The sequence below is a fragment of the Bradyrhizobium sp. USDA 4503 genome, from assembly GCF_054055815.1.
The window spans coordinates 1-57,671 of record NZ_JBSRXS010000001.1 but is presented as its reverse complement, the minus strand read 5'-3'; the positions used below and the strand labels follow the sequence as shown (position 1 = coordinate 57,671).

The window sequence follows — 57,671 nt, the reverse complement described above, 5'->3', positions numbered from 1 at the left end:
GATCGACCGTACCGCCCCCGCCGCCACCGCCGGTCGAAGGGCCGACGACCAACAAGCTGTCGCCGACGAAGATCTGAACACCGTTCTTGTCGGTCAGCCGAAGCTTGATCGTGCCATCGGCGACGAACCATTGCGGGAGCCGACCGGTCGCGTCACAGGTCAGCGGATTGGGCTGAAGGATCGTGAGCCCAGTGTCCTGATAGGCGTTCTGGGGGGTCGAGACCGTCCCAGCCTGGATCACATAAAGCTTGCAACCAGGGGCAACTTTGCCTGTGTTGTCGAACTGGGGGGTAAGCGAAAAGCCGGGGACAGTCCCCGCGGCATTTGCTACACTCAGGAACGAAAAAAGCGCCGCAAAAGCGACCCCGAGCTTTTCGCGAACCCACTCGATCGTGGCCCGGCGCGTCATCTCGGTCTTGACGACTGCCTCAATACCGCGGCGCCCCACGCTGGGACGAGTTCGAGAACTTCCTGGCCGATATGGGCGAACACCCCGGTAAGGGCTTCAGCATCGAGCGCATCGACAACGACGGCAATTATGAGCCGAGCAACTGCAAATGGGCGACTAGGCTCGAGCAGACCAAAAACCGAAGCATTTCCTGGACGGCTGACGAGGATCGTAAGATCCGCGAAGGCGCTGAAAGCGGTCTGACCTTCAAGCAGATTGCCACCTCGATCGGCCGATCTGAGGGCGCAGTATCGAGCCGCGCCTTTCGGCTCCGCGTTCACCTTGGGCGCGATCATCTCCCTGGCTTCTATGCGTCGAAGGGCGGCTTCGTCAAATACGTGAAGTCGATCCGCGGCAGCTTCAAGGGGCGATCATGACCACCGCATTTGCTCCGCAGGAGGGGTCATGAGCCAGTCCGTTGACAGATACCTCAAGGACAAGGCGATGGACAGGATCGACCACGCACTAGGTCGTCCGCTCGATCCGACCGTCGAGAGCTATCGCAATTGTTATGCGACTGATGGCGCCCTGGCTGATGAGATGGCCGCCTCACCTTTCTGGGCGGAAGGCAGGCGCGGCCAGTCGATGCGATACTTTTTCGTCACTGACGAGGGGCGCGCGGCGCTTGCACAGCACCTCAAGGACATCGGCGACCAGCACCGCGCCTTTGTGGTGACCTACGCAGGGCACCCCCGGACCATGATCGCGACGACGCGAGATAAGGCCCGCTATAGCCGCTTCATTGAAATATCGGACGTGATGCCAGACCTCACATTTATTGAGTTCTGCAAGCGCGCCTCCGTTTCAGTACTTCACGAGGACGCACCATGACCGAAAGGGAATTGACGCCGACCGAGCGATGCCGATGGGGCGAGTGCCCCGTTTGTCACGCTAAGCACGGTGAAGATTGTCAGCCCCTCCTGGCCAATTGGGGCGTTCACTTCGGACGAATCCGGCAGGCGCCAAAGTTTGTCTCCACTTCACCTGTTTCCGAGGAATGCAAATGAGGCTCGGTTACGCCGACCCGCCCTATCTTGGTTGCGGCAAGCTCTATGCTGAGCACCATCCCGATGCGCTCGACTGGGATAATCCGGTCACGCATGACAATCTTGTTGATCGGCTGGAGTCCGAGTTTGACGGCTGGGTGCTTCACCTAAGCGCCACGCCCGACAGCATCGCCCTTTATTCGGCTCTGGTCCAAAAGACCGGCGCGCGGTGGTGTTCGTGGGTAAAGGGCTTCGCCGCGTTCAAGCGAAATGTCTCAGTCGCTTATGCCTGGGAGCCCGTCATTATCAAGCCTGCCCGCAAGCCGGTCGTCAGCAAGCGGTTGGTGATGCGGGACTGGATTCAGGAGAGCATCACCCTTCGCAAAGGCCTGACCGGAGCAAAGCCGGAAGCGGTCTGCCATTGGGCATTTGAATTGCTCGGCGCGCGGCCCGACGATGAATTGGCCGATCTCTTCCCCGGAACCGGCGCGGTCACCAAATCCTGGCAGACCTGGCGCGGCAAGTTCGCATTGCCGGAGGCCGCCGAATGATCTGCGCATTATCTTCACAGAGGGCCGAATAAGTGAAGCGCCCACCCCTCACCCTCGATACTTTGCCGCTCTACGCGACCGACGACGAGCTCGGCGAGGTCGTGCTCGGCATCGAAAGAAAGGGTGAATTCCGGGGCCTGGCCGTCTTGCTCGAGCGTCAGGGAATGCCGAAGATCAGCCCCCTGCTTGGGGGCCGATACGTTCCCGCGGTCAAGCAGTTCTTCGACACTTACAACGGCCTGTCACAGTCGGCCCCGGCACGCCCTGACGGCACGGAGGGAGAATGGATACCAGGCAGGACCGCCCGAAAAGCCCGGGCTTGAAATGGCGAAAGCGAAGGGAGGGTGACGTGCCCTACTGGTTCGCCGACGCCGCGGCTGTGCGCGCTGGCTACCCGATCAAGAGCCGGAATCTGTCGCACCTTGTTTCGGCGCCGGCACAGATCGTCGAGCAAGCCCAGATCCTCCAGCTCGACATGCTGGCGTGGATGTCGGGCGACCGCGCGCCGGCGGTCCGGTTCGATCGCACGTTCAAGACGCTGCTCGAAATCTACCAGACCGATCCGGAGAGTTCCTACAACACCTCGATCAAGCGGCACACCGCGCAGAGTTACGCGGTCTATCTTCGGAAGATGCTGGTCCACATCGGCGACCGCCGGATCGAGGAATGCGACGGGCGCGATGTCCGCCGCTGGTTCCGGCAATGGCAGGCATCCGGCTTGGGCGCGGCCCGCATGTCGCTGGCGGTGCTGAAGGCGGCGGTGTCGTTCGGTATCATCTGCCGATTTCCCGGCTGCGCCGAGTTCAAGACGATCCTGAGCGAGCTCGAATTCGACCAGTTGCCCAGTCGGCAGTATGCGCCGACCGCCGACCAGATCACGGCCGCTAGGAAGGCCGCGCATGCCGCCGGGGCTCCGGAGCGGGCTCTGGCCTACGCCATCCAGTTCGAGACCACCCTGCGGCAGTGGGATGTGATCGGACAGTGGGTCGGCCTCGACGATCCGCGGCCATCCGCCGTCCTGGGCTACGGCATGAAGTGGGTCGGACCGACTTGGGCCGCGATCGACGCCAACCTGATCCTGGCGAAGGTGAAGCCGACAAAGACCGAGGACACCAGCGAGGTCACCGTCTCATTCGACCTGTCGGCCTGCCCGATGGTCTGCGAGGAACTCGAGCACGTCCCGCAGGCGAAGCGCAAGGGTCCGCTGATCCTGAACAAGGACACCAGCCTGCCCTACAGCCGGCACACCTTCCAGAATAGCTGGAAGGCGGACTTCAAGGCGGCCGGACTTCCGAAGGGCATGTGGAACCGCGACCTCCGCGCCGGCGGCATCACCGAGGGCGGCAAGGCCGGGGCGTCCAAGGACGACCGCCGCAAGCTGGCCGGCCACACCAAGGAAGAGACGACCGAGATCTACGACCGCGATCAGGTGGAGGCCCACCGCCGCGTCATGCAGGCCCGGAAGCAGTTCCGGGAGAAGAAGAACGGACAGTAATCAGACGGTCCTAAGCACCGGGACCGGATCGGACCGGATGCATTTTAGATCAATTGGTTAGGGCGGGTTAATATTAACTGCCTCTTAAAACAGCCTGCGTAGGCTCGCTGCCACAAGGCTTTCAAACCGAAGTTCACTGGCAAGTCGCGTACGCCCGAGATGAGCGCAGCTCCGCTATTTCCTGGTTTCGATGGGCTGATGACGCTCTCCCGTCGCGAGGGCGTCGACATCCGCCCGACGCTGCTGCGCGTCCTGACCGACCTCTATGTGCAGGCGAGCGCCCACTCCGCCGATGAAGAGCGCCAGTTCGTCGAGTTGACGACGCGCCTGATCGACGAGGTCGACGACGCGACGCGTGCCGCGGTCCGCGCGCGGCTTGCGATCTATCCGGCGACGCCCGCGCGGATCGTGGACAAGCTCGGGCTGCGCCGCGTCGGTCCCGACCAGCCGATGCCGGCGGCCACGCCAATTCCCGCGCCCGCCCCGTCGGCGCTGCCGGCCAAGGTCCCGACGGAAGCCGAGCTGCGGATGGCCGCGAGCCTTGCCATGCGGCCAAACGATGCCGCCGAAATCTCCGACATGTTCTTTGCCGCCAGCACGAGGGAGCGCGCGCAGATCCTGCACAATCTGCAGGAGACGCCGCTGAAGGCTGCGGCGCGGATCCCGGCCGCGCGCGCCGCGCGCGCAATCCATATCCTGGAGATGGCGGCGTTTGCCGAGGACCTCGATAACTTCACGCTCGAACTCGGCGAGGCGCTGATCCTGCCGTCGCGGATCGCCGCGGACGTCGTCAACGATCCCGGCGGCGAGCCGCTCGCCTGCGCGATGCGGGCGCTCGACGTGTCGAGCGCCGCGTTCCAGCGGATCCTGATGTTCCTCAATCCGGAAGCCGGCTCCTCGGTCAATTACGTCTATCGGCTGTCGCGGCTCTACGATCGCCTGAGCGAGCGCTCGGCACTGGTAATGCTGGCGGCGTGGCGCGGCTCGACCATGGCGGTGGCCCGCGCCAGGTATCGCTCGTCGCTCTATGACGATGAGCGCCATCGCGTGCGCGCGACATCCTCGCAGACGCGCCCCGCGTTGCAACCCGGCAGCGCGCCCGCTGTCCGAAATCAGAAGTCTGGAAGTTAGCCCTTCGCCAGATCGAGGAAGTGCCGCCCGGCACGGTCCTCGGTCTCGACGATCCAGGCATCGGGATCGAAGCGGAGCTCCTTGGTCAAGCGCTCCTCGACAGACGGCTCGGATACCGGCTGTGGTGCCGTCGGCACGAACAGCCGCTCGACCGGACGGCTGTCGTCATAGACCGTCTGCGGCGCCGGCGCATACAGCATCGCGTTGCCGTCCATCAGCGCCACCTTGACGAACACGGCCCCGGCTTCCTCAGCGCCCTTCTTGCGGACTGCGCCGAACACGCCTTCGGTCTGGCAGCGGCGCAGATACGCCGCGACCCATATGCTGGTTTTCAATCGCATGCGCCGAGCTATAGGCCAGCGGCGCGGTCACGTCCAATTGTCACAGATGTCGTCACGCCGCGGCGGGTTGACCGAACCAATCGTCACCCATATCCTTGCATCTGCGGTGCAAGCCGCGCCCGGGTCCACGGGAAGGGTTGAACCCACTTGCAGCAATTGAGCGGCCAACCAAGCCTTTGTGCAGCCGGTTTTGTGGACCATCGGCGATGATGCACGGAGGTTTCCATGGACCGATCGCCCGGGCGATTGAATCTCGATCATCTGAAGAAGCAGGCCAAGGAGCTCATTCGCCTTTATCGGCGGCAGGCGCCAGAGGCCTACGCGCGTTTCCGGCATGCGCTTCCGGCTGCGGCCGGGCGCAGCGACGCTCAAATCGCCGCGCTCAATCTGCGGCTGCACGATGCGCAGTCCTGCGTGGCGCGCGATCTCGGCTTCGCCTCCTGGCCGGACCTGCGGCGCTATGTCGACGCACAATTGCCGTCCGGTAAAAGCAAGGCCGATCGCGTGCGGCGATGGCTGCAGCTGGTCTATGCCGCGGACGTCGCCGGCACCACCGACCGCGCCAATCCGCGCGTTGCGGCGCGGATGCTCACCGAGGATTCCAGTCTTGTCGCCGACGATCCCTATCTCGCCTGCGCCATCGGTGACGAGGAGACAGTGCAACGCACCGCCAACGACGATCCCACATGGGTCAACCGTGCCGGCGGTCCGTTCAAACTGCCGCCGCTGGTCGCCGTGACGCATTCCAGCCTGCTGCAGATTCCGGAATTTGAAGCGCGGCTGCATCGCTGCGCACGCCTGCTGCTGCAGGCCGGCGCCGATCCCGACCAGCACATCAGCAGCCGCTGGCCGCCCGGAACGCTCGACGCACCCGATGACAGCAATCCGCTGTCAGCGCTGTACGGCGCCGCCGGCCGCAACCACGATCTCGAACTGACCAAACTGTTGCTCGAAGCGGGCGCCAATCCGAACGACAATGAATCGCTCTACCACTCGCTCGAAGGCTCGGTGACGACTGGCCTGCTGCTCGAGCATGGCGCACGGATCGCCGGCACCAACGCGATGTACAAGGTGCTCGATGACGAGAACGTGGCGGCGCTCGACCTGCTGCTGCGGCACGGCGGCAATCCAAACGAACCCGCCGGCAACGCGCCGCTGACCGAATGCGGCTCGCCGTTGCTGTGGGCGATCCGCCGGCGGCGGTCGCGAACCTGCATCGCGATACTGCTCGACGCCGGCGCGGATCCGCGCATCACGACACCAGGCGGGCTCAGCGCCTACAGGTACGCGCTGCAATTCGGACTGACCGAGGTCGCCGAGTTGCTCCGCGAGCGTACCGGCGACGAGACGCTTGCCGATGATGAGCGGTTCGTCGCGGCGTGCAGCAGCGGTGACGAGAACGAGGCGCGGCGAATCCAGGCCGGTCGGCCCGATCTTCCAGGTTCACTTTCACCGCGGCAATTGCGGTTGCTCCCGGAGCTCGCCGCGGCAGGCGGCGACGATGCGGTGCGGCTGATGGTCGAGCTCGGCTGGCCGATCACGGTGCGCGGCGGCGATTGGGATGCGTCGGCACTCAATCACGCGGTGTTCCGCGGCAATGCCGGCCTGACGCGATTCCTTCTCGAGCACGGCGCGGAGTGGACCGAGCAGCACGGCTTCGGCGACAACGTGTCCGGCTCCTTGTCATGGGCCTCCTGCAACGAGCCGGTCAGGGGCGGCGACTGGGTGGCCTGCGCGCAGGCCCTGCTCGATCACGGCATGCCGCGCGCTATTCCGGATCGCGACGATCCGGAATGGGTGCTGGTGGCCGGCCGCAGGAAGCTGTTCTCCGACGAGGTCAGGGACGTTCTGCTGGGCGATGCGCCTTAACTCGTCATGGCCGGGCTTGTCCCGGCCATCCACGTCTTGGCTGCAACAAGTCTCAAAGACGTCAATGCCCGGGACAAGCCCGGGCATGACGAATACATATTCAATGCCTTCGCAGAGAGACTACTCGATCGAATGGCCGATCATCGCGCCGAGCTCGCGCACCAAGCGATCGGACATCTGTCCGGTCACCGGCAGCTTGCGGGCGCGCTCGAACTTCGCGATCGCGTGCTGGGTGTCGGCGCCGATCGTGCCGGTCGGCTTGAGCTGGCCGTAGCCATACTCGGTCAGTGTACGCTGGATCGCGGCGATGCGTTTTCCGGCCGGGCTCAGATGCTGTGTCGGAATCGACGCCGGCGGACGAATGACGCTGGACGGCGCGGCGGCCGGGGACGGTGCTGCGGCCGGCGGCGCAGTGGTCGATTTCAGCACCAGATTGGCCATCGGATCGACCGGCTTGGCCTCGACCTTGGGTTCTGCCGGCTTGGCTTCGACGGACCTGGTCTCGGCCGGCTTGGTCTCCACCGGCTTCACGTCGACGGGCTCGGCCGATCGGGCAGCCGCCTCGGCCGGACGCGGGCGCGGTATCGGGCTGGTGGCCGCGGCAACCGGGGCCGGCGGCGGCAGCGTCACAACCGAACCGCCGAACATCGGCGACGGATGACGGCCCGCCTGCAGGAACAGCGCATTGATCAGGATCGCAACGATGGCAGACGTCGCCAGCACGCCGGCGACCAGATCCTTCGGACTGTGCAGCAGCAGGCGCAGGACGAGGCCACGTTCCTCCTCGGCCGCGATGGCCACTGCCTTGGCGCCGCGGCGACGGCGCGGCGTTTCATCGTCATCCAAAGTCTGTCTAGGCACTCTTCTTCACCTGATGGGTTTGCTCTTGTAGTCCGGAACGCAGCGCGGGCTTCAGGGTCGAGACATTGCTGGACGGCTCGACGGCGGCGGGCGGGGTGAACGCCAGCGGCAGCGCGACCGATACAATGGTGCCCTCGCCCACCTTGCTCTCCACATTGATTTCGCCGTGGTGCAGGCCGACCAGCCCCTTCACGATGGAAAGACCAAGACCGGTGCCCTCGTGGCGGCGCTGATAAGTCTTGCCGGCCTGGAAGAACGGATCGCCGATCCGCTTGAGATCATCGGCGGCGATGCCGACGCCAGTGTCCGAGACACGCAGCACCAGCCGCGATCCCTCGACACCGGCCGACACGGTGACCTTGCCGCCGCGCTCGGTGAACTTGATGGCGTTCGAGACCAGATTGAGCACGATCTGCTTGAACGCGCGCGGATCGCCGTTCACGATCGGCAGATCGTCGGGCACGCGGGTGACGAGATCGACGCCGCTCTCGCGCGCCTTCAACGCCACAAGATTGCAGCAATTGAGCAGCGCCGGCCGCGGCGCAAACGGCTCCGGCGAAATCTCGAAATTGCCGGACTCCATCTTCGACATGTCGAGGATGCCGTTGACGACCGACAGCAGATGCTGGCCGGAATCGTTGATCAGCTGCGCGTATTCCTTGCGTCGGGCCACGTCGAGGCCGAGCACGTCTTCCTGCGCGATCATCTCGGAGAAGCCGATGATGGCGTTGAGCGGGGTGCGCAGTTCGTGGCTCATGGTGGCCAGGAAGCGCGTCTTCGACGCATCGGCCTGCTCGGCCACATTGCGCGCCTGTTCGAGCGCCTGCTCCTGCACCTTGCGATCGGTCACGTCGCGGATCACGGCGACGACCTCGGCATCGGCGGCGGCCTGATCGAGCGGGCGGCAGCGCATCTCGGCCCAGATGAATTCGGCGACGGCTTCGCCCCGCGCACCGTCACGGCGCACGCGGAACTCGACGCTGCGGGAGTCACCGCGCGCGGCGTCCGACAGCGCCGTGAGATAGGCCGGGCGATCGGCGACATGAACGCGGTCGAACAGGCCGTGGCCCAACAGCCGCGATGCCGGCACGCCGAGCATGTTCTCGGCCGCGGGCGAAATGAAGCGCACCGCGCCGTTGCGGCTGTGCCGCGACAGCACGTCGCTCATGTTATGCGCGAGCAGGCGGTAGCGCTCTTCCTCGACATAGAGCAGCGCCACGCTGGTGCGCGCCAGCGACTCCGCACCGAAGGCGAGCCCGGCGGCGTAGAAGATCGCCGACACGACGCCGAAGCCGACCAGCGTGCTGTTCGAAGCAACCGCGGGATCGACGACCGGCAGTACATGATAATGGCCGAGCACGCTCAGCAGCGCCGCGCAGATCATCGCCAGCGCGAACGCAAACGCCACCACGCGCCGGGAGGCCGACAGCGCCGCCTCGATCGGAATGACGACGAGCCACACGGCGGCGAACGAGGCGAGGCCGCCGGTCGTCGCCGCGATCATCATCACGAGACCGGCGAGCGCCAGCGACGACAGCACATGCGCGCCTTCATAGCGGCCGGTGCGCGACAGGAACCACGACAGCAGGATCGGCGCGATCAGCCAGGCGAATGCCGCGACCTCGATCGCCGTCGGCGCACCGCGCATCGCAAGAAAGGCAGGGAACGAGGCAAGCGCCGCCAGGCTGCCGAGCAGCCGCGGCGCCATGAAGGCACGATGGCGCGCACGCGTCAGCGCATCATATTGCGCCGACGGATGCAGCAGCGCATCCAGGCAATCGCGGATCAGACTCAAACTACTCACAGCACTCGCGCTTCGGCTCAATCGTCAACACAGACGCGCCGGAACGCCTCCTTCGTGATTGCAGGTCAACGTGTCAGAGCGAACTTAAGCGAACGCTAAGGCTGGGCGGCGTGCCGCCAAACACCGTGCATTGGAGCGGGTTTGACCCGCTATTCACCGGCCATTTGTCGGGGATGGTGAACGGCTGGTTTCCGGATGCGACATTCTATGGTTTCGAAATGGTGGACGCGGCGAATCCTGCGTATCCGGCGCGCGTCGGCCGCCATCAATCGAAAATTTACGGCGAATCAATTCAGGCGAATTTTCCGCGATTTTTCGGCGGATTTACTTCAATGCAGATACTTCCGATTTATCGACCGATGCTAACCCTCAAGGCCAATAGCGGCATCGACCGCTCAAGAAGCAAGACAAGATAGACGACCGGGATCGCGCCATGTTCTTCCTGCTGCGTTTGGCATTCTGGCTCGGGCTTGTGCTCGTGCTGCTGCCGAGAGACAAAACACCTGAAGCGGACAAGGCGCCGCAGATCAGCGCGTCGGACGCGGTGTCGGCCGCGACCGCGACGATCAACGACATGGGTCAGTTCTGCAAGCGCCAGCCGTCCGCCTGCGAGGTCGGCGGCCAGGCCGCGACCGCAATCGGCCAGCGCGCGACCGACGGGGCGCGCAAGCTCTACCAGATCATCACCGACAAGAAGCCACCCGATCACACCGGCTCGATCGGCCAGGACAATACCGATTCAGCCACCGCGTTCCGCGACACGCTGACCGCAGAGGATCAGTCGATCGAATTCCGCCTGCCGCCGACGCCGTGAGCGGAAACCAAGGCGCTGTCGAGCGAGGCAGGCACCGGTTCGCGTGAAGAAAACGCGTCAAAACAGCCGGGAACCGGTTCCATTTTCATCGCTTTCGCGGCCCGCCTTCCTATATAAGCCGTCAAGGACAGGACGCGAGCCACGATGACGACGATCGACGAAATCAGGGACAATTTTGCGCTGCTGGACGAGTGGGACGACCGTTACCGCTATGTCATCGAGCTCGGCCGCACGCTCGAACCGTTGTCGGAGGCGGAGCACTCGGCCGAGAACAAGGTGCAGGGCTGCGTCAGCCAGGTCTGGCTGTCGAAGCGGATCGAGCGCGATGCCAACGGCGAACCGCGCCTGATCTATATCGGCGACAGCGACGCCCACATCGTGCGCGGCCTGGTCGCGATCGTGCTAACGCTGTTTTCCGGGCAAACGCCCAAGGAAATCCTCGGCACCGACGCGCTCGCGCTGTTCGACGAATTCGGCTTCCGCGACCATCTGACGCCGCAGCGCTCCAACGGCCTGCGCTCGATGGTCGACCGCATCCGCAACGATGCGCGCGAGGCGCTGGCGTCCGCCGCGTAGATCTTTACTTCCGCTTCCGCGCCTGCTGGCCGAGGCCCATCTTCTTGGCGAGCTGCGAGCGCGCCACCGCATAGTTCGGCGCCACCATCGGATAGTCGGCCGGCAGGCCCCATTTGTCGCGATACTGTTCCGGGGTCATGTTGTACTGGGTGCGCAGATGGCGCTTCAGCGACTTGAAGCGCTTGCCGTCCTCGAGGCACACCAGATATTCGGGCGTGATCGACTTCTTCATCGACACCGCAGGCTTGGCCGGCTCGCTCGGCGTGTCGTTGCGTCCGCTCGACACCCGCAGCAAGGCGGAGTGGACCTGGCTGATCAGGTTCGGAATGTCCGAGGCCGGCGTCGGATTGTTGCTGAGATAGGCCGAAACGATGTTGGCGGTCAGCTCGACCGGCGTTTTGCCTGACGTATCGGACATGGCTCAATCTTCCCCGTGCTATCGACAGCCCGGCGCCCACCGGACAGTATCCATGCGCAGCAATACATTAATGGAATCGCGTACTACTTTGCGAATATGCACGAATTGCAGCAAATCTGACAACAACGGCTGCGTTTCCGGCTTCGCGCCGGCCGCGCGCAAGTATTGGCCCGGATCTTAAGGCCGCTGCTCCAGATGCGACCTGAGCTCGTCGATCGAGGCAAATCGCATCATGCCCTCCGGCATCTGCGCCTCGATTGATCCGTCCGAATAGAGCGAATAGGCCATGCCGTCGACGACGCCGGATTTGAGCACGGTCACCGGCGGCTGCTCCTGGGGCGGCGGCGGATGGCCCGACGACGGCGAGGCGGCGGCGGCCGACTGGGCCTCGCCGAAGGTCGATGGCGTCCGGGGGCCGCGCCGCGGGGCGACGTCGACCGGCCGCGGCCGGTCGGCCTTCGGCCAGGCATCGTCGAAGGTTGCCGACGCCGGTTCGGCCGAACCACCCGGATTCGGACGCAGTTCCGGCGACAACAGATCCGGCGTGAGCGGCTCGGCGGCACGCCCCTGGCTCCGCTCGCGCTCCTTGCGCGAGGAGGAAAACAGCAGATTGCGCCGCTTGGGCGGCGCAGCGCCATCCGCGGGCGCGGCCGCCGGTGCAGGCGGCACCTCGCCTGATGCGCCGCGCGAGGCGATCTCGTCGTGCCAGGGCGGCGGCGCCGCGGGAGCGGATGGCGGGAACGCTGGAGCCAGCGGCGGAGGCGCCGAGACCTTCGGCTCAGGCGGCGGGAACACCGGATCGTCGGGAGTGCCGCGCGGGGAAGTTGCAGACGGCGACCCGGACCGCAGACCCACGGCGACGACGGCATCAAGCCGGTCGCCCATGGCCTGGAGTTCGCGAAGGATGGCGGCAAGGGCCACAACAATCACGCCGGTACATGCGCCGGTCACGCCTGTTGTGATCAACGTGCCGCCGACGCTGAATTCCTTGTTTGGAATTCCGAGGCCGATCGCCGCCAGGCCCGCCACGACCAGGCCCGCGCCGACGACCAACAGACCAACCTTCATCGAACTAACCCCCGGGAGACCCGACCGAAAATCGGCGCGGGCCACCAACGCCACGATACCGTCATATTGCCCACACCGCCAACCGCCAATTGTAGACAGAGTTCCCTAAAATCCCGCTTAACCAAGCCGCGATGCGTTGCTTCACCGCAGCCGCAGTGGCTATCGGGCAGCCAGCTCCCGTAGATTTACTGGCTACGAATTGCTGCCAATTTATTGCAACGCATCTGGGAAATTACGCCACAATTACCAATTACTCGGAAACGGAACTGCGCTATGGATGCCGGGGAATGAGGCCCTAAAGCGCCAATCAGGGCCACAGGCACGCCGGTATCACTAGCTATGTCATCGATTACGACGTCTGCCCTCGAGGCGCCTGCGCGGCGCTCGGTGGAGAAGACCTGCGACGATCTCGCTGTCCTCGTCCTCGGCGTGGTCGCCGTGGTCGCCGGCTTGACGTTCCGCGATTACGGTCTGGGCTGGGACGATTACACCCACGCTGAATATGCCGACCTCCTGCTGCGCATGTACGAGTCCGGGTTCAAGGACACCGGCGCGCTGTCGTTCGCCAATCTGTATATGTACGGCGGCGGCTTCGACATGGCCGCGGCCTTGCTGCACAAGCTCATTCCGCTCGAACTGTTCGAGACGCGCCGCCTGCTCGGCGCGATCGTCGGCGTTATCGGCCTTGCCGTAACCTGGCGCCTGGCACGCCGTGTCGGCGGCCCGCTGGCGGGACTGGCGGCGCTGCTGCTGCTGGCGCTGTGCCCGACCTTCTACGGCCACATGTTCATGAATCCGAAGGATGCGCCGTTCGCCGTGGCGATGGTGGTCCTGATCATGGGCCTGGTCCGCCTGATCGAGGAATATCCGGCGCCCTCGCCGCGCACCATCCTGATCGTCGGCCTGGGGGCCGGCCTGTCGATCGGCTGCCGCGTGCTTGGCGGGCTCGCATTGATCTACGCCGTGGTCGGCTTCGTCCCGCTCCTGATCGAGGAATTCCGCAAGCAGGGCCCGCGCGAGGCGACCCACCGCTTTGCCCATGTCGTCTATGTGCTGCTGCCGGGACTTGTGCTGGGCTATCTCGTGATGGGCCTGATCTGGCCGTGGTCGATCATGGAGCCCGGACATCCGCTCGAAGCGGTGACCTATTTCTCGCACTTCTTCGAGAAACCGTGGAAGGAGATGTTCGACGGCGCGCTGGTGTCGGTGCCGGACATGCCGTGGTCCTATCTGCCCACCTTGTTCGCGCTGCAGCTTCCCGAAGTGCTGCTGGTGCTGCTGGCAGCCGCCGTCGTCATCACCCTGATGTCGCTGTCGCGCTACGACGTCACCGCAAAGCGCAAGTCGATCATGCTGATGCTGACGCTGGCGGCGACGCTGCCGCTGGTGATCGCGATGGTGAAGCGGCCGGCGCTCTATAACGGCATCCGTCACTTCATCTTCGTGATTCCGCCGATGACGGTGCTGGCCGGCGTCGCATTCGCGCGCGGCATGGACTGGCTCGGCGAGAACCGCCGCGCCTGGCAGCCCGCGGCGCTCGCCATGTTCGCGTTCGGCCTCTTGCTGCCGCTCAGCGAAATGATCCGCCTGCATCCGTATCAGTACACGCACTTCAACCACATCGCCGGCACGGTGCGGACCGCGGACAACTTCTTCATGCTGGACTATTGGGGCCTGGCGCTGAAGCAGGCATCCGACGGGCTGCGCGAGCAGCTGGCGGAGCGGCAGGAAGTGCCGCCGCAGAACCGCAAGTGGAAGGTCGCGGTGTGCGGACCGCAGCGCCCCGCGCAGGTGGCGCTCGGCCCTGATTTCACGATCGGATGGGACAGCAATGCCGCCGACTTCGCGATGACGCTCGGCGAATTCTACTGCAAGGGCCTGGCCGCGCCTGTCATGGTCGAGATCAAGCGCGACGACGTCGTGTTCGCCCGCGTCTACGACATCCGCGGCCGCAGCATCTCGAGCCTGCTGGCGATCCCGGCGCCGTAGCGCATCACGCTGCCCACTGACGATTGCCGTTCGGATCGTGGGCCGCATGCCGACATGACTGTCACGCCGTTACCCTGCCTTGCTGCGGTCCGGCGGCGGCGCTACGCTTGGATCAAGCAATAACGCCATCAATGGAGCAATCGGCCATGTCGCCAGCGGAAGCGCGCCTGAAGGAAGTGCCGTCGGATATGAGTGCGGCGGAATGGGAGCAGCGGATCAATCTCGCTGCCTGCTACCGGCTGGTCGCGCTCTATGGCTGGGACGATCTGGTCGATACCCACATCTCCGCCCGCGTGCCGGGGCCCGAGCATCACTTCCTGATCAACCCCTACGGGCTGATGTTCGACGAGATCACCGCGTCGAGCCTCGTCAAGGTTGACCTCGACGGCAACCAGCTTTCGAAGAGCGACTACAGCATCAACCCGGCCGGCTTCACCATCCATTCGGCGATCCACGAGGTGCGCGAGGACGCCGGCTGCGTGCTCCATCTGCACACCGTCGACGGCACCGCGGTGTCGAGCGGCCCCGACGGGCTGCTGCCGCTGAACCAGACCGCGCAGCTCGTCACCCACGACCTCGCCTATCACGACTATGAAGGCATCGCGCTCGATCATGACGAGCGCCCGCGCCTGCAGCGCGATCTAGGCAGCAAGAACCACATGCTGCTGCGCAATCACGGCACCCTGACGGTCGGCCGCTCGGTCGCATCCGCGTTCGAGCGGATGTACCATCTGGAGCGCGCCTGCTCGATGCAGGTGGCGACCCGCGCGCTCGGACCGATCGCCTATCCGGTCGACCAGCATGCGATCGACAAGAACACCGAGCTGCTCTCCAACCCGGACCGCGCCGAGCTGCGCTCGACCCAGCTGGTCTGGCCGCCGCTGCTGCGCAAGCTCGACCGGGTCAATCCCGGCTACCGTGATTGAAATTTCACAATCTTCGGGTAGGCTATCGGCCAACATCCTCTGCACTACCGAATCAAAACGCCGCCCAATTCCGGGCGGCGTTTTTACGTGAATTGCCGTTGCGCTATTTGGCGTCGGCGAACGCCGCCAGGATCCGCGCCCAGGAGCGGATGCCCTTGTGGTAGCTCTTGAGGTCGTACTTCTCGTTCGGCGAATGGATGTTGTCGTCGTCGAGCCCGAAGCCGATCAGCACGCTGTCGAGGCCGAGCGTGTGCTTGAAATCGGCGACGATCGGGATCGAGGCGCCGGAGCCGATCAGCAGCGCCTCCTTGCCCCATTCGTCGGTCAGCGCACGGCGCGCGGCTGCCAGCGGCTTCATGTTCCAGTCGAGCGCGATCGCTGGCGCGCTGGAATGGTCGATGAACTCGGCCTTGCAGTCGGCCGGCAGGCGCGCCTTCACATAGTCGCGGAACGCCCTTCGGATCTTCTCGGGATCCTGTCCCTCGACCAGGCGGAACGAGACCTTCGCTGACGCCTCGGCCGCGATCACCGTCTTGGAGCCCTCGCCGGTATAGCCGCCGACGATGCCGTTGATGTCGCAGGTCGGGCGCGAGGAGACCTGCTCGATCAGGAGCCGGTCCTTTTCGCCGGCGGGCACCGAGAGGCCGATCGGCTTGAGAAAGCTCTCCGGCGTCAGATTGAGCTGCTTCCACTGGGCCAGAATATCCGGCGGCAAATCCTTCACGCCGTCATAGAAACCGGGGATGGTGATGTGGCCATTCTCGTCATGCAGGCCGCCGAGGATCCGCGTCAGCACGCGGATCGGGTTCTGCGCGCCGCCGCCGAACACGCCGGAATGCAGGTCGCGATTGGCGGCCTTGATCTTGACCTCGTCATAGACCAGGCCGCGCAATGAGGTGGTGATCGCCGGCGTATTCGGGTCCCACATGCCGGTGTCGCAGACCAGCGCGAAGTCGGCCTTGAGGTCGTCCTTGTTCGCCTCGAGGAACGGCACGAAATTCTTCGAACCGATCTCCTCTTCACCCTCGATGACGATCGTGATGTCGACCGGCAGCGATCCCGTCACCGTCTTCCAGGCACGGCACGCCTCGACGAAGGTCATCAACTGTCCCTTGTCGTCCTCGGCGCCGCGCGCGACGATAATCTTGCGCCCGTCGGCATGGTCGGTCACGACAGGCTCGAACGGCGGACGGTGCCAGAGATTCAACGGATCGACCGGCTGCACGTCGTAGTGGCCGTAGAACAGCACATGCGGGCGTCCGTCGCTCGAGCCGTTCAGCTTGCCGACCACGGCCGGATGGCCGGCGGTTGGCCGCACTTCGGTCTTGAAGCCGAGGGTTGCGATATCCTTGGCGAGATGATCGGCAGCCGCCTTGCAGTCATCAGCGAAGGCCGGATCGGCCGAGATCGATTTGATCCGCAGCAGCGTGAACAGCCGCTCGAGACTGTTGTCGAAATCGGCGTCGATGCGGTCGAGGACGGGCTGCAGCTTGGCGTTGGACATCGCGGATATCCTTTTTGTTGGACGTTGCGCCAGGTTGTAGCGCGCCGGCCGCGGGAGGCAAAGCCGGTCTCCCGCTTCGGCCGACCGGCGCGGTGCTATCTGCGCAGCAATCCGCCGAGCGCGCCGCGCACCAGCGCCCGGCCGATCGAGCCGCCAACCGAACCGCCGAGCGATTTGCCGAGATCGGCGGCCACGCCGCCGATCACCTTGTCGGTCACCGAGCGCGTGACGCTGCGCGCGATCACCTGTCCGGTCGACATGCGGCCGCGCTTGACGTTGGTGCCGAAGATCGTGGACGCGATCGAACCGAGCTGGCCGAGGATGCCGCCACCCTCGCCGCCAGCGCTGCCGTCCGCCGGCGCCGCCGTCCCGGCGAGCCGCTTCTGGATGATCTCGTAGGCGGATTCGGCATCGACCGCGGTGTCGTATTTGCCCTTGACCGGGCTCGCATCCATGATCGCCTTGCGCTCCTCCGGCGTGATCGGCCCGATCCGCGCCGACGGCGGGCGCACCATGACGCGCTCGACCATCGACGGCGTGCCGCCGCCCTCGAGGAACGACACCAGCGCCTCGCCCTTGCCGAGCTCCATGATCACCCGCGCGGTGTCGAGCTTCGGATTGGGCCGGAAGGTCTGTGCGGCCGCGGCAACCGCCTTCTGGTCGCGCGGCGTGAAGGCGCGCAGCGCGTGCTGCACGCGGTTGCCGAGCTGCGCCAGCACCTTGTCCGGCACGTCGATCGGATTCTGCGTAACGAAATAGACGCCGACGCCCTTGGAGCGGATCAGCCGCACCACCTGCTCGATCTTGTCCATCAGCGCCTTCGGCGCGTCGGTGAACAAGAGATGCGCTTCGTCGAAGAAGAACACCAGCTTCGGCTTCGGCAGGTCGCCGGCCTCCGGCAATTCCTCGAACAATTCCGAAAGCATCCAGAGCAGGAAGGTGGCGTAAAGCCGCGGGCTCTGCATCAGCTTGTCGGCGACCAGGATATTGACGATGCCGCGGCCGTCGCGGTCGGTCCGCATGAAATCCTTCAGCGTCAGCGCCGGCTCGCCAAAGAACTTGGCACCGCCCTGGTTCTCGAGCACCAGGAGCTGACGCTGGATCGTTCCGACGGTCGCCTTGGACACATTGCCGTAGCCTTGCGCGGCCTTACGGATCGGCGCCAGCGGATCCTCCTCGTCGTCGGCAGCCTTCTTGCTGCCGTCCGGGGCGATCGCATCCAGCAGCGCCCGCAGGTCCTTCATGTCGATCAGCGTGAGACCGTTCTCGTCGGCGACACGGAAGGCAACATTGAGCACGCCCTCCTGCACGTCGTTCAGATCGAGCATCCGCGAGAGCAACAACGGTCCCATCTCGGTGACGGTGGCGCGCACCGGATGGCCCTGCTCGCCGAACACGTCCCAGAATACGGTCGAGAACTGATCCGGCTGGAAGGTCAGGTCCATCTCCTTGGCGCGCTTCAGGATAAAGTCCTTGGCCTCGCCGACTTCGGAGATACCGGAAAGATCGCCCTTGATGTCGGCTGCGAAAACCGGAACGCCGGCGCGCGCAAATCCTTCAGCCATGACCTGTAGCGTGACGGTCTTGCCGGTTCCGGTCGCACCGGTCACAAGGCCGTGGCGGTTGGCCAGCGCAAGCGTCAGCCAGGCTGTTTCCTCGCCCTTGCCGATAAAGATCTTCTCATCGGTATCGGCCAACTTGGTGTCGGACGTCGCCATCGCTTCGCCTCTTAACGCGATTTTAAATCGGCTCGATCCATTCGAACCGATGACATCATATTGCATCTTGCAGGTCGATTGAAACCATCGGCGCGCACTGATGTATATTGTCGCTGCACCAGTTCCTCATACTTTATTCCCGGCCAAGATTCCGGGCCAAGTGACGAAAGGCATTGCGCATTGCGACAAGATGGTGTGAATCCGCCGCTCAATCTTGCAGAGGTGCAACACTCCCGACGCGATCGAAAAAGAAAACGAACTGAAATGCGCGGATCGCTTGTATTTCGTGACACAGGCGCTCAAGATAAATCTTCAAGAATGATCCGGCAAAAACCGGTTGAGGCGGGGCAATATGGACGAATTGGTTGGGCAGCTGGCCGCGAAGGCCGGCATCGACGGTGCTGTCGCTGAAAAAACCATCGGCATCGTTCTGGGTTTCCTCCGTAACGAGGGACCTTCCGACAAAGTTCAGGCTCTGATCGACCAAATCCCCGGCGCCGAAGCGGCAATCGCCGCCTCCAACAACAGCGGTGGTCTATCGCGGTTGATGGGTGGCGGTCTGATGGCTGTCGGCACCCGGCTGATGGCGCTTGGATTGAGCATGAGTGAGATTCAGAACGTCGCGCGTGAACTTTTCAGGTTCGGCCGCGACAAAATCGGAGCGGATCAAATGGGCGAGATCATCTCGGGGACGCCGGGCCTCAGCCAGTTTGCCTGAAGCATTCTCCCAAAACGCCATTGCACGTGCGCTCCCTTCTACCTGCATACGAGTATCATGACATACCCCCTCTCCGAGATCGAAGGCCTGTCCGCCTATTGCGCCACCAAACTGAAATCGCAGGGTATCCGCACGACCGACGCACTGCTTGAAGCCGCCCGCACCGTCAAGGGACGCAAGGCGCTCGCCGCCAAGACCGGGATCAGCGAACAACAATTGCTCGAATGGGCCAACATCTCCGACTACATGCGGATTCCCGGCATGGGCAAGGCGAAGGTCGGCCTGGTCCGCGCCGCCGGCGTCACCACCGTGCGCGAGCTCGCGCACCGCAACCCGTCGCGGCTCGCGCAGAGCATGAAGGACGCCAATGTGCGGCGTAAGCTCGTCCGCGTGATGCCGTCGGAGAAGTCGGTCGAGCTGCTGATCGAAGAGGCACGCAAGCTGCCTCCCAAGATCACCTATTAGCCTGTCTTAACGGCATTCGGCCGCCGGCCGCGTCACCCGCCATCGCCACACCTTGACTTGCCGCTGCGGTCAGCGCAAAGCCACCGCATGATGGCGAGCAAGCCCATGGCATCGACGGTGACCGGCCCGGCCGTATCGGCGCTGCTGCCGGCGCTGTTGTCGCGGCCCTATCCGGCCGTGATGGGCATCCTGAACGTGACGCCGGACTCGTTCTCCGACGGCGGCCAGTTCGCCGCACCCGAAGAGGCGCTGGCGCAGGCCCGCAAGCTGGTCGCCGAGGGCGCCGATATCATCGACATTGGCGCGGAATCCACCCGTCCCTACGGCTCGCAGCCGGTCACCGCCGAGGCCGAGATGGCGCGGCTGAAGCCCGTGCTTGCCGACGTGATCGCCCTTGGCGTGCCGGTCTCGATCGACAGCATGAAATCGGAGGTCGTGGCCTGGGCGCTCGACCAGGGCGCTGTCATCGCCAACGACGTCTGGGGCCTGCAGCGCGATGCCGGCATGGCGCCGCTGGTCGCCGCACGCGGCGTGCCCGTGATTATCATGCACAATCGCGAGCAGGCCGATCCGGCGATCGACATCATGCAGGACATCGCCGCCTTCTTCGAGCGCTCGCTCGCGATCGCCGCAAGCGCCGGCATTTCGCCCGACCGGATCGTGCTCGATCCCGGCATCGGCTTCGGCAAGACCCCGGAGCAGAGCATGATCGCGCTGGCGCGGCTTGCCGAGCTCGACGCGTTCCACCTGCCGCTGCTGGTCGGCGCCTCGCGCAAGCGCTTCATCAGCACGGTCGCGCCGTCGGAGCCGCAACAGCGGATCGGCGGCTCGATCGCGGCGCATCTGATCGCCGCGCAGAATGGCGCCCGCATCATCCGCGCGCATGACGTCGCCGAAACCGTTCAGGCGCTGCGCGTGGCCGCAGCAATCGAGGGACAGCAATGACCGATACGATCTTCATCACCGGGATCGTCATCCATGCCCGTCATGGCGTGATGGAACATGAAACGGAGGTCGGGCAGCGCTTCGTCATCGATCTCGAGCTCTATACCGACCTCTCGGAATCCTCGCGCACCGACCGCCTTTCAGATACGGTCTCCTATTCCAACGTGGTGGCGACCGCGACATCGGCATTCAAGAACACCAACTACAAGCTGCTGGAGCGCGCCGCCGGCGCGGTGGCCGAGGACATCCTGGCGAGCTTCCCGCGCATCCGGGCGGTCAAGGTCACGGTGCACAAGCCGCACGCGCCGATCGCCGCGATCTTCGACGATGTCGGCGTCGTGCTGACCCGCTCGCGCCATCAACCGCCCCAGGGTTGAACGCAGATGGCTGACGTCCTGATCGCCCTCGGCGGCAATGTCGGCGACGTCCGCACCACGTTTCGCAAGGCGATCGCCAATATCTGCGGCATGACCCAGGCCGCGCTTATCGCACGCTCGTCGGATTATTCGACGCCGCCCTGGGGCGAGCAGCAGCAGGACAGCTTCATCAACGCCTGCATCGAGATCGAGACCAGTCTCGATCCGCATGCGCTGCTGTTCACGCTGCACAAGATCGAAGCCAAATTCGGCCGCGACCGTGCCAATGAGCAGCGCTGGGGGCCGCGCACCCTCGACCTCGACCTGATCGCCTATGACGACGTCACACTGAACAAGCCGGAACTGACGCTGCCGCACCCGCGTTTGTTCGAACGCGCCTTCGTCTTGGTGCCGCTCGCCGAGATCGTTCCTGACCGCGTCATCGCCGGGCGCCGCGTCGCCGATGCGCTGGCGAAGGTCTCTACAGACGGTATTTTCCGTCTAGCGGACCTCGATTAAAGCGAAACCACCGCAAACAACCGTTTGGCTTGGCCGCCCGCCCGTGGCAATTTCCGGCCAAATCAAGGGGCCCCGCGCGGGGCCGGTGAAGGACGATTTGGGCGGATGACGACCTCGACTGACGATTTGGCTCTGGCTTCGGATTTTCGACCTGCGACCTATGACGACTGGCGCAAGCTGGTCGACGGCGTGCTGAAGGGCGCCCCGTTCGAGAAGCTGGTCGGCAAGACCTATGACGGCCTGAAGATCGATCCGATCTACCGCCGCGCCGCCAATTCAAGCCCGCTTGCCGGCCGCGCCGCCGCTGCACCCTGGCAGATCCTGCAGCGGGTCGATCATCCCGATGCCGCACAGGCCAATGCGCAAGCGCTGCAGGATCTTGAGAACGGGGCGACCGGCCTCGAATTCGAGTTCGCCGGGGGTCCCGGTGCGCGCGGCTTCGGTCTTGCCGACGCCAGCAAGAAGACGCTGGCGCGCGCCTGCGGCGGCGTCCATCTCGATGCCGGCATCATGATCGCGCTCAATCCGGTGATCGGCCGCGAGAACGCCGGCGAGACCTTTGCCGACATGGTCGAGGCCCGCAAGCTCGACCCGGCCAAGCTCGATCTGCATTTCAATTACCAGGCGCTCAGCACCATGGCCGTGCGCGGTGCTGCGGCCATCGCCTGGCCCGACTACGAAAAGTCGTTCGGCCAGGTCGTCAATGGCCTCATCAAGCGCGGCTTCAAGGGGCCGTTCGTGCTGGCCGACGGCCGGCCGGTCCATGATGCCGGCGGCTCCGAGGTGCAGGAACTCGCGTTCACGCTCGCGCTTGGCCTCGCCTATCTGCGCATGCTGGAGGGCGCCGGCATCGAGCTCGACGCGGCGCGCGCGGCGATCTCGTTCCGCCTCAGCGCCGACGCCGACCAGTTCCTGACGATGGCGAAATTTCGCGCGCTGCGGCTGCTGTGGGCACGTGTCGAGCAAGCCTGCGGACTTGCGCCGAAGCCGATCTTCGTCAACGCGCAAACCGCCTGGCGGATGCTGACCCAGCGCGATCCCAATGTGAACATGCTGCGCGCGACGATCGCGACCTTTGCGGCCGGGCTCGGCGGCGCCAATGCGATCACAGTGCTGCCGCACACGCTGGCGCTCGGCCTGCCTGATGACTTCGCCCGGCGCGTGGCGCGCAACACGCAACTCGTGCTGCTCGATGAGTCCAACCTCGCCAAGGTCTCCGATCCCGCGGCCGGCGCCGGCGGCATCGAGACGCTGACCTCGCAGCTCTGCGAGGCGGCGTGGACGCTGTTCCAGGAGATCGAGAAGGCCGGCGGCATCTTCGCCGCACTCGAGCAGGGACTGCTGCAAAACAAGGTCACCGCGACGCGATTGCTGCGCGAGACCAATGTGGCGAAGCGCCGCGACGTGCTGACCGGCGCCAGCGAATTTCCGGATCTGCGCGAGGCCGCCCCCGCGGTGCTGGATGTGAAACCATCAGCGCCGGCGTCCCTCGCCGGCGCCAAGGTGAAGTTCGACGCCCTCGCGCCGATGCGGCTTGCCGAACCGTTCGAGGCGCTGCGCGACAAGTCGGATGCCGCGCTGAAGGCGCATGGCGCACGGCCGAAGATATTCCTGGCCAATCTCGGCACCGCCGCGGACTTCACGGCCCGCGCGACCTTCGCCAAGAGTTTCTTCGAAACCGGCGGGATCGAGGCTATCGACAGCGAGGGTTTTGCCGACGCGGCGGCGCTGGCCGCGGCCTACAAGGCCTCGGGCGCTACGCTGGCGTGCATTTGTTCCTCAGATAAGGTCTATGCCGCCAGCGCCAGTGAGGCCGCCAGGGCCCTTCAAGGCGCCGGTGCAAGGCATATCTATCTGGCAGGGCGGCCCGGCGACCAGGAAGCGGCGCTGCGGGCGGCCGGCATCGGCGAGTTCGTCTTCGCCGGCGGTGATGCGCTGGCGACATTGCGCGACGCCTATCGGCGGATGGAGCAGACATGAGCGCAGAGGCACCATCGACACCCGTTCTGACCGGCGGCTGCCAGTGCGGCGCCGTCCGATTTGCCGTCTCGGCGGCACCGACCCGGATCAGCATCTGCCACTGCCGGATGTGCCAGAAAGCGTCCGGGGCGCCATTTGCCTCTTTCGCCGACATCGATCGCAACGACTTCAGATGGACCCGCGGCAAGCCCGCCGCGTTCAGGTCCTCCTCGATCGCCGAGCGCGACTTCTGCGCCGCCTGCGGAACGCCCCTGAGCTTCCGCCGCATCGACGGGCCCCGCATCGAGATCATGACCGGCGCCTTCGACCGGCCCGACCGGGTGATACCGACGCAACAATTCGGAACCGAGTCCCGCCACGGCTGGGTGGTCGGCATCGCCAACCTGCCGAGCCAGACCACGATGCAGAATTACGGACCGGACAAGATGGCGACCATCGTCAGCCATCAGCATCCGGACCACGATTGAGTTAGAAGCTACAGCGATTGATCGAACGCAATCGCCAGTTTGAGGAAGCCCAGGGATGACCCGCATTCCCAATTTCGCCGATGTCGCCTTCCAGCCCGTGGCCAGTACGGCCCCGGCTGCGAGCGCCGAGCCGTGGCTGACGCCCGAGGGCATCCCGGTGAAATCCGTCTACGGCGAGGCCGATCTCGAAGGCATCGACTTCCTCGAGACCTGGCCGGGCATCGCGCCCTATCTGCGCGGCCCCTACCCGACCATGTATGTCAACCAGCCCTGGACCATCCGGCAATATGCCGGCTTCTCCACGGCAGAGGACTCCAACGCGTTCTATCGCCGTAACCTCGCGGCCGGACAGAAGGGCCTGTCGGTCGCCTTCGACCTCGCCACCCATCGCGGCTATGACTCGGATCATCCGCGCGTCTCCGGCGACGTCGGCATGGCCGGCGTTGCGATCGATTCCATCTACGACATGCGCACGCTGTTCGCCGGCATCCCGCTCGACCAGATGAGCGTGTCGATGACCATGAATGGCGCGGTGCTGCCGATCCTCGCGCTGTTCGTCGCGGCTGCCGAGGAACAGGGCGTGCCGCCGGAGAAACTGTCGGGCACCATTCAGAACGACATTCTGAAAGAGTTCATGGTGCGCAACACCTACATCTATCCACCTAGCCCCTCGATGCGGATCATCTCCGACATCTTCGCCTACACCTCGCAGCGGATGCCGAAATACAATTCCATTTCCATTTCCGGCTACCACATGCAGGAGGCCGGCGCGACGCAGGACCTCGAGCTCGCCTATACGCTGGCCGACGGCGTCGAATATCTGCGCGCCGGGCTTGCCGCGGGCCTCGACGTCGATCGTTTTGCCCCTCGCCTCTCTTTCTTCTGGGCGATCGGCATGAACTTCTTTATGGAAGTCGCCAAGATGCGCGCCGCGCGGCTGTTGTGGGCCAAGCTGCTCAAGCAGTTCAATCCGAAGGATCCGCGCTCGCTGTCGCTGCGCACCCATTGCCAGACCTCGGGCTGGTCGCTGACCGCCCAAGACGTGTTCAACAACGTGATGCGCACCACGATCGAGGCGATGGCGGCAACCCAAGGCCACACCCAGTCGCTGCACACCAACGCGCTCGACGAGGCCCTGGCGCTGCCGACCGACTTCTCGGCGCGCATCGCCCGCAACACCCAATTGTTCCTGCAGCAGGAGAGCGGCACCAACCGCATCATCGATCCCTGGGGCGGCTCCTATTATGTCGAGCGGCTGACCCGCGATCTCGCGCAGAAGGCCTGGGGGCACATCCAGGAGGTCGAGGCGCTCGGCGGCATGGCCAAGGCGATCGAGGCCGGCGTGCCGAAGCTCAGGATCGAGGAAGCTTCCGCCAAGACGCAGGCGCGGATCGATGCCGGCCGGCAGGCGGTGATCGGCGTCAACAAGTTCAAGCCCGAGAACGAGAAGCCGATCGACGTTTTGAAGGTGGAGAACTCCACCGTGCGGCGGCTGCAGATCGACAAGCTGGCGCGGCTCAAGAAGGAGCGCAACCAGAAGGACGTCGATGCGGCGCTCGCCGCGCTTACCCGCTCGGCGGGCGAAGGCAACGGCAATCTGCTGGCGCTCGCCATCGACGCCGCGCGCGCCAAGGCCACCGTCGGCGAGATTTCAGGCGCGATGGAAAAGGTGTTCGGTCGCCACCGTGCCGAGATCAAGTCCATCACCGGCGTCTACAAGCGAGAGGCAGCGGCGATGTCCAACAAGGTCGAAAAGGTGCAGGCGCTGATCGATGCGTTCGAGGAGGCCGAGGGTCGTCGTCCCCGCATCCTGGTGGCAAAAATCGGCCAGGACGGCCATGACCGCGGCCAGAAGGTGATAGCGTCGGCGTTCGCCGATGTCGGCTTCGACGTCGATATCGGACCGCTGTTCGCAACCGCCGACGAAGCTGCGCGGCAAGCGGTCGAGAACGACGTCCACATTCTCGGCGTCTCCTCGCTCGCCGCGGCACATCTCACCGCGGTGCCCGAACTGAAGGCCGCGCTGAAGAAACACGGCCGCGACGACATCATGATCATCATCGGCGGCGTGGTGCCGCCGCAGGATTACGACGCGCTGTATGCCGCCGGCGCCGAGGCGATCTTCCCGCCGGGCACGGTGATCTCGGATGCCGCCGAGGAGCTGATCCACAAGCTCAACGCCCGGCTCGGCCATAGCGCTGCAGCGGAGTAACGCTGCCGCGCTTGCCCCCTGCCACCTGGAGTTTTTCATGCGCGCCGATCGCTTGATGACGCCTGCCCGCATCATGGCTTTTACCGGCCTGCTGGCCTGCCTCTGCCTGCCCGCCATCGCCGCCGATCCGAAGCCCGACGCGTCGATCAAGAATGCGAGCATCGAGGCGAGCGTCTATCTCGACGACAGGATCAAGGCAGATAGCGCGCTGGCGGCCGATTGCCTCGCCGAAGGCAAGACGTGGATCGACAAGAATGCCGCCGAGGCTGCGGCCGACCGCAAGCAGGAGCCTGACCTCTTCAAGGATCGTGGTGGCTACTCGTTCGAACGCAAATACTCGGAGCGCTCCGTCGTCGACGGCCGCTATGTGAGCGTGCTGCGCGATGACTACATGGACACCCACGGCGCGCATCCGAACTCCGACGTCAACACCATCCTGTGGGACACCACCGCGAAGAAGCGCATCAGCATCCGCCCGTTCTTCACCGAGACCGCAGACAACGGCCCAACCCTGACGGCGATGCGCAAGGCGGTCATCGCCGCGCTCAACGCCGAGAAGAAGCGGCGCGATGCCGGCGAGACCGCAACCGCCGAGTGGTACAAGGAGATGAAGCCGACCCTGCTCAAGATCGGCGCCGTGACGCTGGCGCCGTCGACCGAAGCGGGCAAGAGCTCCGGCCTCACCTTCCACTACCCGCCCTATGCCGTCGGCCCCTACGCCGAGGGCCAATACGTGATCTTCGTGCCGTGGGAGACGCTGAAACCCTATCTGACACCGGAAGGCGCAAAGATCTTCGCCGGCGCACGGCCGAAGGGCGATGCGGACGAGCAGCAATAGTTCGTAGCCCGCATGAGCGAAGCGATATGCGGGGCCGGTTTCCCCTGACATCGCGGAGCCTGTCATCGGGCGCGCGTTCGCGCGACCCGTTGGCTCACCCGGGCTACGGGTGTCTGCACGATTTCTGGATAATGGAAGAATGCCGCTGAGTTGCCCGACGTGTCAAGTAGCCTTGTCGCACGTGCCTTGTCGCACGCCGGCTGCCAGCCGCCGGCTCCTTTGCATGGGGTTGTTTTCGACATTTTGGCAGTGCGCCCCTGCGACGTGCCGATCCGCGTTCCCCTCGCCTGCCATGGCCAGCCGTTGTAAACCAACACCATGACCTCACCGAAGCCTGCCGCTCCCGACATCCGCGCCCTCGCCAAGGACCTCCGTGCCGGCCACCGTGCCGCGCTGGCGCGGGCGATCACACTGGTCGAGAGCCGGCGCAGCGACCACCAGGCGGCGGCGCGCGAGCTGGTGCAGGCGCTATTGCCCGACACCGGCAAGGCGGTGCGGGTCGGCATCACCGGCTCGCCCGGCGTCGGCAAATCGACCACCATCGATGCGCTCGGCATGTTCCTGATCGAGCGCGGCCACAAGGTCGCGGTGCTGGCGGTCGATCCCTCCTCGGCGCGCACCGGCGGCTCGATCCTCGGCGATAAGACCCGGATGGCGCGGCTCGCCGTCTCCGACCAGGCCTTTATCCGTCCCTCGCCCTCCTCGGGTACGCTCGGCGGTGTCGCGGCGAAGACCCGCGAGGCGATGCTGCTGTGCGAGGCGGCCGGCTTCGACGTCGTGCTGGTCGAGACCGTCGGCATCGGCCAGTCCGAGACCGCGGTCTGCGATATGACCGATTTCTTCTTGGCCTTGATGCTGCCCGGTGCCGGCGACGAGCTGCAGGGCATAAAAAAGGGCCTTGTCGAGCTCGCCGACATGATCGCGATCAACAAGGCCGACGGCGACAACCTCAAGCGCGCCAACCTCGCCGCCGCCGACTATCGCAGCGCGCTGCACATCCTGGCGCCGCGCTCCGAGCATTGGCATCCGCCGGTGGAGACCTATTCCGCGCTGACCGGCGCCGGGCTCGACCGGCTCTGGCAGAAGATCCTCGACCACCGTACCGCGATGAACGCCTCGGGCGAGTTCGCCGGCCGCCGCCGGGAGCAGCAGGTGAAGTGGATGTGGTCGATGCTGGAGAGCCGGATGATGGCGCGGCTGCGCTCGGATGCCGCGATCCGCGCCAAAGTGAAGAAGATGGAGGCCGAGGTCGCCGGTGGCCGCATCTCGCCCGCGGTCGCCGCCGAACAGATCGCGGAGATCCTGCATTGAGCGGCAGGCTGCGCATCCTCGTCACCGGCTTCGGGCCGTTTCCGGGTGCGCCGTTCAACCCGACCATGCCGTTGGTGAAGCGGCTGACCGCCCTGCGCCGCCCGGCCTTCGACGACGTCGCGCTGTCGAGCCACATCTTCGACGTCACCTACGCGGCCGTCGATCGCGAATTGCCGGAGCTGATCGCAGAACACCGCCCGCAGGCGCTCTTGATGTTCGGCCTCGCCGGCCGCACCGACTATCTGCGGATCGAAAGCCGTGCCCGCAACGCGGTGACCACGCGCTTCCCCGACGCCGGCCGCCAGCATGCACGCAAGGGATCGATTGAGGGCGGCGCCGATGCGCGCATGTTCGGGCCTCATACTGAAAAATTACTGCGCGCCGCGCTGGCGACCGGGATCGACGCGCGAGCCTCGCGCGACGCCGGCAGCTATCTCTGCAACTATCTGAGCCGGCGCGCGATCGAGGCCGTCAACGGCGACAATGACTTGCGCCTCGCGCAATTCGTCCACGTCCCGCCGCTCGCCCATGACGGCACGGCTGCACCCGGCAAATCATCGATCACGCTGGAAGCGCTCGTCGATGCCGGCGAGGCCATGCTGATGGAACTGGTGAAACTGACCCGGCAGGCCTCGCGCGCGTGAGCGCGCGGATCGGGCGGTGTAAGTACACGTCCCTAGTTGGCATCCTCCAACTCACGCGTACGCAAGCTGCGCATCATTTCAATGAACTCAGGCTCCGCAGGATCGATCTTGCGGAATCTGTAAGGCTCGAACCCAATCATCGGAGGAGGTAGCGCGACGCCCGCTAGCCCGACGGTCAGACTCCCCGTCCAGGTCGTCCCGATGAAATTGACACGGTAGATGCGCCCCTTGTGCAGCAGATGATGGATGGGCACTACCGGCCCAATGGCTCCTTTCTTCGGGCCATTGTCGATGCAGACAACCAGGTCTCCTACGTCAAACACCGGTCTCTCCTCTCAAGCCAGCGGGCGAGCAATACTCCAGACGTCAACCGTAGACCCCGGCAAATACTAAAATTGGATCGAATGACGAGGTCTGCAACGGGTTGAATTCAGTGTCGTCCCGGCGAAGGCCGGGACCCATAACCACGAAAGATCATCGTCGCTGCGATGATGAGTCGCGTTCACAACACAAGCCGCGGCGTATGGGTCCCGGTCTTCGCCGGGGCGGCCTGGGAAGGAGTCGTGGGCCCGCATTCTCCCCGGTGTCAGGCCCGCGAAGGCCGGGCATCCAGTACGCCGCGGCCTCTCGATTCAAGCACCGGCGGCTCTGGAATTCTGGATCACCCGCATGCGCGGGTGACGACACCAAGGAACGACTGTTTGACAACGTGAATCGGTTGCACCCGCGATTAACCCTACCGCCAACAATCGCCGCGCTGCGTCGGCGTGTTCACCATGCCGCGCCGCCTTTCGCGCTACCACTCGACCCGCGAACGTCACCGCTCGCGAATGTTGCGAGGGCCTTGCCCATGGACGTCAACCGCCGCCATCTGATCGGAGTAACCGCCGCCGGCGCAGCCGGCGCGCTTGCGATGTCGCCGGACGCCGCGCGTGCCGCCGCGCCATCGACCGGCTCGCTCGGCCGCGACGTCACGCAATATGGCGTGCACCCCGGCAGCCCGGACGACCAGACCCGCAATCTGCAGCGCGCGATCGACGACGCCGCGCGGGCGCAGGTGCCGCTGGCGTTCCCGCCCGGCGTCTACCGCACCGGCCTGTTGCGGCTTGCGCCCGGCAGCCAGCTAATCGGCGTGCGCGGCGCCAGCCGGCTGGTGTTCAACGGCGGCGCCTCGCTGCTGGAGGGCGAAGGCGCCGGCGGCGTCGTCCTGATGGGCCCTCAGCTTCGACGGCGGCAACGTCCCGCTGCCGAACCGGCGCGGCCTCGTGCACTGCCTGTCCGGCCGCGACATCCGCATCACCGATTGCCGGTTCACCGGCAGCGGCGGCAACGGCATCTGGTTCGAGCAGATGTCGGGCGACGTCAGCAACAACGTCTTCACCGAGATCGCGACCACGGCGCTGGTGTCGTTCGACGCGCTGGGCCTGATGGTGTCGCGCAACACCATTAAGGGCACCAACGACAACGGCATCGAGATCCTGCGCACCGCGATCGGCGACGACGGCTCGATCGTCGCCGACAACCGCATCGAGGACATCAAGGCCGGCCCCGGCGGCTCCGGGCAGTACGGCAACGCCATCAACGCCTTCCGCGCCGGCAACGTGATCGTGCGCGGCAACCGCATCAAGAACTGCGACTTCTCGGCGGTGCGCGGCAATTCGGCCTCCAACATCCACATCACCGACAACAGCGTCAGCAATGTCCGCGAGGTCGCGCTCTATTCGGAGTTCTCGTTCGAGGCCGCGGTGATCGCCAACAACACCGTCGACGGCGCGGCGATCGGCGTCTCCGTGTGCAATTTCAACGAGGGCGGCCGCATTGCGGTGGTCCAGGGCAACATCATCCGCAACCTGCTGCCGAAGCGTCCTGCAGGTACCGACCCGAACGACTGCGCCGGCATTGGCATCTATGTCGAGGCCGACAGCACCGTGACCGGCAATGTGATCGAGAACGCGCCGACCTTCGGCATCGTCGCCGGCTGGGGCAAGTACCTGCGCGACGTCGCGATATCAGGCAACGTGGTCCGCAACGCCTTCGTCGGCATCGGCGTCTCGGTAGTGCCGGGCGCCGGCACCGCGTTGATCAACAACAACATGATCTCGGAAACCCCGCGCGGCGCGGTGGTCGGGCTCGACCATGCCCGCCCGATCACGCCGGATCTGTCGGCAGGCGGCGCCCAGCAATATGCGCAGCTCGTGGTCGGCGCGAACGCGGTGCGGCGCTAGATCCGGAAAAGGGCGAAGCGGTTTTTCCTCGCGACAAGCACGGAGATCACGCTCAAAAAATAAGCGAGAGCGGTCGCCTACAGCGTGTTGCGCAGCAGTGGATAGCGCCGCTGGATGGTGTCGAGATCGAGCACCGGCGGCGGCGGCATGACCGGCGGCATCTCCAGCGGCGGCGCGTCGGCGACCGTGGGCGGCTGCTCCAGCACCTCGGCCGCCGTTTCCAGCGCGGCCGCGACCGCTTTCATCGCCGCCTCGGCCAGGACCGCAGCCTCCGGCCGGCGCGCGGGCGGCGGCGAGATGTGGGGCGGCGGCAGTTTCGACCTGCCGCGGCCGAGCCAGGACAGATCGATCGGCGAATTGTCGAGCGAGGCTTCGCGGGTCAGCAATTCGCGCCAGATGTCGACCGCGGCGCGGGCTTCCCTGATGTTCTCGAGAAAGGCCTGCTCGCTGTGATAGCGCCGCCAGCGCCCGGTATCGAACAGTTCGGTAAGGTGCTCCAGCCTTTGCTCGGCGAGGTTGCACCAGCGTGCAACGATCTCCTGGCCTCTGGCCACGTCGGTCCGATGTGTCATTCAAATTGCCCGCAGGAAAAGAAACGGACGCAGACGCAACCGAACGAACCGAACCGAATCAACTGGACGCGACGCCGATATTCTGTGGAAAAGGTAAATAAAGTCTAACTAAATTCTTAATCGCGAACGGGCGATCGAAGAAGTCCGCTCTACTACGGAGTTTCTCGCTCGAACTGCCTCAAGTCATCGACTTGCCGTGGTGGCGATGCGCACCGCTCCTGGGGCGGAATGATCCACAGCAAACCGTCGCAGCCGTCGCGCGTTTGCCCATCCCGTTGCGATCGGTCGGCGCCATCGCGCCGCGCACCGTCGAGTCCGTCACACAAGGGACCCCCAAAATGAAAGACCCGTCCGGGGGGACAACCGGACGGGTCAAAGCCATATGGGCGCTTGGGGTGGATGGGCGCTCGCGCCTGATATAGCCGGGGAGGGATAAACCGCTCCCACACACATAAGTCGTGAGAGGAAGGCGGACGTTCAAATCGCCGGCGATTTTTTTAACCTTCTCGCGCCGCGGTTCCATCGCACCGTTGCCGGCGTTCGGCGTCGAAAATCACTGCGCAGCACGGCGATTTGCAGCGGAATCCTCCGATGCGATCGACGGGGCGGGTTCATTCGACGTGCGGCTCACGGAAGTGTTATTGCTGTCGGCCTGCGGTGCAGGCTGCGACGGTTTGTCCGCGGCAGAGGCACCGGGCGCACTGGTCGCCGCCATCACCGCGGCAAGCGCGTCCGCCTCCCCTGCACCGAACAGATCGTCACGTCCAGGTGTCCCGAGATCGCGCGCCGTGCTGGTCAGGACCCGTCGCACCTCGGCGGGCTTCAATGCCGGATTGCGTTCCAGCACCAAGGCCGCGATGCCGCTGACGAACGCGGCCGAAAACGATGTGCCCGACATCAGCTGGTACTTGCCGTCGGGCACCGGCACGAGGAGATCGGCGCCCGGGGCCGCCAGCGCGATATGGCTGCCGCGGTTCGAGGCCGCCATCAGCCGGTCGCCGGCATCGGTGCCACTCACCGCGATCACATCGGGATGGGCGGCCGGATACAGCGGCGGCGATGTCGCGCCGGCATTGCCGGCCGCGGCGACCAGCACGACGTCCCGCATCACGGCAGCGGCCACCGCGCGCTCGACCAGGGCGTCCTTCGGTCCGGCGAAGCTCATGTTCACGATCTGCGCGCCATGCGCCACCGCGTAGTCGAGGCTCCTGAGGATCACATAGGAGGTGCTCCCGGCGCCGCCCGCGACCGCACCGAAGGCGCAGATCGCCAGGATCCGCACTTCCGGCGCGCTCCCCGTGAGCCTGACACGCGCCGCAATCGCGCCGGCAATGGCGGTGCCGTGGGCGTTTGGAGCATCCTTGCTGCCGAGCGCATCGAACGTATCGGCGACCGTGTTCGCCAATTCCGGATGGGCGGCGTCGACGCCGGAGTCGATCACGGCAATGGTGACATTCATCCCGCGCGCCAGCTTGTGAGCCGCGGGCAGATGCAGCTGTGTCTGGGCATATTGCGCCGGATCGCTGCCGCCCGACGCCTTATGGTCCTGCAGCGCGTAACGGTAGTTGGGCTGTACGGAGCGGACGCCGGCATCGCTTGCGAGCTCGCGGCTCGCCGTTTCGGCCGAACGATTGCCCAGGATGCGGAACAGGCCGATCGTCGCACCCAGCAGCGCGACATTCTGCGAGGCGATCCGCCTCAACCCATGACGGCGTGCGAGTGCATCTGCTTCCGCCTCCGTCAATGCACCGTCGATTTCGGCCACGAGCTCATTTGGCACGGTTCGCACGCTCGACGCATCCTGTGCATGCAAACTGCCGCCACCGCCGGCCCTGCCCTTCCGCGTTGCGCCCTTGCCGCCGTTGCCGGCGACCGGCCGGTCGGAACATTGGCCTCGATCGCCGTCATCGCAATTAGCGGAGAGACGGGGCGCGGGGCGCACAGGGGGCGGCACGCGCGGTCGCGGCCCATCGTCGGTCCACGACGTGGCCGGGCCACGGTCCACCGATAGCGGCGGCATGCGGCCAACTGGGCCGCCGAACCCGCCGGCGGGATTGCCACCAAGCTTTCCGATGCCGGGATTGGCCCGCAACCCGGGCGAGACCTGTGGCGCGCCGCCACCGGTCGGCGATCGCATGAAATTCTGGGCGGAGGCGGAGCCGGCAACACAGACCAGCAACAATGCTGTGGCTGCGGCGATCGCGTGGTTCGTCGATCTGGTCCGGCCGTTGGCGGCCATGGTGACCTCAACTCGGCGCAGAACCGTCAGCCGCCGATTACGGCGTTTCGACCGCGAGGCTGACGATCTTCTCCTTCTGCAAACGCGCAATCAGCGCAGCGACGCTGCTCTTGTCCATTGCGCGGAACTGCAGCCGGAACATCCCGCCCTTCCCGTCGAGGATCGAGGCCTGGTAATTGTCGAGCAGCGACGTGATGTCGGCGACCCTGGCATCGGGTGTGAAGCGCACCAGCAGCCGGGTCGGCGTCGCCGCCACGCTGGCGCCGAGGTCGCGCGTGATCGGCGCACTGGGCGCGACCGGCGCACTGCGCTCGGCGACATCGAGCGACGCCGTCTGGAACAAGGCCGGCTGGCTGCGCATCAGCACCGCGCCGATCACACCCGCCTGCAACAACACCACGACCGCACCGAGGCCGGACGACCACGCCAGCGTCCGCGGCGACAATTTCGAAAAGAACTCCGAGACAGAGGCCGACATGCGCGCGCCCATCGACGGCTTGTGCTCCGGCTCGGCATCGATCGCGGCGAACAGCTTCTGCATCGCGCGCGCCGAGGGCGCACCGAGGCTCTCGTTGAGGCCGATGGTCTCGGCATATTCCTCGCGAATGACGGCATACTGCCGAGCGAGCTCCGGATCGCTCGCAAGCGCCTCCTCGACGCGGCGCGTGTCACGCGCGTTCAGCGTGCCGGCCGCGTGCCAGGGCAGCAGCATCTCGATATCGTCAGGCTCTTGCACCTTTGTTCTCGCAGCCATCATGGCCAACCTCGCTCGACACCGGCTGCCTTCAGCAACTCGGCAAGTTTCTTGCGCGCATAGAACAGGCGCGTCTTCACGGTATTCTCCGGAATCCCCACGATCTCAGCGACATCTTCCACGGATTTCTCGTGATAGTAGACAAGATCGACAATTTCCCGATGTTCCGCCGATAGTCCCGTCAGGCACCTACGCAGCGTGTCACCGGTGTCCTTCTTCTGCACCACCGTTTCCGGATCGTCGGACGTGTCCTCGATCGCGTTCGCGGCCTCATCGTCCAGCTCGGCGTCCTTCCTTCGCCGCAGCGAAGACAACGCCTTGAACCGGGTAATCGCCAGAAGCCAGGTCGAAACGGCGGATCGTCCCTCAAACTTGCCCGCCTGACGCCACACGTCCAGGAAGACCTCGCTGATGAGATCTTCCGCCACCTGTTCGTCCCGCACGAGCCGAAGCCCGAAGCGGTACACCCTGACATGGTGCCGCCCGTACAGCACCTGCATGGCAAGCCGGTCGCCTTGAGCGATCCGAGCGATCAGAACGTCGTCTGAAGCCGCCTGTGTCGCGCTCAATGCCCGTCTCGCAAAGTTGGTCTGAAGGGGGCGGTGCGTGGTTCGACGCGAGAGCCAAGATTCTTCACATTACGGCAATGTCCGCACTGCATGTGTGATCTATGCCACAGTCGGCGCTTCCAATGAGAAAAAATCAGCCGAGACTCGATGAACGGTATCATAATAGTGGAAACTCTCGCGGACAGGCACCATCCGGCGCGACCATACCAAGGCTTTATCGGCACGCCAGCACCGTCACGAAGTCCGCCACAGCGCAGGCTTGCCGCACATCGCTCCCGTCTCGCCTCTGCGAACGGATTCCCCTTACGAAACAAGGGCGATGACCGGGCTACACCGGGGTAGATTCGGTTCCAAAAGATACCAAACCTAAAGGCTTTCCCACGTAGATTTTCGCCGGACTTCACCAATGGCGAGACCATGGGCAGCGCTGCGTCGTCACTTCCCAGTCCGATCGCGGGCGCATCGGAAAGCGGCCGTCCCAGGCTGACGGCCGAGCGCCTGGCGCGCCGGGCCAAGCAGCGCCGCCAGATCCAGTCGATGATCGCGGCCTGCTTCGTGCTCGACGCCGTCGTGCTGCTGATCTACGCGCATGGCGGCACCACGTCGGCTTGGGTGGCGGCCGCCTACGCGCTGACCGGTCTGTCTTTGGTCGCCGTCTATGTGGTGCTCTCCGAGCGCGGCTTTCACGAGCGCTTCCGCGACCACTATCTGGTCGCGCCGCAATCGGCGATCAACATGGTGAACCTGCTGGTGTTCACCTACATCGCGCCGGAAGTCGGCGTGCTGTTTCTCTGCAACCTGTTCGTGGTGTTCGGCTTCGGCGCGCTGCGCACCTCGGCGCGGCAGACTGCGATCGTCTGGACCGTCATGGTGCTGGGCCTCGCCGCGCTGTTCCTCGGCACCGACAAGGCGATCGGGATGCCGACCGCGACCCGGATCGATCGCCTCGCCACCATGCTGGTGTTCGCGCTGACGATCGGGCGCTGCATGTGCCTCGGCATCTTCTCCAGTTCGATGCAGCAATCGCTGTACCAGAGCGGGCTGAAGCTGAAGGAAGCCTACCGGCGCATCGAGGAGCTCGCGGAGCTCGATGAACTGACCGGCGCCTCCAATCGCCGCAGCATCATGCGCACGCTCGAAGAGGAGATCGCGCGCTGCGCGCGCAACGGCAGCTCCTGCGCGGTCGCGCTGATCGACCTCGACCATTTCAAGCGCATCAACGACGTCTACGGCCATCCGATCGGCGACGAGGCGCTGCGCACCTTCGCCATCGGCATGTTCGCCAACCTCCGCAGCGTCGATCGCTTCGGCCGTTACGGCGGCGAGGAATTTTTGCTGGTGCTGCCCGACCTGTCGCAGGATCAGGCGATGCGCGCGCTCGAGCGGCTGCGCGCGATCATCGCCGATCTCGACTGGAGCGCATTCTCGCCCGGCATGCGGGTGACGATCTCCGCGGGCGTCACGACGCTCAAGCCGCGCGAAAACTCCGATACGTTGCTCGCCCGCGCCGATGGCGCGCTTTACGCAGCCAAGGCCAGGGGACGCAACCGCATCGCCAGCGCCTGAAATCCTTTTCCTCTTCGGCGCCGGAGAAGCCGTCGCCACCGCTCCAGGACAGAGTCATGAGTTTGAAGCCCGAGACCGCCCCCGAAAGTCTGCTCGATGAGCTGCAGACGACGCTCGCACACGGCACCGTCGCACGCCGCGTCGAGACGCTGCGCCGCGTGACCGACCTCTTCATCAACGGCTCGGTGAACTATTCCAACGAGCAGATCGTGCTGTTCGACGATGTTTTCCAATGCCTGCTCGAGCACATCGAAAACTCGGCCAAGGCGCTGCTCGCCGACCGCCTCGCCCCGATCGATACCGCACCGCCGCAGACCATCCGCACCCTTGCCTTCGACGACCTGATCGAGGTCGCGGGCCCCGTGCTGACGCTGTCGCCGCGGCTCGACGACGACACCCTGATCGAAACGGCGCGCAGCAAGAGCCAGGCGCATCTGCTCGCGATCTCGAACCGCAAGATGCTGAGCGGCGCCGTCACCGACGTGCTGGTGCTGCGCGGCAATGACGAGGTGATCCAGAGCGCGGTCAACAATCCCGGCGCGGAATTCACCGAGCGCGGCTTCACCCGCCTGGTCAGCCGCGCCGAGGGCGACGACAACCTGTCGACCTGCGTCGGCCTGCGCCCGAACATCCCGCGGCATCTCTATCTCAAGCTGGTCGCCAAGGCCTCGGACGCGGTCAGGCAGCGGCTTGAGGCTGCCAATCCGCAGCAGGCCAAGGAGATTCCGATCGCGGTGAAGGAAGCGACGCGGCGCGCGCGCTCGGCGCCGGCCGCCGTGACGCCGAACACCACGATCGCGCATGCCTTGGTCAAGTCGCTCTACCAGGATGGCCGGCTCGACGAATTCCAGCTCGCAGCCTTCGCCGAGGCCGGCAAGTTCGACGAGACCAACGCCTCGCTCGCCGCACTCGCCAACGTCTCGGTCAGCGTCGCCGAGAACATGATGATCGAAACCCGCGCCGAGGGCGTCATGATCCTGGCCAAGGTCTCGGGCCTGTCATGGTCGACGGTGCGGGCGATCATCAACCTGCGCGACGACATCTCGGGCGGCGAGCCGACCGATCTGCAGGCTTGCAAGGACACCTATGAGCGGCTGCGGCCGTCGACCGCGCAGCAGGTGCTGCGCTTCCATCGCATGCAGCAGTCCGCGCCAGCGGCCTAGTAGCGTAGCGCCCGGTTTCCCATCAGTGCGCCGACGCTCGCGACGACCGCGGTCGCCAGCGTGTACCAGGTGGCGACGAACAGCGGCGAGTCATCCGTGCAGTGCGACGCGTAGACGGTTGCCGCCAGCCCTGCCGAGAGCAGGCCGGCTATCGCACCGGCGACCGCCGGCCGCGCCGGCGCGCCCTGCCGCAGCCCGTACAACGCGCCGACCAGCAGCGGCAGCGACATCGTGGGGATCGCGGTCATGCAGGCCATCGAATTCTTGCCGATCAGCCGCGTCATCATCGGCGTCCGCTGTGGCATCATCATCTCGCCGCTGATGGCGGCGACGAGGATGGCGGCGGGAATCAGCAGCCACCAGCCGAAGCCGCGCAGCGAAGCCTCCGGGCGCGACAGATGCAGGCTGACCGCGATCGCCGAGGCGGCAAGCGCCAGCGTCACGGCGAATTTCAGGTCGAAGAACGGATTGTGCATCGCGATCATCACGTCGGGCCGCACGCCGAGTTCGGCGAAGAAGATCAGAAGCGAGACCGGCGCCGCCGCCAGTAGTGCCAGCATCAGCGCAACACCGATCGGACGCGAGCGATAGGCATTGTCGGCGGCAAGGGTTCGAATGAGTTGATCGGTGTCCATGCTCATCGATCCCGTAATTTCGCAGTGAGGCTCGCAAGCCCACGATGCAGCGCGACCCGCACCGCGCCCTCGGTCATTGAGAATTTCGCCGCGGTGTCCTTGATCGAGGTGCTGTCGACCGCGATCGATTGCAGCACCTCGCGCTGCCGCGCAGGCAAAGCCTGCAACTGGGCGCTCACCTCGCCCGGCGAGGCCGTCGGTTCCGGCGTTTCCCCGGGCAGCGTCTCGGCGAAATCATCGATGTTGACGAAGATCCGCTTGCCGCGGCGGCGCAGCGCGTCGATCAGCTTGTTGCGCGCGATCGCGAACAGCCACGGCGCGAACGCCGCGCTGGTGTCCCAGGTCTGTCGCTTCAAATGTACCGCCAACAAGATGTCCTGCACGATGTCCTCGGACTGATCGACCGGTTGTCCCGCGCGCGCCAGGCCGCGGCGCGCGGCAGCACGGAGTACCGGCGTGATGGCCTTGAGCAGGCGATGGTACGCCGCATCATCGCCTGAAATGGCCGACCGCATCAGGCCGGTCCATTCATCCTCACGTTCGCGCACGCAGGCTCCTGAATTGCAATTCGGCCGATCTTTCAGTTCGTTACGCGGCATGCCAGACGATCACGAATTCGTGATCTCTATCCTCCGGCAAGACCGCGCCGAGGATCGGCCTCAAAGAATCGCTCCGGCGGGTTTCCAGACGTCACGGCTCATAACACCGATCGGTCCGACAAGCATCGGTGCTGCTGCCTCCGATGGGCCGCTGGGAAGAAATTGCCCAGCTTTTGCCCCCGGATGCCCGAAGATTCCCTTTTTCTGCCCCGGTGTGGACACGCAGCGGGGTCTCTTTTCGCCCTTGGGCGGGCGACATGGGGAGATCATCAAATGAAGATCAAAGCCAGCGGGCGCTTGGCATTGATGGTTGCGACAGGACTGACAGGGCTTCTCGTGTGTCTTGCGGCTCCGTTGCCGGCGCATGCGGCCGGTTCGGACGCATCGGCGTCGAAATCCGACAGCGCAACGACCGACAAGTCCGCCGGGCAGAGTTCGCGGCATGGCCGGCGCTCGGCGCGCCACCGGTCCTCCAAGACCGTTGAAAAGACCGCCGACAAATCCGACAGCAAGAAGGCCACCAACAACGACGCCGGCAGGGTCACCTCGGCAGGCATTCCCGCCACCGTCGCCAACGCCAATGCGGAGCTGACCTCCGGCGACGACAATGCAGCGGCGACGCCGGTGAAAGCCAATGTGTTGATTGCCGCGGCCGACAAGCCCGCAGACCAGTCCGACGGTAATGTGGTCGCATCCGACCAGCTCAACGAGGTCGACCGCGCCCTGCAGCAGGAGCAGCCGGCGGAACAGCCGCAGCCGGCCCAGCCGCAGACCGCTCAACAGGAGGCATCGCCGGCGCCGCCGCCGACGGTTGCCGTGGCTGCACCCAAGCCGGCCCCGGTTCTGGCGAGCAGCGACAGCGCGAGCTGGGACCAGACCTCGCTGATCGGGAAGATCTTCATCGGGTTCGGCGCTTTGCTCACGGTGGCCTCCGCCGCGCGCATGTTCATGGCCTAGCGGAGGCACCTGCGGTGCGGCGCGGGGGGCGCCGCACCGCAGCCCAAAGCCTCGTTTCAGCCACTTGAAGCGCATCCCGTCAGCGGGCACATTGCCCGGCAAATCAGGCACGGGGTTTGCGTCCATGGCTACGTTCGAATTCATCATTGTCGAAAGCAAGGGACCGGTCGGCGTCATCACGCTGAACCGGCCGAAAATGCTGAATGCACTCTCGTTCGGCGTGTTCCGCGAGATCGCCGCGGCGGTCGATGATCTCGAGGCCGACGACAAGATCGGCTGTATCCTGATCACCGGCAGCGAGAAGGCCTTCGCGGCCGGCGCCGACATCAAGGAGATGCAGCCGAAAGGCTTCATCGACATGTTCAACAGCGATTTCACCGCCATCGGCGGCGACCGCGTCGCCCGTTGCCGCAAGCCGACCATTGCCGCGGTCGCGGGCTATGCGCTCGGCGGCGGCTGCGAGCTCGCGATGATGTGCGACATCATCATCGCCGCCGACACCGCCAAGTTCGGCCAGCCGGAAATCACCCTCGGCACCATTCCCGGCATCGGCGGCACGCAGCGCCTGACCCGTGCGATCGGCAAGTCGAAGGCGATGGACCTCTGCCTGACCGGGCGGATGATGGATGCGGCGGAAGCCGAGCGCTCGGGCCTCGTGTCGCGGATCGTGCCGGCCGACAAGCTGCTCGAGGAGGCGCTCGCGGCAGCCGAGAAGATCGCCTCGATGTCGCGCCCGGCGGTCGCGATGGCCAAGGAAGCCGTCAACCGCGCGTTCGAGACGCCGCTCGCAGAGGGCATGAATGTCGAGCGCAATCTGTTCCACTCGACCTTCGCGCTCGAGGATCGCTCCGAGGGCATGGCGGCGTTCATCGAGAAGCGCAAGCCGGTCAACAAGAACCGCTAAAGCATGATCCGGAAAAGTGCGAAGCGGTTTTCCGGACAAGATCATGCTCAGACAACAGGCTAAAGCGCGATGATCTCATCGCGCTTTAGCCATTCGGCTCCGTTGCAATGCCGCGGTGACGAGCGCGCGATAGGCGCGCTCGGCGAAATGCGTCGGCTTGTCGAGACCGAGCCGCGCCAGGCATTCGCGGTCGGCGGCATCGGGCGGATGCCGCATGCCCTGCCACAGCAGGCCGGCGAGTTGCAGCGGCGTGTGCTGCGCCTGCTGCAAGATCTGCAAGGCCGGAATCAACCGCTGCTCGACATCGGTGAAGTCGCTGCCGAACGGGAATGACGGCAGCAGCCCGGCATGCGCGCGCGGGCCTCAGCGCATCGCCGATGCGCTCGGGATAATTTTCGCGATGCGCAGCAGGAATCTCGTAGCTGCGTTGCAGCTTGCCGGCATCCTTTGCCCGCCGCATCAATTCGCCCTGGAAGCGGGAGTCCGAGACCTGCAGCATCGCGGCGATCACGTCGGCATCGGATTTCCCCCTGACGTCGGCAACGCCATATTCCGTGACAAAGACATCGCGCAGATGCCGCGGGATGGTCTCATGTCCATAGGACCAGCGGATGTTCGACTGCGCCTGCTTGCCGGACTGACGGGTCGCCTCCAGCGCCAGCACAGAACGTGCGCCCTCGAGCGCGAATGCCTGCGCCACAAAATTATACTGGCCGCCGACCCCGCTCACGACCTGGCCGTTCTCGAGACCGTCCGAGATCGCAGCGCCGAGCAGCGTCGCCATCATCGCATTGTTGACGAAGCGCGCATCGACCCGGGCGCGACGCTTGCCGTCCTCGTCGCCGAAGATCTCGTTGGTGAAGGAAACCGGCATCATCTGGATTCGCGCCAGCTGCTCCGGTGCCATCTCGCGCAGCGCCCGGTAGAATGATGGCGGGCCCAGGAAGAATGCGCCGTGCAGGATCACGCCGCCGACCTCGCGCTTGAGGATGCCGGCGTCGATCAACCCGAGGAACGCCTCGAACAGCATCTCGCTGACGCCGTAGAGACCCTTTTCGAACGACCCGGTCTCGGCCGCGGCGAGTTGCCTGGTACCGGGCGCAAGGCGCTGCATGATGCCGTGGAATTGGGCGTTGTCGCGATGGCGGACCACGAGCCCCTGCGCCAGCGCGTCGCCGACCTGCCCGATGCCGATCTGCAACGTGCCGCCGTCGCGGACCAGACCGGCGGCGTGCAAGCCGATCGCATATTTGGTGTCGCTGATCGGCTCGGACGGAGGCGCGAACAGCGGGAAATCGGTCTCGGGACTGTCGAGCACCGCGGCGAATTCATCCGCCGGCAGGTCGCCGGCGCCGGGCATGAAGGGCAGCTCGGAATTGACCTGGCCGATCAGCTTGAACGACGCCCGCCCCTGCGCACGGGCGCGCAGCACGTCGAGCGTGGTGTCGGTGTTGCAGCTCAGGCTGTAGCGCGGCACGCCGTCGACCATGCGCTTGGCAACGAGCTGAGGCACGACATTCAGTCCGCGCGACAACAAATATGACGCCGCATGGGTGTAGTTGGCGGAAATGTAGTGCTGTTGCGCGAATGGCTGGTGCAGCCACTGCCCCGCGAGGAAGAAGAACTCGATCACCTTGATGTTGGGCGGAAGTGCGCCGTGATGCAGCGCATCCGCGTAGGCGAGATCTGGATAGCCGCCGAACAGGCGATCGATCACCGGTCCGATGAAGCGCCGTTCGAGCAGGCTCTTCGGCTTCGGCTTTTCCAGCGTCAGCGCGGAGAACAGCGTCAGGTTGATGGAGCGGTCGGCCACTGCTCGCGCATACAGCGCGTTGACGATGTGGTTGGCCTTGCCGAGGCCGAGCGGCAGCCCGACCACCAGTTCGGTTCCGACGTCACGAATGATGTGCTCCGCGATCGCCTCGGGGTCGGAGAAGAATATCGGCATCAGCAATGGACCCGGACGAGACGGTGGATAACCGGCATCGTTGAATCGACGGCCGGCGGTTCAAACTTATACTTCATATGACCGATACGTGCGCCTGTGACGAACCGGCAACAGACAAGAACTGAAATGATGTGCAGATGTCGCGCGGCGGTTTGTCTGTGGCGGCACCGCCCCGTAAACAGGTAGATGTGTCGGCGGCGTCGGCGGGGGCGCACTGCCGGAGTATTGGTTTGCGGGATCACATGGTTGAGCGTGCCGCGAGGGTCGGCGACGTAGCGAGGCGCGTGCTTTTGTCGGGCATCGGCCTTGGCGCGCTGGCATGTGCGCTGCTGACGGAGACCGCGGCACGCGCCGAGAGCCTGCCGGACGCCCTGGTCAAGGCGTATCAGACCAATCCGCAACTCAACGCCGAGCGGGCGCGCCAGCGTGCGACCGACGAGAACGTGCCGCAGGCGCTGGCCGGCTACCGTCCCCAGATCATCGCCGGCCTGTCGGTTGGTCTGCAAGCGGTGCGCGACCAGCTGCCCGGCAATGTGATCCAGACCGCAACGCTGAAGCCGTGGCAGATCGGCGTCACGGTGACGCAGACCCTGTTCAACGGCTTCAAGACCGCCAACAGCGTCCGCGTCGCCGAGTTGCAGGTGCAGTCCGGCCGCGAGGCGTTGCGCAATGTCGGCCAGGGTGTGCTGCTCGACGCGGTCACCGCCTACACCAACGTCCTGGCCAACCAGACCCTGGTCGAGGCGCAGCGCGCCAACGTCGCCTTCCTGAAGGAGACCCGGGCAATCACCGAACGGCGCCTTAATGCCGGCGACGTGACGCCGACCGATACCGCCCAGGCCGAGGCGCGGCTCAACCGCGGCCTTGCCGATCTCAACGCCGCCGAGGTCAATTACGCGATCAGCCAGGCCACCTATGCGCAGGTGGTCGGCAACGCACCATCCCAGTTGCGCCCGGCCGAGACCATCGACCGGCTGTTGCCGCGCAGCCGCGAGGATGCGATCGCGCTCTCGCTCCGCGAGCATCCCGCCGTCACCGCGGCAGGCTTTGACGTCGACGTTGCCTCGACCTCGATCCGCGTCGCCGAGAGCAGCCTGATGCCGAATGTCTCCGTGCAGGGCAGCGTCAGCCGCAGCCGCGACACCGACACCACGCTCGGCAGCTTCGGCACCGATCAAGCCTCGGTGATCGGTCAGGTGACGCAGCCGATCTATGACGGCGGCACCGCCGCATCGCAGACCCGGCAGACCAAGGAAGTCGCGGCGCAGAGCCGGCTGGTGCTGGATCAGGTCCGCAATCAGGCCAAGACCGCCGTGGTCAGCGCGTGGGTCGCCAATGAGGGCGCCAAGATCGCGGTGTCGGCTTCCGAGTCCGAGATGAAGGCCGCGGAGGTTGCGCTGGCTGGCGTGCAGAAAGAAGCCGCGGGCGGCCAGCGCACCACGGTCGACGTGCTCAACGCGCAGCAGGATCTGATCACCGCGCGAGCACGGCTGATCGGTGCGCAGCGCGACCGCGTGATCGCCTCCTACACGCTGCTCAGCGCGACCGGGCGCCTCGACGTCAAGACGCTGAACCTGAAGACGCCGGACTATCTGCCCGAGGTGCACTACCATCAGGTGCGCGACGCCTGGCACGGCCTGCGCACGCCGTCGGGACAATAGGCATCGTGGAACCGTTCGCACCGCGAACGGGCCCTTCCCGCCCGCTCTCTCCGCCGATAACCTCCGCCCCCGCCGGCAACCCATAATGCCGGCGCGCGTATGACGCGCATAACAGCCGAGCACGCAGGGAGACGTCCAATGCTGACGCGACGCGATATGATGCTGGCTTCCATCGCAGCCGGAGTGACCATGACCAGCAGCAACGCATTTTCCAAGGCAGCGCAGCCATCGACCGCGGTGAATTTCGACATGCCCGCCGGGGCGTGCGACTGCCACACCCATATCCATGGCGACCCCGAGAAATTCCCGTTCTTCGCCGGCCGCGTCTACACCCCGGAACCGGCCTCGCCGGAGGAGATGAGCGCGCTGCACAAGGCGCTCCATGTCGAGCGCGTGGTGATCGTGACGCCGAGCGTCTATGGCCCCGACAATTCGTCGACCCTGTTCGGCATCACGGCCCGCGGGCCGACCGCGCGCGGCGTCGCCGTGATCGACGACAAGACCAGCGAGAGCGATCTCGATGCCATGAACAAGGCCGGCTTCCGCGGCATCCGCCTCAACCTCGCGACCGGCGGCGTCAACGATCCCAATGTCGGCCGGCAGCGCTTCTCGGCCGCGATCGAGCGGATGAAGGCGCGCGGCTGGCATGTGCAGCTGTTCACCAGCCTCGCCATGATCTCCGCAATCAAGGACCTTGTCGCTACAGCGCCGGTGCCGGTCGTGTTCGACCATTTCGGCGGCGCCGAGGCCGCCCTCGGCACGGACCAGCCGGGATTTGCCGACCTGCTCGCGCTGGTCAAATCCGGCAAGGCCTATGTCAAGATTTCCGGCGCCTACCGCGCCTCCAAGCTCGCGCCCGATTATGCCGACGCCACGCCGCTGGCGCAGGCGCTGATCGCGGCCAATGCCGAGCGTATCGTCTGGGGCACCGACTGGCCGCACCCGGATTCGGTGACGCCGCAAGGCAGGAAGGTCACCGACGTGACGCCGCTGTTTCAGATCGACGACGGCCGCCTCCTCAACCAGCTTCCGGTCTGGGCGCCGGATGTCGCGATCCGCAAGGCGATCCTGGTCGACAACCCGGCACGGCTCTACGGCTTCACCTGATTCCTTCTGAGCTAGCGCTCGCGCGGCCGGCGCGAGAAATAGAAGATCAAGACCGGCAGCGTGATCAGGATCACCAGCGGCGCCAGCATCATGCCGGTGACAACGACGATGGCGAGCGGCTTCTGCACCTGCGAGCCGATGCCCTCCGACACCGCCGCCGGCAACAGGCCGACGCCCGCCACCACGCAGGTCATCAGCACCGGACGCAGCTGCAGCTCGCCGGTGCGGATCACCGCGCGCATCCGGTCGTAGCCCTCGTCGATCAGCTGGTTGAACTGCGACAGGATGATGATGCCGTCCATCACCGCGATGCCGAACAGCGCGATGAAGCCGATCGCCGCCGAGACGCTGAACGGAATCCCCGAGATCAGAAGCCCGAGCACACCGCCGAAGATCGCCATCGGGATCACGCTCATCGCGAGCATGGTGTCGACCATCGAGCCGAAATTGAAGAACAGCAGCACCGCGATCAGCGCGAGGCTGATCGGCACCACGATCGACAGCCGCCTGATCGCATCCTGCAGATTGCCGAACTCGCCGACCCACTCGACGCGCGATCCCGGCGGCAGCTGCACCTGCTCGTCGATCTTCTGCTGCGCCTCCCGGATCGCGCTGCCGAGGTCACGCTCGCGGACCGAGAACTTGATCGGCAAATAGCGCTCCTGCTGCTCGCGGTAGATATAGGCAGCGCCGGAGATCAGGTTGATCGAGGCCACTTCGGAGAGCGGTATCTGCGTGATGCCGCCGTTGGCGTTCGCCACCCCGATCCGCAAGTTCTGGATCGCCTCCGCGCTCTTGCGATATTCCGGCGCAAGGCGGACGATAATCGGAAAGTGCCGGTCGCTGCCGGGCTCATAGAGGTCGCCGGCGCTGTCGCCGCCGACCGCAACCCGGATCGTGGCGTTGATGTCGCCCGGCGACAGGCCATAGCGCGCGGCGCGCGCGCGATCGACGTCGATCTGGATGGTCGGCTGGCCGAGCGAGGTGAACACCGCAAGATCGGTGACGCCCTGCACCGTCGACAGCACCGACTTGATCTTGTTGGCGGTGTCGGTCAGCGCCTGCAGATCATTGCCGTAGAGCTTGATCGAGTTCTCGCCCTTCACGCCGGACACCGCTTCCGACACGTTGTCCTGCAGATACTGCGAGAAATTGAATTCGACGCCCGGGAATTTCTCCTGCAACTGCGCCAGCAATTGCGCGGTCAGCACGTCCTTGTCGTGAGTATTTGGCCATTCGCTGGCCGGCTTCAGCGGCGCGAAGAATTCGGCGTTGAACAGGCCGGCCGCATCGGTGCCGTCGTCGGGACGGCCGTGCTGCGACACCACCGATACCACCTCGGGACGGCTGCGGATCAGCTTCCGCATCTCGTTGACATAGGCATTGCCCTCCTGCAGCGAGATCGTCGGCGGCAGCGTGGCGCGGATCCACAGATTGCCCTCTTCCAGCTTGGGCAGGAATTCGAGGCCGAGGAAGCGCGCGAAGATGATGGTCATGACCACGAGGCCGGCCGCGCCGGCCATCACTAGCTTGCGGTTGGCGATCGCCCAGTTCAGCACCGGCAGGTAGATCGCGTCGAGCTTCTTGACGATCCAGGTCTCGGTCTCGTGGATATGCGCCGGCAGGATGATCGCGCTGAACGCCGGAGTGACCGTGAACGTCGCCAGCAGCCCGCCGGCCAGCGCGTAAGCATAGGTGCGCGCCATCGGGCCGAAGATGTTGCCTTCGACGCCGGACAGCGTGAACAGCGGCAGGAACGCCGCGATGATGATCGCCGCGGCAAAGAAGATCGAGCGCGACACATCGGCGGCCGCCGACAGGATCGCGTGGCTCTTCATCCCCATCACCGTGTCCTCGGAGATGTGGCTTCGCTCGTGTTCCGACAGCGCGGTGGTCTGCGACAGCCGGCGGAAGATCGCCTCCACCATGATCACGGTGGCATCGACGATCAGGCCGAAATCGATCGCGCCGACCGACAGCAGATTGGCGGATTCGCCGCGCAGCACCAGGATGATCACGGCGAAGAACAGCGCGAACGGGATCGTCGCACCGACGATCAGCGCGCTGCGGAGGTCGCCGAGGAATATCCACTGCAACAGCACGATCAGGAGGATGCCGACCACCATGTTGTGCAGCACGGTGTGGGTGGTGAGCTCGATCAGGTCCTTGCGGTCGTAGATCCGCTCGATCTTCACGCCGGGCGGCAGGATCGAGGAATGGTTGATGTCGTGGACCAGCTGCTCGACGCGGGTAATCGTCGGCGAGCTCTGCTCGCCGCGGCGCATCAGGACGATGCCCTGCACGATGTCGTCGTCATTGTCGAGGCCGGCGATGCCGAGCCGCGGCTTCTCGCCGATCGTGACATGGGCGATGTCGCGCACCAGCACCGGATTGCCGCCGGACTGCGAGACCATGGTGTTGGCGAGGTCGTCGATCGAGCGGATCAGGCCGACGCCGCGCACCACGGCCGATTGCGAACCGATGTTCACGGTGTTGCCACCGACATTGATGTTTGCGTTGGACACCGCCTGCAGCACCTGCGGCAGCGTCAGTCCGTTGGCGACCAGCTTGTTGAAGTCGACCTGGATCTCGTAGGTCTTGGTCTTGCCGCCCCAGCCGGTGACGTCGATCACGCCGGGCACCGCGCGGAAGCGGCGCTGCAGCACCCAGTCCTGCAGCGTCTTGAGGTCGAGCACGCTGTAGTTAGGCGGTCCCTTCAGGCGGTAGCGGAAGATTTCGCCGATCGGGCTGAGCGGCGAGATGCCGGGCAGCACGTTGCCCGGCAGCGGCGCGAGCTGCGACAGGCGGTTGAGCACCTGTTGCAGCGCCTCGTCATAGGTGTAGTCGAAGGAGAACTGCAGCTTGACGTCGGAAAGGCCGTACAGCGAGATGGTACGGATGGTCTTGAGGTTCTTGATGCCGGCGACCTGGGTCTCGATCGGGATCGTGATGTAGCGTTCGATCTCCTCGGCCGAGAGGCCCGGGCTCTGCGTCACGATATCGACCATCGGCGGGGTCGGATCGGGATAGGCCTCGATGTTGAGCTGCTTGAACGCGAGCAGGCCGCCGATCAAGACGGCCACGAACATGGCCACCATCAAGTAGCGGCGATTGACGGCAAGGGCGACGAGGCGATCCATTCAGATCGACGCTTTCAACTGGATGGGAATTTTCTTATTGAGCGTGATCTCCGCGCAAACGCGTTGCGCGTTTGTCGCGAGGGAAAACCGCTTCCCACTTTTCCGGATCATGCGCTTAGGTGCCTGATGCGGCGCGGTCGATGAAGAGGCTTCCCTTCGTCACGATCTGCTCGCCCGGCTTGAGGTTGCCGGCCACCTCGACGAGGTCGCCATTGATGAGGCCGGGCTTGATCTGACGCAGCTCGATGGTCTTGTCGTCGGCCCTCGCGACCCAGAGCCGAACCTGGTCGCCCTCGTAGATCAGCGCCTGCTTCGGCACGCCGACTGCCGGGTGATCGCCCTTCGAATACAGCGTCACATTGGCGAACATCTCGGGCTTCAGCCGCTTGTCGGCGTTGTCGATGGTGGCGCGAACCAGGAGCCGGCGCGAGGTCGCGTCGATCGCCGCGGCGACATAGTTGACCCGGGCGTTCAGCGTCTTGCCCGGCAGCGCCATCACGCTGAAGGTAAGGTCCTGGCCGACCGCGACATTGTCTGCGTCGGATTCGCGGACAAAGGCGATCAGCCAGACCGTCGACAGATCGCCGATCACGTAGACCGGGTCGCTGGCACCGGTCGAGACATACTGGCCGGGACCGGCCTTGCGCTGGACCACGGTGCCGCCGATCGGCGCGAACACCGTCGTCTCCGGATTGAGGCGGCCCTTCTGCCGCAGCGTCGTGATGTCGTCGTCGCCGAAGCCGAGAATGTGCAGCTTGTTCTGCGCCGCTTCCAAAAGCGTCTGCGCCGAGCGCGCATCGTTCTGCGCTTGCACCAGCGCGGTCTGGGCCTGCTGATAATCCTTCAGCGGGATCGCCTTGCCCTCGGACAGATCCTTGGCGCGCTTCTCCTGGATCTGCGCCAGGTCGAGCGCCGACTGCGCCTTGTTGAGGCCGGTCATCGCCGCGATGTAATCGTTCTGCGCCTGCACGGTGTCGGCCGCCTCGATCACGAACAGCGGCTGGCCCTTCACAACGGCATCGCCCGGCCGCACCATGAGGCGGGTGACACGCCCGGTATAGGGCGAATAGACCGGGGTGGAGCGGTCCTCATCGATGCCGATCTTGCCCTCGGTCACCAGCTCGGAGCGGAAAGTGTGCTCGCTCACGGTCTGGAAGGTCAGGCTGGCCCACTCGGCCGCCGACGGCGCATAGCGCGCGCCGCCCTTGCGGGACTGGCTAGAGACTTCCGAAGATGTCTGCTTTTCCGAGCCGAAACGCGTGTAGCCATAGGCACCCGCGCAGGCAACCGCCAGCAGCGCCGCGGCCACGACCAGGCGCGGACGGCTAAAGCTCTGCATTCTCTTAGTAAACTCTTTCACCATGCGGTCCGCGGGGTCGATCGTTGCAGCATCCGGCGGGACGGCCCCAGCGGTGCGCTAATAGTGCTGAATTGGCGTATCAAACAACCTAAAAATCGCCATTCGGCGACGCCTGTCGTTAAAGTTTGCATAGCCTGAACGGCAGCTGAATGTCTCATCCGGGAAACTCCGGGGCAGGAAACTCCGGAGGGTGACTGCCGAGCGGCATGGCCGGACGGGACCAATGGGCCGGTGTGCTGGACAGCACTGCGGCATGCCGGACCGAGCTCAGCGTACCAAAGCCGGACGGCAGCCGTTCGATGAAGCGCTGCACCGCATCCGCCTTCAGGTCCACGGTCGCAAGGCCTCCTTCGAGGCGGCCAAGATTCCACAGCCAGCGCCCGGTCTGCGCCAGCGATACCCGGACGTGCCAGCTGCCGCCTTCGCGGGCCTGGCGGGCCTTCGCCATCATGGCACCGAACGCCATGAAATATCCGGTGGCGTGGTCGAGCATCTGGGCCGGCAATTCCTTCGGCCCGTCCGTGCCGGCCGCCTGCCCTTCGGCATGATTGAAGCCGGTCGTGGTCTGCACCAGCGAGTCGAAGCCGCGGCGCCCGGCCCATGGTCCGGCATGGCCATAGGCCGACAGCGTCACATAGACGATCCCGGGATTGATCCGCGCCGCTTCCTCCGGCGAGAAGCCGAGCCGCGCGATCGCCTGCGGCCGATAGCCCTGCGAGAGAATATCGGCCTGCGCCACCAGACCCTGCATCACGCCCCGCCCCTCTTCGCTCCGCAGCTCGAGGAAGCTCGTGAGCTTGCCGCGGCCGGTGTCGATGGTGAGCCAGGGGATCGCCGGCAGATCGGGACCGGAAATCAGCAGCACCTCGGCACCATGCGCCGCGAGCGTGCGGCCAGCGACGGGACCGGCGATCACGCGCGACAGATCGAGCACACGGATGCCGGCCAGCGGCCGGCTGCCGGCGGGCCACGGCTTCGGCGCGGCTTCGCCGATCTTCTCGATCGAGATCAACGGCAGTTTGGCCAGTTCTTTGGCATGCGGCGTCGCCGACCATTCGTCGTGCGAGCGCATCAAGGCGACGACGCCGCCGGCGGCGTAGGCCGCTGTCTCGAACGCCTCGCCGTCCCATTGCAGCAGCGCGGCCTGGACCTCGTCGCGCTCAGCGTTGCAGCCGAGCACCCTGCAGACGGCGTCGCGATGATGCGGGAAATTGGTGTGCAGGCGGACGAAGCGGTTGTCTTTGACACGATAGACGCCGGCGATCTTGTCCCAGGCCGGCGGCGGCGGCTTGTCGTCGACGCGCAAATAGCGCTCGCTGCGGCATTCGACGACGGCATGGCGGATGTCGACCGCGACCTCTTGCTGCTCGCCGCTGCGGGCCTTCCAGATCTCGGCCGCGGCAAGGCCGGCTGCTGCGATCGGCGCCTGCGCTGCCGCCGCGACCCGAAACGACGACGGCAGCTGCGGCTCGCTGCCGGTCAATGTGACCGCATCGAGCGCGGCCGGCGCGCCGCCGGCGCCGGTCCAGACATCGGAAAGGATTTCACGAATGTCCTGCATGCGCATACCCGTTTGCGATTATTCTATGCCCGAGCATGATGACAAAAAGGCGGTGCCCGATCCCAACAATCATTTCCGGCCCTGCCCTATATCCAGCTCTGCCTGACCACACAGGAGTTGCAATGGCTGCCATCGATCCTCTCACCGCCGGCGCTGTCTTCCTCGCGACCGCAGCGACCGACGCGGTCTATGTCATGTTCACCTCGGCGGTCGTGGCGCGCAAGCGCGTGCCGGCGGCGACCTGGAGCAGCGTCTGGTATGTGCTGTCCTCCTATGCGGTGATCAGCTACACCGAAAACTGGCTCTACGTCGCCTTCGCCGCCCTCGGCTCGTGGGTCGGCGCCTACGCATCGATCACCTTCCTGCACCGCCCGCCGGGCGGACCGCCGGTCGGCGCCGCGGTGGAGTAGCATGCAGCGGCTGAGGAAGTCATCCGCCATCGATGCGACGGTGAGACCCGCCCGACAGGGACCAGCTGTAAGCTACGTGTCAGCATTGGCGTGTAGGCTACACGTTCGCATTCGCGCGACATCAGTCGATGAACCGACTGGATGGACACTGGCGTTCACGCCGTGGTCTCAGACAACCCATACGCCGCAGCGCACGTTGTAGCGGGGCTCGCCGTTGCAAGAGTGCATAGCAATTTGCTTCGGTGGTTAAGTCCCAGGCGTCGTCCCGGCGAAGGCAGGGACCCATACGCCGCAGCGGATGTTGTGGATGGCACTCGTCGTTCCAGCATCGCGTAACCATTTGCAACGGTGGTTATAGGTCCCGGCCTTCGCCGGGACGACGATGAGTGTGTGGCGTGGCTTCTGAGTCAAACTTCCGCATTCTCGCGACATGATTTGTCCGAGCTTTGCATCTCGTTCTGCCCTCTCATCATAGAGGGCGCAGGGAAAGCCGGGTGCCGATCGCACCCATGGGCCCCGAGCAATGGGTAGAAAGCTCGGGGCTAGGACCACAGGTGTAACCGGAGCAATCCGGCTTTCCCTGCGCGATGGGTTACGGCTTATACGTGCTCTCCCCGGCGAGACTGGGCTTTGTTGTCACCGTCTTCGCAACGACGCATTCACGTCCTGCGAAGAGACACCTGCCGCTAGGGCGTCAGGCCTGCACGATTTCGCCGTCCGCCTCATGCGCACTCGTCAGTTGCGCAATCGGCGTCCACCGCATCTCGACCCACGTTCGTGACGACCGCGAAGCGCCCTCGATCGGGTGAGACACACATATTGAACATCTGAGTTGGGTCTGCCGTCAAGTCAAATTCCGAAAAGCCGAAGAAAATATTCGGGGATCGACGGCAGAGGATGGGATTGTTTCGTTTCGCTCGCGATAACGTGGATAGATGATACGGTCATCCTGAGGTGCGCGCGCTTGCGCGCCTCGAAGGATGCACGGCCCCGCTGGCAGTCGCGCGGAAAAAGCCGGGCCGTCGCTCTTCGAGCGGCCGCTCCGCGGACTCCTCAGGGTGACGGTGAGAGAGCCGTCGCACGCGGTTCAATGAAAATCGCGGGACGGCGGCAGGATGCGGACGTTGCGTGGGTGGCGGATCTTTTGCGGCGAGTTGTCGCCGTGATCGCGGCGGTCGTCGTTGAGCGGCTCGATCAGCGCCGGGCCCGCCGGCACCGGATGCTTGCGGCTCAAGGATTCGTTGGCGAGGCCGATCAGATCGTGGGAGCGATCGGTCATGCGCTGCGCCACCAGATGCGTCACGCCCTCCGGGCTGCTCTGGATATAGCCCTCGACCAGGATCAGGCGCGCGCCCATCACCTCCTTGCGGTACTGCTCCATCACCTTCGGCCACACCACGATGTTGGCGATGCCGGTCTCGTCCTCCAGTGTCATGAACACGACGCCCTTGGCGCTGCCCGGCCGCTGCCGCACCAGCACGACGCCGGCACAGCGGACGCGGCGGCGGTCGTTGCTCCGGTTGATGGTGTGACAGGCGACGACGCGCTCCTTTGTAAAGGTGTCGCGCAAAAACTCCATCGGATGGCCCTTCAGTGACAGGCGGATGGTCTGATAGTCGGCGACCACCTGCTCCGGACGCGGCATCTCCGGCAGCGGCTTGGCGCCCTCATCCGGCTGCTCGCGTGCGGTGGCGGCCTCGAACAACGGCAGCGGCACGTCGTCGGGCAGCCGGCGCACCGCCCACAGCGCCTCGCGGCGGTCGAGCCCGAGCGAGCGGAACGCATCGGCGTCGGCGAGCAGGATCAGCGCGCGCTTGGGCAGGCCGGTGTCGCGCGCGAAGTCTTCCAGCGAGGTGAACGGCCGGCGGTTGCGCGCGGCAACGATGCGGTCGGCCCAGTCTGTCTCAACACCGTCATTCCGGGGATCGCGGAGCGAGAACCCGGAATCTCGAGATTCCGGGTCTGGTGCTAGCGCACCATCCCGGAATGACAGTTGAAGCTGTTTCAGCCTCTCCTCGTCCTCATCCACCCAGTGAAATCCGTCGATCTGGCGAAAGCCGAGCCGCACCGCGCAATGATCGCCGACCTTCTCCTCGAGCGTGTTCTGCGCAAAGCTGAAGGAGACATCGACTTCGCGCACCGTGATGCCGTTCTTGCGGGCGTCGCCGACGATCTGGGCCGGGGCATAGAAGCCCATCGGCTGCGAGTTGAGCAGGCCGCAGCAGAACGCATCCGGATGATGGTGCTTCAGCCATGAGGAGATGTAGACGAGTTGGGCAAAGCTCGCGGCATGGCTTTCCGGGAAGCCGTAACTGCCAAAGCCCTTGATCTGGTCGAAGCAGCTGCGGGCGAAATCCGGATCGTAGCCGCGCGCCACCATGTTGCCGACCAGCTTCTCCTCGTAGCTGCCGATGGTGCCGAGATTGCGGAAGGTCGCCATCGAGCGGCGCAGGCCATTGGCTTCCTCAGAGGTGAAATGGGCCGCCTCGATCGCGATCCGCATCGCCTGCTCCTGGAACAGCGGCACGCCGAGCGTCTTGTGCAGCACGTTGTAGAGTTCGTCCTTGTCGCCCTGGTCGGGCGCTGGCGATGGATAGCTGACCTTTTCCTGGCCGTTCCGCCGGCGCAGATAAGGATGCACCATGTCGCCCTGGATCGGCCCCGGGCGCACGATCGCGACCTCGATGACGAGATCGTAGAAGGTACGCGGCTTCAGCCGCGGCAGCATGTTCATTTGCGCCCGGCTCTCGACCTGGAACACGCCGAGCGATTCACCGCGGCACAGCATGTCGTAAACTTTCTTGTCGTCCTGCGGGACCGAAGCTAGCTCCCAGTGCTCGCCCTTGTGGTCGGCGATCAGGTCAAAACATTTGCGGATGCAGGTCAGCATGCCCAGCGCCAGCACGTCGACCTTCATCATGCTAAGGGCGTCGACGTCGTCCTTGTCCCATTCGATGAAAGTGCGGTCGTCCATCGCGGCGTTGCCGATCGGCACATAGGTGTCGAGCCGGTCCTGGGTCAGTACATAGCCGCCGACATGCTGCGAGAGATGACGCGGAAACTCGATCAGCTCGGTGGCGAGCTCGACCGCGAGGTTGATCATCGCATTTTTGGGATCGAGCCCGGCCTGTCGCACCTGCATGTCGTTGAGGCCCTTGCCCCAGCTGCCCCACACGGTGTCGGCGAGCGCCGCGGTGACGTCCTCGGTCAGCCCGAGCGCCTTGCCGACGTCACGGATCGCGCTGCGCGGGCGATAATGGATCACGGTGGCGATGATCGCGGCGCGGTGGCGGCCGTAGCGGCGGTAGACATATTGCATCACCTCCTCGCGCCGCGAATGCTCGAAATCGACGTCGATGTCGGGCGGCTCCAGCCGCTCCTTGGAGATGAAGCGCTCGAACAACAGATCGACCTTGGTCGGATCGACCGAGGTGACGCCAAGCACGAAGCAGACCGCGGAATTGGCTGCCGAGCCGCGTCCCTGGCACAGGATGTTCTGGCTGCGCGCATAGTGCACGATGTCGTGCACGGTGAGGAAGTAATGCGCGTATTTCAGCTCGGCGATCAGCGCGAGCTCCTTGTTCAGGGTGGTGCGAAGCCTTTCGTCGATCTCGCCGCCGAAATATTTGTCGACACCGGCCCAGGTCAAATCTTCCAGATGCTGCTGCGCGGTCTTGCCCGGCGGCACCGGCTCGTCGGGATACTGATATTTGAGCTGGTCGAGCGAGAAAGAGATGCGTGCAGCAAAGCGCATGGTTTCCGCGATCGCGTCCGGCAGATCGCGAAACAGCCTGATCATTTCATGCGCCGGCTTGAGATGCCGCTCGGCATTGGCCTCGAGCCTGCGGCCGACCGCCTCGATCGTGGTCTTTTCGCGGATGCAGGTCAGCACGTCCTGCAGCGGGCGGCGCGCCGGATGGTGATAGAGCACCTCGTTGGTGGCGATGAGCGGCACACCGGCGTCGGTGGCGAGGCCATGCAGCCGCGCGAGGCGGCGCCTGTCGTCGCCGCGATAGAGCAGGCTTGCGGCGAGCCAGACGCCGTCGGCGGCGCTTGCCTTCAGCTTTGCAAGCAGATCGAGCGTGCCTGCCTCCTCAAAGCGATGCGGCAGCGCCAGCACCAGGAGCTGCCCCTCGACGAAGTCGAGGAGGTCGGCGAGCTTCAGATGGCACTCGCCTTTCTCGATCCGCACGATGTCGTCGCCGCGCTTGCCGCGGGTCAGGAGCTGGCACAGCCGGCCATAGGCGGCGCGATCGCGCGGATAGACCAGGATGTCGGGCGTAGAGTCGATGAAGACGATGCGGGCGCCGATCAAAAGCTTTGGCGGATGGGCAACCTTCTCGCTGTCGAGCTCCTTCCAGGCGCGCACCACGCCGGCCAGCGTGTTGTGATCGGCGAGCCCGATCACGGGAATCCCGAGTTCGCTCGCCTGATGCACATAGGCGCGCGGATCGGAACCGCCGCGCAGGAAGGAGAAATTGCTGGTGATGCCGATCTCGGCATAATCAGGTGGAGGTGCGCTCATGCGAACAGCCCATGCACATACCAGTTGGCCGGAACGGGCTTGCCCTCCTCGTCGCGCAGCTCGCTCTCGTAGAGACCGTCGCGAAAGATCCAGAAGCGCTGGCCTTCGGCATCCTCGACGCGGAAATAATCGCGCGTCAGCGACGCGCCGTCCTGCTTCCACCATTCCATCGCGATGCGCTCGGGGCCCTCGACCCGCACCACCTCGTGCTGCGCGCGCCGCCAGGTGAATTGATGCGGCGGACCGTCGGGCACGGTCGCGAACGGCACCTTGATCGGTTCGGGCTGCTCGAATAGCCGCAAGGGACGCAGCGGTGGTTCGCTCGCAACGTGCTCCGGCCAGGCGGCGGCGCTGGCCGCGGCCAGATGATGCTGCGCCGGCAGCGCGAGCGCCGATCGTTCGGGGATGTGGCTCTCCAGCGGCAGATGCACGACGACGCGTTTTCCGCCGATGCGGGCGGCGATGCGGTCGATCAGCGCCGAGAGCTCGTCATTGTCGTGTATGGTGGCGTCGAGATCGCGCTGCTGCTGTACCACGATCTCGGTACGCCCTGCGGCGAGGCGAATGAGATCGAAGCCGAAGCCGGGATCGAGCGGATCATTCAGCGCATCGAGCCGCTCGCGGAACAGGCGATCGATCATCTCGGGCCGCGTCACCGGACGCCCGGTCTCGACCATGATCGCGCGCACCGCACCGTCAGTGCGGAAGAAGCTCGCTTCCAGCTGCCGCGCACCTTTGCCCTGCTTGTCCATCGCCGCAACCAGCATCTTGGCGAGGCTTGAGAGCGTCAGCGCGATCACGGTGTCGGTCGCGATCGGCTCG

The 57,671-nt window shown here is 65.3% G+C and carries 49 protein-coding genes and 3 pseudogenes (1 of these 52 running past the window's edge); 30 read left to right on the top strand and 22 right to left on the bottom strand.

Annotated features, from left to right (window positions below):
• On the bottom strand, positions 1-409 hold the start of the coding sequence (locus ACVMIH_RS00260; RefSeq protein WP_456860284.1) for a hypothetical protein. The gene continues 743 nt to the left of window position 1, outside the view; the window shows 409 of its 1,152 coding nt (coding positions 1-409); the start codon lies at positions 407-409; its stop codon lies beyond the left edge, outside the window.
• Positions 406-744: a hypothetical protein gene (locus ACVMIH_RS00255; RefSeq protein WP_456860282.1), complete on the bottom strand. Its 339-nt coding sequence runs from the start codon at positions 742-744 to the stop codon at positions 406-408. The genes ACVMIH_RS00260 and ACVMIH_RS00255 overlap by 4 nt, the downstream gene beginning before the upstream one ends.
• A 109-nt stretch (positions 745-853) precedes the next feature.
• On the opposite strand from ACVMIH_RS00255, the gene ACVMIH_RS00250 reads away from it, so the two are divergent.
• The 5 genes from ACVMIH_RS00250 to ACVMIH_RS00230 all read left to right on the top strand — a co-directional run bounded on the left by ACVMIH_RS00250 (position 854) and on the right by ACVMIH_RS00230 (position 4,611).
• Entirely contained in the window at positions 854-1,279 is a 426-nt protein-coding gene (locus tag ACVMIH_RS00250) for a hypothetical protein (protein ID WP_456860280.1), read from the top strand.
• A gap of 172 nt (positions 1,280-1,451) precedes the next feature.
• Complete coding sequence (locus tag ACVMIH_RS00245) at positions 1,452-1,985, top strand: hypothetical protein (protein WP_456860278.1); 534 nt, start codon at positions 1,452-1,454, stop codon at positions 1,983-1,985.
• Positions 1,986-2,017: 32 nt separating this feature from the next.
• The gene (locus ACVMIH_RS00240; protein WP_456860276.1) at positions 2,018-2,308 is read left to right on the top strand and encodes a hypothetical protein; all 291 of its coding nucleotides are present in this window, start codon (positions 2,018-2,020) and stop codon (positions 2,306-2,308) included.
• Positions 2,309-2,334: 26 nt separating this feature from the next.
• The gene (locus ACVMIH_RS00235; RefSeq protein WP_456860274.1) at positions 2,335-3,480 is read left to right on the top strand and encodes an integrase; all 1,146 of its coding nucleotides are present in this window, start codon (positions 2,335-2,337) and stop codon (positions 3,478-3,480) included.
• A 198-nt stretch (positions 3,481-3,678) separates the two neighbouring features.
• Positions 3,679-4,611 (top strand): DUF2336 domain-containing protein, encoded by a 933-nt coding sequence (locus tag ACVMIH_RS00230; RefSeq protein WP_156436513.1) that lies wholly within the window; start codon positions 3,679-3,681, stop codon positions 4,609-4,611.
• On the opposite strand, the gene ACVMIH_RS00225 is transcribed toward ACVMIH_RS00230, so the two are convergent.
• Positions 4,608-4,952 carry a DUF1491 family protein gene (locus tag ACVMIH_RS00225; RefSeq protein WP_016841837.1) on the bottom strand — a complete coding sequence of 115 codons (345 nt, stop codon included), beginning with the start codon at positions 4,950-4,952 and terminating at the stop codon, positions 4,608-4,610. The two genes, ACVMIH_RS00230 and ACVMIH_RS00225, sit on opposite strands and share 4 nt — an antisense overlap.
• 225 nt (positions 4,953-5,177) lie before the next feature.
• Between ACVMIH_RS00225 and ACVMIH_RS00220 the strand changes: the two genes are divergently transcribed.
• A complete protein-coding gene (locus ACVMIH_RS00220; protein ID WP_057020193.1) occupies positions 5,178-6,821 on the top strand; it encodes an ankyrin repeat domain-containing protein in 1,644 nt (547 codons plus the stop codon).
• Between the two features lie 120 nt (positions 6,822-6,941).
• On the opposite strand, the gene ACVMIH_RS00215 is transcribed toward ACVMIH_RS00220, so the two are convergent.
• Both ACVMIH_RS00215 and ACVMIH_RS00210 read right to left on the bottom strand, forming a co-directional pair.
• On the bottom strand, positions 6,942-7,682 hold the full coding sequence (locus tag ACVMIH_RS00215; RefSeq protein ID WP_456860272.1) for a peptidoglycan-binding domain-containing protein: 741 nt from the start codon (positions 7,680-7,682) through the stop codon (positions 6,942-6,944).
• The gene (locus tag ACVMIH_RS00210; protein WP_200844492.1) at positions 7,675-9,486 is read right to left on the bottom strand and encodes a PAS domain-containing sensor histidine kinase; all 1,812 of its coding nucleotides are present in this window, start codon (positions 9,484-9,486) and stop codon (positions 7,675-7,677) included. Before ACVMIH_RS00210 ends, ACVMIH_RS00215 begins: the two co-directional genes overlap by 8 nt.
• Positions 9,487-9,596: 110 nt before the next feature.
• Here ACVMIH_RS00210 and ACVMIH_RS00205 point away from each other — a divergent pair, with 110 nt between their 5' ends.
• The 3 genes from ACVMIH_RS00205 to ACVMIH_RS00195 all read left to right on the top strand — a co-directional run bounded on the left by ACVMIH_RS00205 (position 9,597) and on the right by ACVMIH_RS00195 (position 10,876).
• Positions 9,597-9,902: a hypothetical protein gene (locus tag ACVMIH_RS00205; RefSeq protein ID WP_316394539.1), complete on the top strand. Its 306-nt coding sequence runs from the start codon at positions 9,597-9,599 to the stop codon at positions 9,900-9,902.
• A gap of 17 nt (positions 9,903-9,919) precedes the next feature.
• Positions 9,920-10,300, top strand: coding sequence for a DUF5330 domain-containing protein (locus ACVMIH_RS00200; RefSeq protein ID WP_057015747.1), 381 nt, complete (start codon positions 9,920-9,922; stop codon positions 10,298-10,300).
• A 144-nt stretch (positions 10,301-10,444) separates the two neighbouring features.
• Positions 10,445-10,876, top strand: coding sequence for a SufE family protein (locus ACVMIH_RS00195; protein ID WP_141343262.1), 432 nt, complete (start codon positions 10,445-10,447; stop codon positions 10,874-10,876).
• A 4-nt stretch (positions 10,877-10,880) separates the two neighbouring features.
• Here ACVMIH_RS00195 and ACVMIH_RS00190 read toward each other — a convergent pair whose 3' ends face one another.
• Together ACVMIH_RS00190 and ACVMIH_RS00185 are read right to left on the bottom strand one after the other, a co-directional pair.
• Positions 10,881-11,294 (bottom strand): MucR family transcriptional regulator, encoded by a 414-nt coding sequence (locus tag ACVMIH_RS00190; RefSeq protein ID WP_057015640.1) that lies wholly within the window; start codon positions 11,292-11,294, stop codon positions 10,881-10,883.
• 177 nt (positions 11,295-11,471) lie between these two features.
• Positions 11,472-12,362 carry a hypothetical protein gene (locus ACVMIH_RS00185; RefSeq protein ID WP_057015641.1) on the bottom strand — a complete coding sequence of 297 codons (891 nt, stop codon included), beginning with the start codon at positions 12,360-12,362 and terminating at the stop codon, positions 11,472-11,474.
• Positions 12,363-12,701: 339 nt separating this feature from the next.
• Here ACVMIH_RS00185 and ACVMIH_RS00180 point away from each other — a divergent pair, with 339 nt between their 5' ends.
• On the top strand, positions 12,702-14,351 hold the full coding sequence (locus tag ACVMIH_RS00180) for a glycosyltransferase family 39 protein (protein WP_141339566.1): 1,650 nt from the start codon (positions 12,702-12,704) through the stop codon (positions 14,349-14,351).
• A 146-nt stretch (positions 14,352-14,497) separates the two neighbouring features.
• On the top strand, positions 14,498-15,277 hold the full coding sequence (locus ACVMIH_RS00175) for a class II aldolase/adducin family protein (protein ID WP_028331642.1): 780 nt from the start codon (positions 14,498-14,500) through the stop codon (positions 15,275-15,277).
• A 103-nt stretch (positions 15,278-15,380) separates the two neighbouring features.
• On the opposite strand, the gene ACVMIH_RS00170 is transcribed toward ACVMIH_RS00175, so the two are convergent.
• Positions 15,381-16,781, bottom strand: coding sequence for a M20/M25/M40 family metallo-hydrolase (locus ACVMIH_RS00170; protein WP_456860270.1), 1,401 nt, complete (start codon positions 16,779-16,781; stop codon positions 15,381-15,383).
• 95 nt (positions 16,782-16,876) lie between these two features.
• Positions 16,877-18,499, bottom strand: a complete 1,623-nt coding sequence (locus ACVMIH_RS00165; RefSeq protein WP_253640278.1) for a helicase HerA-like domain-containing protein — start codon at positions 18,497-18,499, stop codon at positions 16,877-16,879.
• Positions 18,500-18,851: 352 nt separating this feature from the next.
• On the opposite strand from ACVMIH_RS00165, the gene ACVMIH_RS00160 reads away from it, so the two are divergent.
• The 11 genes from ACVMIH_RS00160 (at position 18,852) to ACVMIH_RS00110 (ending at position 28,954) form a co-directional block, all read left to right on the top strand.
• Complete coding sequence (locus ACVMIH_RS00160) at positions 18,852-19,217, top strand: hypothetical protein (RefSeq protein ID WP_016841849.1); 366 nt, start codon at positions 18,852-18,854, stop codon at positions 19,215-19,217.
• Between the two features lie 57 nt (positions 19,218-19,274).
• Positions 19,275-19,682, top strand: a complete 408-nt coding sequence (locus ACVMIH_RS00155; protein WP_018270650.1) for a DUF4332 domain-containing protein — start codon at positions 19,275-19,277, stop codon at positions 19,680-19,682.
• Positions 19,683-19,787: 105 nt separating this feature from the next.
• A complete protein-coding gene (folP, locus tag ACVMIH_RS00150) occupies positions 19,788-20,627 on the top strand; it encodes a dihydropteroate synthase (RefSeq protein WP_456860268.1) in 840 nt (279 codons plus the stop codon).
• Positions 20,624-21,004 (top strand): dihydroneopterin aldolase, encoded by a 381-nt coding sequence (folB, locus tag ACVMIH_RS00145; RefSeq protein WP_016842351.1) that lies wholly within the window; start codon positions 20,624-20,626, stop codon positions 21,002-21,004. The genes folP and folB overlap by 4 nt, the downstream gene beginning before the upstream one ends.
• A gap of 6 nt (positions 21,005-21,010) precedes the next feature.
• On the top strand, positions 21,011-21,502 hold the full coding sequence (gene folK, locus ACVMIH_RS00140) for a 2-amino-4-hydroxy-6-hydroxymethyldihydropteridine diphosphokinase (protein ID WP_028331647.1): 492 nt from the start codon (positions 21,011-21,013) through the stop codon (positions 21,500-21,502).
• A 105-nt stretch (positions 21,503-21,607) separates the two neighbouring features.
• Complete coding sequence (locus ACVMIH_RS00135) at positions 21,608-23,482, top strand: methylmalonyl-CoA mutase family protein (RefSeq protein WP_316394567.1); 1,875 nt, start codon at positions 21,608-21,610, stop codon at positions 23,480-23,482.
• The gene (locus tag ACVMIH_RS00130) at positions 23,479-23,949 is read left to right on the top strand and encodes a GFA family protein (protein ID WP_057015646.1); all 471 of its coding nucleotides are present in this window, start codon (positions 23,479-23,481) and stop codon (positions 23,947-23,949) included. Before ACVMIH_RS00135 ends, ACVMIH_RS00130 begins: the two co-directional genes overlap by 4 nt.
• Before the next feature lie 55 nt (positions 23,950-24,004).
• Positions 24,005-26,161 (top strand): methylmalonyl-CoA mutase, encoded by a 2,157-nt coding sequence (gene scpA, locus ACVMIH_RS00125; RefSeq protein WP_456860266.1) that lies wholly within the window; start codon positions 24,005-24,007, stop codon positions 26,159-26,161.
• Between the two features lie 73 nt (positions 26,162-26,234).
• On the top strand, positions 26,235-26,999 hold the full coding sequence (locus ACVMIH_RS00120; RefSeq protein WP_141339584.1) for an RsiV family protein: 765 nt from the start codon (positions 26,235-26,237) through the stop codon (positions 26,997-26,999).
• A gap of 318 nt (positions 27,000-27,317) precedes the next feature.
• The gene (gene meaB, locus ACVMIH_RS00115) at positions 27,318-28,310 is read left to right on the top strand and encodes a methylmalonyl Co-A mutase-associated GTPase MeaB (RefSeq protein WP_057015650.1); all 993 of its coding nucleotides are present in this window, start codon (positions 27,318-27,320) and stop codon (positions 28,308-28,310) included.
• Positions 28,307-28,954, top strand: a complete 648-nt coding sequence (locus ACVMIH_RS00110) for a pyroglutamyl-peptidase I family protein (protein WP_456860264.1) — start codon at positions 28,307-28,309, stop codon at positions 28,952-28,954. Before meaB ends, ACVMIH_RS00110 begins: the two co-directional genes overlap by 4 nt.
• Before the next feature lie 32 nt (positions 28,955-28,986).
• On the opposite strand, the gene ACVMIH_RS00105 is transcribed toward ACVMIH_RS00110, so the two are convergent.
• Positions 28,987-29,277 (bottom strand): hypothetical protein, encoded by a 291-nt coding sequence (locus ACVMIH_RS00105; protein ID WP_057015652.1) that lies wholly within the window; start codon positions 29,275-29,277, stop codon positions 28,987-28,989.
• A 527-nt stretch (positions 29,278-29,804) separates the two neighbouring features.
• Between ACVMIH_RS00105 and ACVMIH_RS00100 the strand changes: the two are divergent.
• A pseudogene (locus ACVMIH_RS00100) lies at positions 29,805-31,179 on the top strand (TIGR03808 family TAT-translocated repetitive protein).
• A gap of 77 nt (positions 31,180-31,256) precedes the next feature.
• Here the strand turns inward: ACVMIH_RS00100 and ACVMIH_RS00095 are convergent.
• The 4 genes from ACVMIH_RS00095 to ACVMIH_RS00080 form a co-directional block, all read right to left on the bottom strand.
• Entirely contained in the window at positions 31,257-31,751 is a 495-nt protein-coding gene (locus tag ACVMIH_RS00095; RefSeq protein ID WP_057015654.1) for a TIGR03809 family protein, read from the bottom strand.
• A 553-nt stretch (positions 31,752-32,304) separates the two neighbouring features.
• Complete coding sequence (locus tag ACVMIH_RS00090) at positions 32,305-33,990, bottom strand: S8 family serine peptidase (RefSeq protein ID WP_456860262.1); 1,686 nt, start codon at positions 33,988-33,990, stop codon at positions 32,305-32,307.
• Positions 33,991-34,027: 37 nt separating this feature from the next.
• The gene (locus tag ACVMIH_RS00085) at positions 34,028-34,747 is read right to left on the bottom strand and encodes a hypothetical protein (RefSeq protein ID WP_057015656.1); all 720 of its coding nucleotides are present in this window, start codon (positions 34,745-34,747) and stop codon (positions 34,028-34,030) included.
• Entirely contained in the window at positions 34,744-35,313 is a 570-nt protein-coding gene (locus ACVMIH_RS00080) for a sigma-70 family RNA polymerase sigma factor (RefSeq protein ID WP_016843228.1), read from the bottom strand. Before ACVMIH_RS00080 ends, ACVMIH_RS00085 begins: the two co-directional genes overlap by 4 nt.
• Before the next feature lie 417 nt (positions 35,314-35,730).
• On the opposite strand from ACVMIH_RS00080, the gene ACVMIH_RS00075 reads away from it, so the two are divergent.
• Together ACVMIH_RS00075 and ACVMIH_RS00070 are read left to right on the top strand one after the other, a co-directional pair.
• Entirely contained in the window at positions 35,731-36,879 is a 1,149-nt protein-coding gene (locus ACVMIH_RS00075; RefSeq protein ID WP_057015657.1) for a GGDEF domain-containing protein, read from the top strand.
• A 56-nt stretch (positions 36,880-36,935) separates the two neighbouring features.
• Entirely contained in the window at positions 36,936-38,042 is a 1,107-nt protein-coding gene (locus ACVMIH_RS00070) for a DUF2336 domain-containing protein (RefSeq protein WP_057015658.1), read from the top strand.
• Here ACVMIH_RS00070 and ACVMIH_RS00065 read toward each other — a convergent pair.
• Complete coding sequence (locus ACVMIH_RS00065; RefSeq protein WP_057015659.1) at positions 38,039-38,677, bottom strand: NrsF family protein; 639 nt, start codon at positions 38,675-38,677, stop codon at positions 38,039-38,041. The genes ACVMIH_RS00070 and ACVMIH_RS00065 overlap by 4 nt on opposite strands.
• Before the next feature lie 2 nt (positions 38,678-38,679).
• Positions 38,680-39,225 (bottom strand): sigma-70 family RNA polymerase sigma factor, encoded by a 546-nt coding sequence (locus ACVMIH_RS00060; protein ID WP_057015660.1) that lies wholly within the window; start codon positions 39,223-39,225, stop codon positions 38,680-38,682.
• Positions 39,226-39,549: 324 nt separating this feature from the next.
• Between ACVMIH_RS00060 and ACVMIH_RS00055 the strand changes: the two genes are divergently transcribed.
• Complete coding sequence (locus ACVMIH_RS00055) at positions 39,550-40,233, top strand: hypothetical protein (protein ID WP_057015661.1); 684 nt, start codon at positions 39,550-39,552, stop codon at positions 40,231-40,233.
• A gap of 124 nt (positions 40,234-40,357) precedes the next feature.
• A complete protein-coding gene (locus tag ACVMIH_RS00050) occupies positions 40,358-41,137 on the top strand; it encodes an enoyl-CoA hydratase (RefSeq protein ID WP_016843234.1) in 780 nt (259 codons plus the stop codon).
• 75 nt (positions 41,138-41,212) lie between these two features.
• On the opposite strand, the pseudogene ACVMIH_RS00045 reads toward ACVMIH_RS00050, so the two are convergent.
• Positions 41,213-43,085, bottom strand: a pseudogene (locus tag ACVMIH_RS00045) (acetyl-CoA hydrolase/transferase C-terminal domain-containing protein).
• A 242-nt stretch (positions 43,086-43,327) separates the two neighbouring features.
• Here ACVMIH_RS00045 and ACVMIH_RS00040 point away from each other — a divergent pair.
• Both ACVMIH_RS00040 and ACVMIH_RS00035 read left to right on the top strand, forming a co-directional pair.
• Positions 43,328-44,746, top strand: a complete 1,419-nt coding sequence (locus tag ACVMIH_RS00040; RefSeq protein ID WP_143271176.1) for a TolC family outer membrane protein — start codon at positions 43,328-43,330, stop codon at positions 44,744-44,746.
• A 138-nt stretch (positions 44,747-44,884) separates the two neighbouring features.
• The gene (locus tag ACVMIH_RS00035) at positions 44,885-45,853 is read left to right on the top strand and encodes an amidohydrolase family protein (protein WP_057015663.1); all 969 of its coding nucleotides are present in this window, start codon (positions 44,885-44,887) and stop codon (positions 45,851-45,853) included.
• An 11-nt stretch (positions 45,854-45,864) separates the two neighbouring features.
• Here ACVMIH_RS00035 and ACVMIH_RS00030 read toward each other — a convergent pair whose 3' ends face one another.
• The 3 genes from ACVMIH_RS00030 to ACVMIH_RS00020 all read right to left on the bottom strand — a co-directional run bounded on the left by ACVMIH_RS00030 (position 45,865) and on the right by ACVMIH_RS00020 (position 51,914).
• Positions 45,865-48,993: an efflux RND transporter permease subunit gene (locus ACVMIH_RS00030; RefSeq protein ID WP_057015664.1), complete on the bottom strand. Its 3,129-nt coding sequence runs from the start codon at positions 48,991-48,993 to the stop codon at positions 45,865-45,867.
• A 115-nt stretch (positions 48,994-49,108) separates the two neighbouring features.
• On the bottom strand, positions 49,109-50,356 hold the full coding sequence (locus tag ACVMIH_RS00025; protein ID WP_057015665.1) for an efflux RND transporter periplasmic adaptor subunit: 1,248 nt from the start codon (positions 50,354-50,356) through the stop codon (positions 49,109-49,111).
• Positions 50,357-50,507: 151 nt separating this feature from the next.
• Positions 50,508-51,914, bottom strand: coding sequence for a CoA transferase (locus ACVMIH_RS00020; protein WP_057015749.1), 1,407 nt, complete (start codon positions 51,912-51,914; stop codon positions 50,508-50,510).
• Positions 51,915-52,036: 122 nt separating this feature from the next.
• On the opposite strand from ACVMIH_RS00020, the gene ACVMIH_RS00015 reads away from it, so the two are divergent.
• Positions 52,037-52,324: a hypothetical protein gene (locus tag ACVMIH_RS00015; RefSeq protein WP_018270628.1), complete on the top strand. Its 288-nt coding sequence runs from the start codon at positions 52,037-52,039 to the stop codon at positions 52,322-52,324.
• A 1,087-nt stretch (positions 52,325-53,411) separates the two neighbouring features.
• Here ACVMIH_RS00015 and ACVMIH_RS00010 read toward each other — a convergent pair.
• Positions 53,412-56,849, bottom strand: coding sequence for an error-prone DNA polymerase (locus ACVMIH_RS00010; RefSeq protein ID WP_141339526.1), 3,438 nt, complete (start codon positions 56,847-56,849; stop codon positions 53,412-53,414).
• Positions 56,846-57,671 (bottom strand): annotated as a pseudogene (locus ACVMIH_RS00005) (DNA polymerase Y family protein); the annotation flags it as partial. The pseudogene ACVMIH_RS00005 and the gene ACVMIH_RS00010, both read right to left, overlap by 4 nt.

Coding starts and splice junctions, on each gene's coding strand:
- ACVMIH_RS00255 (WP_456860282.1), bottom strand. CDS start 744: ATGATCGCGCCCAAGGTGAACGCGGAGCCGAAAGGCGCGGCTCGATAC.
- ACVMIH_RS00250 (WP_456860280.1), top strand. CDS start 854: ATGAGCCAGTCCGTTGACAGATACCTCAAGGACAAGGCGATGGACAGG.
- ACVMIH_RS00245 (WP_456860278.1), top strand. CDS start 1,452: ATGAGGCTCGGTTACGCCGACCCGCCCTATCTTGGTTGCGGCAAGCTC.
- ACVMIH_RS00230 (WP_156436513.1), top strand. CDS start 3,679: ATGACGCTCTCCCGTCGCGAGGGCGTCGACATCCGCCCGACGCTGCTG.
- ACVMIH_RS00225 (WP_016841837.1), bottom strand. CDS start 4,952: ATGCGATTGAAAACCAGCATATGGGTCGCGGCGTATCTGCGCCGCTGC.
- ACVMIH_RS00220 (WP_057020193.1), top strand. CDS start 5,178: ATGGACCGATCGCCCGGGCGATTGAATCTCGATCATCTGAAGAAGCAG.
- ACVMIH_RS00200 (WP_057015747.1), top strand. CDS start 9,920: ATGTTCTTCCTGCTGCGTTTGGCATTCTGGCTCGGGCTTGTGCTCGTG.
- ACVMIH_RS00195 (WP_141343262.1), top strand. CDS start 10,445: ATGACGACGATCGACGAAATCAGGGACAATTTTGCGCTGCTGGACGAG.
- ACVMIH_RS00190 (WP_057015640.1), bottom strand. CDS start 11,294: ATGTCCGATACGTCAGGCAAAACGCCGGTCGAGCTGACCGCCAACATC.
- ACVMIH_RS00185 (WP_057015641.1), bottom strand. CDS start 12,362: ATGAAGGTTGGTCTGTTGGTCGTCGGCGCGGGCCTGGTCGTGGCGGGC.
- ACVMIH_RS00180 (WP_141339566.1), top strand. CDS start 12,702: ATGTCATCGATTACGACGTCTGCCCTCGAGGCGCCTGCGCGGCGCTCG.
- ACVMIH_RS00175 (WP_028331642.1), top strand. CDS start 14,498: ATGTCGCCAGCGGAAGCGCGCCTGAAGGAAGTGCCGTCGGATATGAGT.
- ACVMIH_RS00170 (WP_456860270.1), bottom strand. CDS start 16,781: ATGTCCAACGCCAAGCTGCAGCCCGTCCTCGACCGCATCGACGCCGAT.
- ACVMIH_RS00165 (WP_253640278.1), bottom strand. CDS start 18,499: ATGGCGACGTCCGACACCAAGTTGGCCGATACCGATGAGAAGATCTTT.
- ACVMIH_RS00160 (WP_016841849.1), top strand. CDS start 18,852: ATGGACGAATTGGTTGGGCAGCTGGCCGCGAAGGCCGGCATCGACGGT.
- ACVMIH_RS00155 (WP_018270650.1), top strand. CDS start 19,275: ATGACATACCCCCTCTCCGAGATCGAAGGCCTGTCCGCCTATTGCGCC.
- folP (WP_456860268.1), top strand. CDS start 19,788: ATGGCATCGACGGTGACCGGCCCGGCCGTATCGGCGCTGCTGCCGGCG.
- folB (WP_016842351.1), top strand. CDS start 20,624: ATGACCGATACGATCTTCATCACCGGGATCGTCATCCATGCCCGTCAT.
- folK (WP_028331647.1), top strand. CDS start 21,011: ATGGCTGACGTCCTGATCGCCCTCGGCGGCAATGTCGGCGACGTCCGC.
- ACVMIH_RS00135 (WP_316394567.1), top strand. CDS start 21,608: ATGACGACCTCGACTGACGATTTGGCTCTGGCTTCGGATTTTCGACCT.
- ACVMIH_RS00130 (WP_057015646.1), top strand. CDS start 23,479: ATGAGCGCAGAGGCACCATCGACACCCGTTCTGACCGGCGGCTGCCAG.
- scpA (WP_456860266.1), top strand. CDS start 24,005: ATGACCCGCATTCCCAATTTCGCCGATGTCGCCTTCCAGCCCGTGGCC.
- ACVMIH_RS00120 (WP_141339584.1), top strand. CDS start 26,235: ATGGCTTTTACCGGCCTGCTGGCCTGCCTCTGCCTGCCCGCCATCGCC.
- meaB (WP_057015650.1), top strand. CDS start 27,318: ATGACCTCACCGAAGCCTGCCGCTCCCGACATCCGCGCCCTCGCCAAG.
- ACVMIH_RS00095 (WP_057015654.1), bottom strand. CDS start 31,751: ATGACACATCGGACCGACGTGGCCAGAGGCCAGGAGATCGTTGCACGC.
- ACVMIH_RS00090 (WP_456860262.1), bottom strand. CDS start 33,990: ATGGCCGCCAACGGCCGGACCAGATCGACGAACCACGCGATCGCCGCA.
- ACVMIH_RS00085 (WP_057015656.1), bottom strand. CDS start 34,747: ATGATGGCTGCGAGAACAAAGGTGCAAGAGCCTGACGATATCGAGATG.
- ACVMIH_RS00075 (WP_057015657.1), top strand. CDS start 35,731: ATGGGCAGCGCTGCGTCGTCACTTCCCAGTCCGATCGCGGGCGCATCG.
- ACVMIH_RS00070 (WP_057015658.1), top strand. CDS start 36,936: ATGAGTTTGAAGCCCGAGACCGCCCCCGAAAGTCTGCTCGATGAGCTG.
- ACVMIH_RS00065 (WP_057015659.1), bottom strand. CDS start 38,677: ATGGACACCGATCAACTCATTCGAACCCTTGCCGCCGACAATGCCTAT.
- ACVMIH_RS00055 (WP_057015661.1), top strand. CDS start 39,550: ATGAAGATCAAAGCCAGCGGGCGCTTGGCATTGATGGTTGCGACAGGA.
- ACVMIH_RS00050 (WP_016843234.1), top strand. CDS start 40,358: ATGGCTACGTTCGAATTCATCATTGTCGAAAGCAAGGGACCGGTCGGC.
- ACVMIH_RS00040 (WP_143271176.1), top strand. CDS start 43,328: ATGGTTGAGCGTGCCGCGAGGGTCGGCGACGTAGCGAGGCGCGTGCTT.
- ACVMIH_RS00035 (WP_057015663.1), top strand. CDS start 44,885: ATGCTGACGCGACGCGATATGATGCTGGCTTCCATCGCAGCCGGAGTG.
- ACVMIH_RS00030 (WP_057015664.1), bottom strand. CDS start 48,993: ATGGATCGCCTCGTCGCCCTTGCCGTCAATCGCCGCTACTTGATGGTG.
- ACVMIH_RS00025 (WP_057015665.1), bottom strand. CDS start 50,356: ATGGTGAAAGAGTTTACTAAGAGAATGCAGAGCTTTAGCCGTCCGCGC.
- ACVMIH_RS00020 (WP_057015749.1), bottom strand. CDS start 51,914: ATGCAGGACATTCGTGAAATCCTTTCCGATGTCTGGACCGGCGCCGGC.
- ACVMIH_RS00015 (WP_018270628.1), top strand. CDS start 52,037: ATGGCTGCCATCGATCCTCTCACCGCCGGCGCTGTCTTCCTCGCGACC.
- ACVMIH_RS00010 (WP_141339526.1), bottom strand. CDS start 56,849: ATGAGCGCACCTCCACCTGATTATGCCGAGATCGGCATCACCAGCAAT.